Raw genomic sequence first — 57,671 nt, 5'->3', positions numbered from 1 at the left:
ATTTGACCGGCCGTGATTGTCTCGCCGTCCGGCGTATAAATCACTTTCGCAATCCGCTCGATTTCGTCTATCACGCGTCGTGATTCGTCTTCAAACTCGACTTGTTGACCGTAATAGCCGAGATGGACCGTTTCCCCGTGCACGATGGTACCGTTTGTCGGTTCCAAACGCTTGGCGAGCAGGTTCATAAGTGTTGATTTCCCGCTCCCGTTCGGTCCGACAATGCCGTAGCGTTCACGGCGTCCGAAAATCCAATTGAACTGCTGAATGAGGAGCGAATCGTCGTATCCAAAAGACAAGTCCTCGACTTCGATGACCTTTTTACCGAGTCGGCGCGATCCGACGGAAACGTCGAGTGACTCTTCTTCGGCCAAGCTTTCTTGATGTTTCAAGTCTTCGACACGTTGAATGCGTGCTTTTTGTTTCGTTGTTCGTGCTTTTGCGCCTCGACGTAACCAAGCGAGTTCACGACGTAAAATATTTTGCCGTTTCTGTTCCATCGATTGTGCCCGTGCTTTTCGTTCGGCCCGCTTCTCAAGGAACAGCTCATAGTTCCCGTTATAGAAATAACTCGTCCCGTCTGCAATCTCTAAGATATGGTTTGTGACACGATTTAAGAAATAACGATCGTGGGTGATGAGAAGGATGGCTCCCCGATAATCCGCAAGCATCGTCTCGAGCCATGCGATCGTGTCGGCATCAAGTTCGTTCGTCGGCTCATCTAAGAGCAGTAAGTCTGCTTCGTCGAGTAACGCTGCGGCGAGAGCGACACGCTTTTGTTGTCCACCTGACAAGGCGTTCACATCGACGGACACGTCAGGAAGACCAAGACGGTTCAAGATCGACTTCAGTTTTGCTTCCGTTTCCCAAGCGTCTGCGGCATCGACAGCCTGCTGAGCTTTCATGAAACGTTCGAGTAATTGCTCACTCGTTGGATCCGCTTCGAGCGCTTGGCGGGAACGTTCGAATTGTTTCAGTGCTTGAACGGACGGTGTATCGCTTGTGAACAAGGCGTCAAGAATCGTTTGACCTTCATCGAACTGGACCGTCTGAGTCAGATAGCGGATGCGATAATCGTTCGGATGTTGCATCGTTCCCTTATCTGCCGTCTCGGCACCAGCGATGATTTTCATGAATGTCGACTTTCCAGAACCGTTCACTCCGATGATTCCGATACGGTCTCCTGGATGAATCGTCATTGTCACATCGTCAAATAAGACTTTGTCGGCAAACTCTTTATGAATGCCCTCAATCATTAATAAACTCATGCGTTCTCTCCTTCAATCTGTTGACGAATGGCTGCTTCGACCGTTGCAGCGATTTCTTTATTCGGTAAGTCAGCCGGATCGATCGCGGGTAAGAACGTGACGTCGACCGTTGCCGGAGTGATTCGATTTTTAGCTTCTAACAGTTTGTAGCTCCCTTGAATGGCAACCGGAACAATCTTCGCACCGCTTGACGTAGCGAGTGTCAAACTCCCAGCTTTAAATTCTTTCATAGGACCGCCTTTTGAGCGTGTTCCTTCTGGGAAGACGATCATTGACTGACCGGATTGGATTGTCTCGACGCCTGAGCGAATGGCTTTAATTGATTGACGACGATCGCTTCGATCGATAAAAATACAGCCCATCAATTCCATCCAACGCGGGATAATCGGGAATTTCTGTACTTCAATTTTCGAAATGAATGCCTTTGGTCGTTTCGTGGCCGTCAACATGATGGGAACGTCAAAGTTTCCTTGGTGGTTCGATACGTAGACGACCGGTTCATCCGGAATGTGATCCTGTCCATGGACCCGAATGTCGGCACCGGCAATTTTCAACAAGAATTGTGCCCATTTATAAGCGATGTCTTGTACATAGCGATAACGCTTTGGTGGATCGATTTTTTTCGCCTTCTGTAAAAATGGGACGGTGATCGGTAACACCGCAAAAAATGAGAAAAACCATACAGCTGTTCGAATCATTTTATTTTCTCCTCTCATAATGACAACAAGAAAGAGTCTTCTTCTCTTGACGAGAATCCGACCCTTCGGCATGAATCCTTATTCCCAAAAGCGAGAATCGCTCTCTTCTTCCTCTTCCTCAAGCTCGAACGTAATGCGTTTATTCACAGGATCGACGACGAAATAAGCGCCGTCTTGTTCAATACTTTTAATTTGCATGGCTTGGTCGTTCCCGATTTCAAGGGTGAGGCGGATGCGATTGTCGTCATCGACAAGTAAGATTCCATCTTCCTTTAACCAAAGCTCCATGACAGGTGAATAACGAAGTAGCCATTCATTCGATAACGGAATTTCATTCATACGATTGTGTGCCTCCTGCGATTATAAATCCAATGTACGTTGTCTGTTCCTTCATAGAATACCAAATGTGGAGAGGGAAGACGAGCGTTATGTAGAGCGTTTCCGTGTCGTCGAATGCATTCTGGCCACGACGCGTTTGATTCGTTTCTGGTTCCGCCGTTCCACAAAGAACTCGCTCGCTTGCATAAAGAGTTGTTTGAAGGAAGACAGTCCCATCGCAATTAAAACAGCAAATAGAAAAGTCCCAATCGGATCTTTATACAGTTCGGACTGGAACAAGAAAGCGAGGCCTGCAGTCGATAAGATGGTCGTAAGAAAATAGAAAATCATAGCGGAGTCTCCTTTTCTTATGTGGTAGTAAAGAAAAAGGCAAGGTCTTTTAATCGTATTCGACCTTTTGTAGGAAATTCCTGTTTGCGTTTGGCAAAGAAAAAACGCCTCCAGTAGCACGGAAGACGTTTACTCTTGAGTCATATAAGTCGATGATGACGATACGTTTGTATCCACACCGTTTGAAAAAATGAAGCTGAGTGATGCGAGTAATGCGAAAAAGGCGACGAGTAGCCCTTTTGTAAAACGTTTTGCAAACGAACGAGACTGTATATCAAACATTTATTATCCCCCGATCAATCCTAAATGAAACCTTATCTATACTGGACACTTCCTATATAATAACGTTTTCAAAAATAGGATACTAGAAGAAAAAAAGACGTTCACAAAATTGTCACAAAATTTTAATAAATCATCTACCTTCCATTTGTTGTGACGTTTTTCCCTTTCTTCTTTGCATTCACAATTTCGTCACATTTATTCAAAATGTTGAAAGAGAACATGATATGATTAGGAACGTGTGTAGATAGGTATACTGACAGTAATAGATTAGAAAAGGATGTGGGTGTAATGGCATTGCGCGCAGGAGAAGTAGTAGACTTGGTCGCGGAACGTTCTGCTGATTTTGGAGTATTCATTAGTAACGGTCGCGAAGAGGTACTCCTTCATCGAAAAGAACAGACGGAAGAAGTGACGGTCGGTCAAACGGTTCGTGTTTTTTTATATCATGACTCAGAAGGGCGTCTCGCATCAACGATGACGATTCCGACGGTCTCTTTCGATGAGTATGAATGGTGTGAAGTGACTGGCGTTCGATATAACACAGGTGTCTTCGTCAATATCGGGATTCAAAAAGATGTTCTCGTCTCGATGGACGACTTACCAGAGAACCGGTCATATTGGCCGCAAACGGGAGACCAATTGTGCATTCGTTTGAAGTATGACCAAAAAGGACGTTTGCTTGGGGATCCGGCACCTTACGCATACTTGAACTTGTTGGCACGTCCATCGAAAGAAGAATGGAACAACCAAGATGTTCAAGCGACTGTCGTCAATAAACGTGAAGTTGGCGTCAACGTATGGGTCGAAGGAGAATCACTCGGTTTCTTACACGAAGCAGAAATGACACGTTGGCCACGTCTCGGTGAACAATTGACGGTTCGAGTGACCCAAGTGAAACAAGATGGAACGGTTCTTGTTTCCATGAAACCACGTGCCTATGAGGCGATTGATGGCGATGCGGCGAGCGTCCTCTCATACATCGAGGAACGTGGTGGCCAAATGCCGTACGGTGACAAGACGGCTCCTGACGTCATCGACCGTGAGTTCGGGATGAGCAAAGCCGCGTTTAAACGGGCGCTCGGAAAACTACTAAAAGAAAAGCAAGTTGAAAAGCTCGACAACGGCTACAAATTGAAATAAGATAACTCATGTTCGGATGACATGAAAAAGTTTGAAAATGTATTTCTTTCATTTTAGGAATAAATACGTTATAGTTAATAAAGTTGACTATGAGGAAACATTGAGAAAACGTCTGTAGATCTGTCAAACTGAACTCAGACGTTTTTTGTATGAACAAAGGAGAATATAATTTGACAAAATTCCAAGATTTACAATTAAGTGAAGCGTTAGTAAAAGGTGTACACAAAATGGGCTTCGAGGAAGCTACACCGATCCAAGCTGAGACAATTCCTGTCGCACTCACAGGAGTGGACGTATTAGGACAAGCACAAACAGGTACAGGGAAAACAGCAGCTTTCGGTATTCCGACAATTGAGCGAATCGATTCAAAGGCACGTCAAGTCCAAGCACTCGTTCTTGCACCGACACGTGAACTTGCGATTCAAGTTGCAGAAGAATTAAACAAAATTGGAGAAACAAAGCGCGTATACGCACTTCCCGTTTACGGTGGTCAGCAAATCGACCGTCAAATCCGTGGTTTGAAAAAGAACCCGCAAATCGTCGTTGCGACACCAGGACGTCTCATGGACCACATGAAACGTAAAACAATCAAACTTGATGACATTCAAACAGTCATCTTGGATGAAGCAGACGAAATGCTTAACATGGGCTTCGTTGAAGATATCGAAACGATTTTGGCAGGTCTTCCTGAAGAGCGCCAAACGCTTCTTTTCTCAGCGACGATGCCACCACAAATCAAAAAGATTGCAGAGCGTTTCATGAAGTCGCCGACAATCATCAAAGTCAAAGCGAAAGAAATGACAGTTGAGAACATCAACCAACAGTTCATCGAATTGCGCGAAGGTCAAAAATTCGATACGCTTTGCCGTTTGATCGACATCGACTCACCAGAACTCAGCATCATCTTCGCTCGTACGAAGAAACGTGTTGATGAAGTGACAGAAGCACTTATCAAGCGCGGATATACAGCAGATGGTCTTCACGGAGACTTGACGCAATCAAAACGTGACCAAGTGATTCGTCGTTTCAAAAACGGAACGATCGATATCTTAGTAGCGACTGACGTTGCTGCACGTGGACTTGATATTTCAGGTGTCACGCACGTTTACAACTTCGATGTACCACAAGACCCAGAGAGCTACGTACACCGTATCGGTCGTACAGGTCGCGCTGGTAAAACAGGTACTGCCCTCACATTCATCACACCACGTGAGTTTGGACAAGTAAAAGCAATCGAACGTGTAACGAACAAACGCATGAACCGTCGTCACGTACCGACAATCGCGGAAGTACTTGAAGGAAACCAAAAGCAAGCAGCTGAAGAGTTGATCGAACGCGTTCAAGCGGGCGACTTCAAAGCGTACACGCAACTTGCGACTGAACTTCTTGAAGAGTATGAAGCAGTTGAAATTCTCGCTGCAGCCCTTCGTGGATTGACGAAAGAGCCAGATTCAACACCTGTTGAAATCTCGTACGCTGAACCAGTTCGTGTCAAACGTCAAGGTGGCCGTGGTGGCGATCGCGGTGGATACCGTGGTCGTAACGACCGTCGTGGCGGTGGCCGTGGTGGCGATCGTCGTGGTGGACGCGGTGGCGAACGTCGTGATGGACGCAGTGGAGACCGTAAAGGATCATACCGTGGTGACGATCGTCGTCGCTCGGATGACCGTGGCCCACGCCGGCCGCGTGACTAATCATCGTGAAATGCCGCATTTCCTTAAGTGGATTTGCGGCTTTTTTTATTGTGTCGTGCTACACTAGTTGAGTAGAGATAGAAGGATGAGGTGTCAACGGATGGTGGAATTAAGTTTCGGTCTCCTTGTGCTATTTGGTTGTGTGCTCGCACTCAAACCAATCGTGTCAAAGACAGACCGTCCTAACTTTCGTTATATCCCCGTGGCGACATTGTTGTTTGGAGCGATGATTTTTTTAGTGTTAGCCATTGGAGTAGGCGGAAAGATGGGCATTGCATATGGCGTAATGAGTATCGCCTATTTTATTGCTTGTTTCGGTGCCTATATGTATGTACACACGCGAACGAGCTGATTGTAGCTCGTTTTCGCATTTAACGAAGAGGTGATGAGTTATGGATGCGGTAGAAGTGATGGTCCATCCTGAAGAAGTGATGGTGACGTATGAACCAATCCTTGGAGCGGCAACGTTTCAAGTGGAAGGCTATATGGTACATGGGCGATTCCGAGGCGAATCGTTGACACCATTTTTTTATGATGATGACGTTCCGCTCGAGTATCAGTTAGACATCGCCCAACGGATGGAGCAATTGGCAGCAGCACAACTTCGAGACGCCAAGCCATTCGTCACATTCAGATGTCGATCGGAATGGATTCTTGAAGAAGGGGGAGAAGCTTTTTTAGCTCCTCTGCGCGAATTGAATTTCCCGTTACATCGTATTTATGTGACGCTTCAAGGGACGGATCTGGTTGATGTTCCTCGCCTATCGCGTGTCATTCAGTACTATCGGTCGTACGGGCTGAAAATCGCACTAGACTTCGCAGAGTCGACGAGTATCGAGGACATTATGACACTTGCTCCAGAATTGTTGCTTGTCGACCTCGGTACGATGATTGAGAAAAAGACGTTGTCGGTCACGTATCCGAACATGCTTCAAACGATGGAATATATCGCATCGAAGCTCGGGGCACCGCTTCTGTACAAATCAATCAACCATATCGGACAGCTTCGTTATGCTTGGCAACACGGCGGTCGCTATTACATGGGTGGTTTGCTTGGGTTAGAAGACGAGATTCCACAACGAGAAATCAAAGGAATGGGTGTCTTGGCACAAGAAGTGCCTTCTTTCTTTTTACATGACCAGAAGCGATTGAATCGTTTATACGAACTTGAGTTTGAGTTACATCGTCGAATCGGAGAACTCGTTCAATCCGGTAAATGGTCGAGAGATAAGAAAGACGAGTGGATTCAATACATCGCACCGAAGCTCGAGGAAGTGTTTGTCCGTTACTATTTGACGGATAAGACAGGGTTTCAGACGAGTGCAAACGTCTACTGTGTGAACGGAGAATGGCGTGTCGATAATACGTATCGGGGTTACAACTGGAGTTTCCGTCCATATTTCATTCAAACGATGGCGGCCATGGACGTTCGAGGACGTGGTTATTTATCAGGAGACTATCGTGATTTCAGTTCAAACGAAGTGACGCGTACGTTCAGCTATCCGTTACCCGACGGCATGTTCTTGTTCGCCGACATATCCGAAGAATATTTGTACCAGAATCGATTATTAGACTGAAAGGAAGAGTTATGATGTTAGATTATGATTACGATGCGTTACGCGAAATCGGTCGAATCGTCGCACTTGCACGAGATGAGATGGCGAAAGCCGTCAAACCGGGCATGACGACAAAAGAATTGGATGCGATTGGGCAACGTATTTTAGAAGAAGAGGGTGCGGCTTCTGCACCGATTACGATGTATGAATTCCCAGGGTACACGTGTATCTCACTCAATGACGTCGCTGCCCACGGGATTCCTGGAGAGGAAGTCATTCAAGAAGGCGATATCGTCAACGTTGACGTCTCGGCTGTGAAGGATGGCTATTATGCCGATACAGGTCGTACGGTCATTGCTGGGGAAGCAAAATCACCTCAACATGAACGATTGGTCGAAGTGTCGTTGACGTCGCTCGAAGCCGGTCTCAGCAAAGTCAAAGCGGGCGTGAAAGTCAACCAAATCGGGAAAGCCATTTATTCGGACGCGAGAAAGAATGGATTCACGGTCATCCGTAACTTGGCCGGACACGGACTCGGTCGGACGTTACACGGAGAGCCGGAGACGATTTCAAACTACTACAGCCGCGAAGAGAATCAGCTCTTAAAAGCTGGGCAAGTGATTGCGGTCGAAACATTCATCTCGACGAAAGACGAAATCGTCTATCAGTCAGAAGAAGACGGATGGACACTCTTCACACCGAATAAGAGCCTCGTCTCACAGTTCGAACATACAGTCATCGTCACAGAAGATGGATATGAAGTGTTAACGGGATCGTTCCGTTAATGTAAAGAAGGTGTGGTTCTCGTGAACCGCACCTTTTCTGTATTCATTGTTCGAGAGCTTTGCGCACGGCTGCTGTCGCGTGAAGATACGTTGTATCAAAGAGTGGGATGGACACATGTTGTTGCTGAATCAACAGGGGGATTTCCGTACATCCGAGAATGACACCTTCTGCTCCATCGGCTTGCAGCGATTCAATGATGCGCGTATAAGCGAGACGACTTGCTTCTGTTATGATTCCGAAAATCAGCTCATCATAAATGATGTCGTGTATGCATTGGCGATCTTCTTCATTTGGAATCATTAGTTCGATTTCATACCACTCTTTCAGCAAGTCGCGGTAGAATGAACTTTCCATTGTGAATCGTGTACCGAGAAGCGCCACTTTTTTTAGATTTTCCTGTTTGATGGCATGTCCCGTGACATCTGCGATATGCAAGACGGGCAGGGAAGTGGCGGCTTCAATGGAAGGCGCTACAAGATGCATCGTGTTCGTACAAATCACAATGAGATTGGCTCCTGCCTTTTTAAGGTTCATAGCCTCTTCTACCATGATACGCGTCAATTCATCCCATTTTCCTTCGTGCTGTAATCGTTCAATCTGTTGGAAATCAAACGAGTACAACAGACAGTTGGCAGAATGTGTCCCACCTAATATCGTTTTCACTTCTTCGTTCATCATTCGGTAATACTCGAGTGAGGACTCCCAACTCATTCCGCCTAACATTCCGATTTTCTTCATAATGACTCCTTTAAAAAACGCCTAAGCTAGCGAGATATTTGTTTCTCTCAGCTGTTCAATCACATCCCAGTCTGGTTGTACTGAGTCCGGAAGCGTCAATTTCCCATTCTCGACCTCAAGCGGTGTATCGAGCAAATCTTGCTCGAAGTAAGCGCTCGTCCCAGACATGTCCGCCGGAAAGCTCGCGCCGCTGAGCGAAGCGAATAATAGGGTATGATACCTTCCGATCCCTGATTCATACATTCCACCGACCCAGTACGGCGTTCCGTGTTTCCGAATGTGTAACGCCTCACTGAAACCACCGACACGTGCCGGCTTAATATTGACGATTTTACCCGCGCCGAGTTGCGTCATCGTCTCTACATCGTCGTAAGACGTAATCGACTCATCGAGGCAGATCGGTGTCTTGAGTTTTTGTTGAAGAGTCGCCGATTTGGCGAACTGGCGGCTCGGATACGGTTGTTCAATCATCAATAACCGATGGGCGTCGATTTGTTCGAACCATTCTATCGGTTGATCGGACGCGCTTCCGTTTAAGTCGATCATGAGCGGCGCATCTGGAAAGACGGCTCGGATTTCGCGTAGTGCCGGGAGTAATTCATTAGGGGAGGCTTTCAATTTGATTCGCTCGAAACCATCGGCTAGCGCCGCTTCAATCGAGTTCATCGTCTGATGGAGTAGCCCAATCCCGATCGTTCTACCGCAGGAGACGGTATCCCCGGCCTTCATATACGACTTAAGTGACATGTTCGCGCGTGCTGCTTCAATCTCCCATAATGCACTTTCCCACATCGCTTTCGCCATTCGTTGACCGATTATCGATGAGACGAGGGTCGGAAACACGTCCGTCGTGACCGTCATGCCCTTTAATAGATGAAGAATCAATTTTGATGTATCAATCATGGACTGGGTCGTTTCTTCCGTGTACCAAGGTGTCTCAAAGGCGACACCCTCGCCATATCCAACGACACCATCTACGGTTTCAAGTCGAAGGATGAGTGTTCGTCTCACCGACAAGACGGCGTGCGCCGTTACGATGGGGTGTTTAAATGTTAAAGGGACAATCGAAAGGTCAGCACGTTTGATCATGGCAGTAGCTCCTTTAAGCGATGACGCATTAATTTTCCGTTCGCGTTTCGAGGTAGGTCCTCTACGTGATGAATCGCAAGCGGATGTTTATACTTGGCTAACTGGGAATCGAGGATTGCCTGCATCTCCGTCGGGTCATATGATCCGACGACGAAGGCGAGCGGGACTTCTCCCCAGGTCGGGTGTGCTTGTTTCGTAACCCCAACATCTCGGACACCGGCACATCGTAACATCGCAGCCTCGATTTCAGCAGGGTATACGTTTTCACCACCAGAAATAATGAGGTCGTTTCGGCGATCGTGTACATATAAATACCCGTCTTTCATCGTTCCGAGATCACCCGTTTTCCAGTAACCGTCTGGTGTCCGGGCGTCTGATTCGGGTTGTTCGAAGTACCCACTCGTCACAGTTGGTCCTTTTACCTCAATCTCCCCGTCCTGACTGATTCGGATCACGGTCGGTGCGATGGATCTCCCGCTCGAACCGATATGTGAGAGCGCTTCGCTTGGAAGTAGCGTGGCGACTTGAGAACACGTTTCGGTCATCCCATATGTTTGAGCGACCGGTAACTGTCGTCGCTCTGCTTCTTCTAGTAACGGACGAGGGACAGGCCCACCTCCGACGAGCAAGGTGCGAAGACTGTGTTTTTCTAGACCGGCATCCAGCAGTCGCTGAAGCATGATAGAGACGAGTGACAACTGAGTAATGCCTTCAGTTTCAATTAAATAAAGGGTGCGGTCGACATCAAAACGTGGCTCAACATAAAGCGTCGAACCGATGATTGCACTCCGATACACTTGAGAAAGTCCACTCATATGGAAGAGTGGCGTCACCGTAAGCATTCGGTCAGATGGACGATAGTCTAGATGCGCTTCGGCAGCACGTGCGCTTGCGAGATGATTTCCATACGTCTGTTGTACAGCCTTGGCCCGCCCCGTCGTACCAGACGTAAACATGAGAGACATCGTGTCATTTTCTTTCCACTCATGTGTCACCGTGAAACATGATCGCGCCCGACGTGTCACGAAACGTTGTGTGACCGGCAAATCGATCTCGTCATCGACGAGAAGCAAATCAACTCTTACTTTGTTTAACTGAGTGCGTACTTCCTCTTCGGTCAAGCGTGTGTTGATTGGAACGAGTACTTTGCCGAGCAGATGCACCGCATGGACGGCGATGATATAGTCTTTGCTGTTTTTAGCGAATATGCCAATCTTTTCGGCAGTGGGTGCCTGTTCATGAATGTATTGGGCAAGTTGCAGGCTCTCGGTACGTAACGCTTCCCACGTCAGTCTTTCCTCGCGTGTCACGAGTGCGATCTGTGATGCCGGATGTTGTTCAATCCATTCATACATGTCTGTAACCTCCAAAAAAAGAGTAGCGGAATCGCTACTCTCTCAACAAAATTAAGGGAAACGTGGGAATTGACCGAAGTCAGGGTCACGTTTTTCTTTGAACGCATCGCGTCCTTCTTTCGCTTCATCGGTTGTGTAGTAGAGAAGCGTTGCGTCTCCAGCGAGTTGCTGAAGTCCAGCAAGACCGTCTGTGTCCGCGTTCATTGCTGCTTTCAAGAAGCGAAGTGCAGTCGGTGAGTGCTGTAAGATTTCTTGGCACCACTTGACTGTTTCTGCTTCAAGTTGATCGAGAGGGACGACTGTGTTGACGAGTCCCATTTCGAGTGCTTCTTGTGCATCGTACTGGCGGCAAAGGTACCAGATTTCACGAGCTTTCTTATGACCGATAATGCGTGCTAAGTAACCAGAACCATATCCTGCATCGAACGAACCAACTTTAGGACCTGTTTGTCCGAAGCGAGCGTTGTCCGCTGCGATTGTTAAGTCACATACGACGTGAAGGACATGTCCTCCGCCGATTGCAAAACCTGCGACCATGGCAATGACCGGTTTTGGAATGACGCGAATGAGGCGTTGAAGGTCGAGGACGTTCAAGCGCGGGATTTCATCTTCCCCGACGTATCCGCCATGCCCACGAACTTTTTGGTCTCCACCTGAACAGAATGCCTTTTCGCCTTCACCCGTCAAGATGATGACGCCGACTTCTTTATCGTCGCGTGCGCGTGCGAATGCATCAATCAATTCATTGACCGTCAACGGACGGAACGCGTTGCGTACCTCTGGACGGTTGATGGTGATTTTAGCAATCCCATTCCATGTTTCATATTTAATGTCTTCATACGTACGGACCGATGTCCAGTTCGCTACTGATTCCATTTTAAATACCCCCTAAAATCAATTTCTTTATTATTGTACCAAACTCTGGTGCATTCTCGATATGAGGAGCATGCCCCGCATCTGAAATTTCATAGATTTTAATATCAGAACGCTCTTTCTGCATGTCTCGTGCAATCGCTTTGAACTTAGAATCTTCTGCCCCGACAATCAAAGCGACGTGGGGAAGGCGGTGCAATGCACCCCAGAGCGAAGGCATATGACCTGTACCGATGGCGCGCAAACTGTTCGCAAGAGCAGTCGGATGTTGTGCGAGTCGGTCCTTCCTAAGTGATTGTTTCATCTCTTCAGTTTGTCGCCAAAGTGGAAGGTTCTCCCATCGCTTGACGAATGCGGAGAGTCCTTCGGTTTCGATGAATCGGGCAAGTTCTTCGTCTTGACGTCGACGAGCTGTCCGTTCTTTAGAAGATCGGAGACCGGGTGTCGTGCTGACCCCGATGACATGTTCGACGCGTTTGTCGCACGCGGCGAGTGTCAATCCGATTCGACCGCCGAGTGAATAACCGACGACTGTCCAAGGACGATCGTCTAAATCGAGTAGGCGTGAAAGATCCTTCACTTGTTGACTCATCGTCGAACGAGTGACGGGAGGGCGTTCCGTTGCGCCATGTTGCAATAATGAAGGTGACACGAGTCGAACCGGTAAGCTAGGGAATGAATCGACCCATTGAGCATTTCCCGTGAACCCGTGTAAAAATAATACTGGTTTTCCTTCTCCTCGAATGCATACTTCATAGTCGACACCTCGCAACTCGACGATCATGCCTCATTCTCCGTGACGAGACGAGCGCAGACAGACTGCGTCCATCCTCGGTGAGTCGTCACGTTTTGCTCCCGATCCGATGGGAACTCAATCAAATGAATGCCGTCTTCAATCGCTTCTTGAATCTCCTGTGGTTGCTCAATCAGACGATAGGACAACCCGTAAGTCTCGGCAAACCCACGAATGTTCAAATTAAGCGGTGTCCCAAACAAATCTTCGAAAAGTTGGGTATCGACGGAAGCTTGCGGTAAAAAGGAGAAAATCCCTCCACCATTATTATTCGAAATCACGACTGAAAACTTCCCAGGATGATGTTTTAACAGTTGTAGGGCATTGCTATCATGGTAGAATGCCAAATCACCAATCAGTAGAGCGGCATGCGACGTGTCAAAACAGCTCCCGAGTGCGCTCGAAAGAACACCGTCAATCCCGTTGGCCCCCCGGTTTGCAAGAACTTGCACGCTCTTTCCGGCGGATAATGTCGTATCGACATCACGAATCGGCATACTGTTACTGACGAAGAGACGTTCGATGGACGTATCGAGTAATCGTTTCGTCAATTCAGCTTCTCCCTGAAGTGAAGGCTTCGCCACTTCCGTGACATCCTCGAAGAAACGTAGTCGTTCAACGTAACGTGGATCATTTGTTGATTCAATCAGTGGTAAAAAGTCGAGTGCGTCTCCGTAACAGATGGTTGCACGGCTACTTGGGTCACGATAAGAGCCCGGCTCTTCAATCACAACTAGTTCCGTCGCAGTCATCCACTGATTGAGTCGTTTTGAAACGGGAGCGGCACCGAATCGAATGAACACATCCGGTAACCAGTCGGCTTTGTGTTCACTTGCGAGCCACGTGTCGTAGTTCGTCAAGACACCGTCGAAACGACGCATGCCGCTGAGTGGATCCGCAAAGATCGGGATATTATGCTCGGTCGCTGATTTGTAAATGGCTTTTTGCCATGATATCGGTGTGTAAGGGCCGACAACGAATGCGAGTTGCTTTTGACTCGTACGTTCCAAAAAGATTTCCCGATCGATGTTTGTCGGGCGAACACGCTGTCTTTCCGGTATAGCGGGTTCACCTCTCAGCATCAGCTTCAACTGTTCAAGGTCTGGGAGTAGCGGTTCTCGGAACGGGACATTCAAGTGAACGGGTCCCATGGGTGACTGCATGGCAAGATTCGTGAAGCGAGTGACTGTCTGCTGCATGAACGGCAGCGTTGCTTCTTCAGGTACAGGTAAGTCGAGACTCGTCTTTACTTGTTCACCGTATAATCGGACTTGATTGATCGCTTGTGGTGCCCCGACGTTCCGAAGTTCATGTGGTCGATCGGTCGTCAAGACGATGAGCGGCAATTGCGAAATGAATGCCTCCGTCACCGCCGAGTAGTAATTTGTCGCAGCCGTACCGCTCGTGCAAATGAGTGCGACAGGACGGATAATGTCCGTCGATCGAGTCAATCCGAGAGCATAAAATGCAGCGGAGCGCTCATCGACGATGATGTGATGGCGGATTTGCGGGTGTAAATAAGCCGCTATCGCGAGTGGGGTCGAACGAGAACCCGGACTGATGACCACGTCGGTCACGCCAGATTCAACAAGTCGATTCACCATGGATGCTACCCAGTCGGTCAACATCTTATTCATGTAGGGTGCCTCCTTAATCGTGCGAATCAAACTGCAAAGCTTGTTTGATTGGACTCATTTTCATTTCGGTTTCTTCAAGCTCTTGCTCGAGAACCGAGTCTTTGACAATCCCGCCTCCTGCGTAAAGTGCGACGAACTGATGCTGGACGAGTGCCGAGCGGATGGCGACGACAAACTCGCCATCCCCATCGTTATCGACCCAGCCAAATGGAGAACCGTACCATCCACGGTCGAACCGCTCGATTTCACGAAGTAATCGGACCGATGTCCGCTTCGGTGAGCCACCAAGGGCTGGGGTTGGATGGAGTGCTTCCGCTAACGACAACAAGGAAGCGTTTGTTTCGAGTGTCGCCTGGATTGGAGTGTGCAGGTGAAACACCGACCGATTCGCAAGAATTTGCGGTGTCTCGCTCGTGTGAATCGGCGCGGTATAAGGTGTCAAAGCTTGCTTAATATCTTTTACGACGATTTGATGTTCTTCACGATTTTTCGCATCATGTAACAGTTGTTCCTTCGCAAGGTCGCTTTCGATTTCAGTCTGAGGGCGCTTGATGGTTCCGGCGATGGCAGCTGTATTCAGTCGCATCCCTTCTTTTTGAATCAATCGTTCAGGTGTCGCTCCGAAGAAGCCGATGTCACGTTTAGGTTGGTATAAGTAGATGTAACTCGACTCTTGATGGTCCGCCAAATGCTTCAAACTCTTAGCGAAAGGGAAAGCGTCATCGGAACGTTGATAAATTTCTTCTCGCGCGATGACGATTTTTTCGACTCGCTCTTCCTCGATCAACTGCTTGGCTTGCTGAAAACTTGATTTGTAATGTTCCACACCGTCTTTTACTTTCGAATAGGACGGTGTTGATTCTTCGGCCGGGCGTAGTGAGCTGAATTGCGCCAATTGATCGGCTAATTGAATTAAATACTGTTCGACCGATTGTTTCGAAGAGACAAGGGTCGCGACTGTCAATGTGTGTCGGTCTTTATAACGGCGGTATAAAAATTTTGGAACGACGAGCGATGCCTCCCCGAAGGCATCCCACATACTCTTTTGTGGACGCATGAACGTATCGAACGAAAAGCCAGCAAACGCATGAACGGTCGCATCGACATCTCGCCGATGAAGACTCCAATCGTACTGGAGTCGCTGAAATCGTTCGGGTCCAGAGGCACTCAAGACGAGCGCATCTCCGCAACCGAGCATTTCAAGTGTACGGTCCGGTGTCATGAAGTAATAGTGGGACGTATCCGTGTTCTGGATGATTTGAAACGCATCGAACGCCGAAATTTCCCATGTGTAGGATGCGAGCACAGGTCGTTGCCAAGCTCGTGCCCGTTTGTGGGCTTGCTCGATTCGTTGTTTTATATGTGTTTGAGTATCTGGCATGAAAGAAAAGCCTCCTCAATCCGATAGAATTCTCACTCTTTAGTGTATCATGAGTTCGCAATCCACTTGCCTATGAAATGCTTGAGAAATTGTAAGGAACGTGAGAGAGATGGCTAGCGTTGACAGATTTTTTCATCGAGACGTAAACTAACGAAGGGAGGGAACGAAATGAAACAGAAATCAAAAGGGGCATATTGGCGAATGATTCGCCCACATACCCTGACAGCAAGCTTTATTCCGGTCTTGCTCGGGACGTTCATCGTCCTCGATCAAACCGAACTGAAGTGGGGACTCTTTCTTGCGATGTTAGTCGCGTCAGTCCTCATTCAAATCGCAACGAACTTATTTAACGAGTACTATGACTATAAGCGAGGATTAGATCATGAAGGATCGATCGGGATTGGTGGGTCCATCGTGCGCGACGGGTTTACGCCAAATCAAATCCTGTCAATCGCCCTTGGCATGTATGCTGTCTCGGCGATACTCGGACTTTATATCGCAGCGTCAACGAGTTGGCACCTGCTTTGGGTCGGTGCGTTATCCATGCTCGTTGGATACTTGTACACGGGAGGTCCGTTACCGATTGCGTATACGCCGTTTGGTGAGATTGTTGCAGGTCTCTTCATGGGATATGTCATCATTGGAATCGCTGGCTATATTCAAATCAATACGGTGACGACGGAATTGTTGCTCGTGTCGTTCCCGATGGCCTTGTTGATTGGGGCAATCTTACTTGCGAACAATATTCGAGACTTAGATAACGATAAAGAGAACGGGCGAAAAACAATCGCGTGTCTAGTCGGTCATCGACGTGCCGTATATGTACTCGCGGCATTCTTTATCGCCGCATTAGTCGGCATCATCGTCGCCGTCGTGTATTATGGAGTCACACCATGGGTCTTGCTATCACTATTCACCGTGCCGGTCATGGTTCGAGCGATTCAACGGTTTTGGCAAAAGGCCGAACCGGCCGAATTGATGCCTGCGATGGCGATGACGGCGAAGGTGAATACGTTGTTCGGGGCATGGATGGTCGTCGGACTCATTGTTTCAAGATTTGTGATGTGAGAAAAGGGGAGGCGTTAACGTGTCAGTCGTAAAAGAAATGCTTGAATTTAACAAACGTTTCGTAGAGGAAAAACAGTACGAGCCGTTCGTATCTGATAAATTTCCGGATAAGAAAATCGTGATTTTGACGTGTATGGATACACGTTTGACGGAACTGTTACCTCAAGCGCTAGGACTTAAGAACGGAGACGCTAAAATCATCAAAAATGCGGGAGCTGTCTTGTCGCATCCATTTGGTTCAGCCATGCGTTCGATTTTAGTCGCGCTTTATGCGCTAGGCGCGGAGGAAGTTGTCGTGGTCGGTCATTACGATTGTGGGATGGCGGCAATCGAGCCGTCTGTTGTGATTGAAGAGATGGAACGACGAGGAATCGATCCTCAGACGTTGAAGACGTTGAAATCGTCAGGGATGGATTTGGAGCAATGGCTACATGGATTTGATTCGGTCGAAGAGAACGTCGTTCATTCAATCAACTTAATCAACAATCATCCATTATTACCACCAGGCACGAATGTCCACGGGTTCGTGATTGACCCGGCGACAGGACGTCTTGACCCAGTAGAGGCATAAGGAAGGAGCGCGTTCAACTCGAACGTGCTCCTTTTTGTATTAGCCGTACGTATTTGTTGGGATGTCTTCGTAGTCATCCTCTTCTTGTTTTTGTTTCGCTTTCTTTTTGTTCTTCTTGAAGTCACGTTCATATTCTTGTTCACTTGGCGTTTTAAAGAAACGCATCCACGTCGCGTTAATTTCAGACCCGATGAGGATGATCATTCCCGTCAATTGTAACCAAAGCAACGTGACGATGATTCCACCAAGCGAGCCATAGGTCGAGTCGTAACTTCCGAAGTTTGAGACGTATAAGCTGAACCCAAAAGATACGAGCTGCCAACCGATGACACCGAAGATGGCTCCTGGTATCGTGCTCTTCCAGAATACGTGTTGCTGCGGTGAGACTTTATAAAAAATCGAAAGCGTCAAAATCAAGACGACTGTCGTCAAGACGTAGCGGAACACATTGATCATCATCTCTTCTGCCCCGGTAATGTTGACGGGTAAATATTCGGTGACGAACGAGATGATTTGCGCCCCAAACACGTTAGAGAGAATGAGAAGCAGCATCCCGATCCCGAGTAGAATCGTCAAACCAAGCGCTAATCCTTTTTTGACAAAGAAATTTCGTTCATTGTCCTCGCCATACGCGTGTAGGGAAGTCGTGATGAGTCGATCGACCCCTTTTGCGGCAGACCAAATGGCTAAAATCGCACCGAGCGATAAGAGACCGCCTCGGGGTTCCCCGATTGCGTCAAAGATACCCGTCAAAAACCCGGAAGCAGCGGAACCCGGCGCCAAATCGTTCAATTGGTTTTGAAACGAATCTTGTGAGATATCAAAAAATGATAAGAGTGCCAAAATGAAGATGATTCCGGGGAAAATCGATAAAAACCAAAAGAATGCGAGCGTGGCCCCGTAATCTTGTACATCATGCTCTTTAAAACGACGGAATAACTCTTTTCCAAACCCGAACCAATTCTTTTTTTCCTTTACTTCTGTCATTGCCATCATGAAACCCTCCTGACTCGGTCATTAAAAAAATGTTTCCCGAATTCGGTCGAGGATACACATGATTAATCCTCAGATAACGTCAAATCGTAAAAACGTGACTCATGCGAGGCGAGTTTTTCAGCGAGCGATGGAGGACGGACCGGAAGATGGGGTAACGCCGATCGCTTGATCCACATCGGGGTGTACGATCCGTTTGTCTGTTCTTCTTGGAATTCTTCACCCGTTCCGGTCCCGAATTCGCCACCCGTCATCTTCGCCCAATAGTAAGGGTTTAACTCGTTGTTAAAGGCAACATAGGCAGCAACCCCTTCTAACTCGACATGAACGCCGAGTTCTTCAAACGCTTCACGAACGGCTGTTTCTTCAGTCGTATGCCCATATTCTACTCCCCCTCCAGGGAATACATAATACAAGACATCTTCTTTTTCGCGGCGAATCAAAGCCACTTCATCTTGATCATTCATGAGAATGATTGCACTTCTTAATTTCGTTCGAACCACTGAGATCGTTCCTTTCATTCCTATAATTTTGCACAAAACGCATCGACGATTCGCCGATGCGTTCAACTCATTTTTGCGTAGGTTGTTCTAATGAATCATACATGTCTTGCGTCAATCCGTTCTCGTGTGACGCGATGACTTTTCCTGCGACACGCATCCCGAGACGAAGCGCATCTTCGATTGGATGCTGTTTCATCAGTTCTGAGATGACAGCGGAGAAGAATGAGTCACCGGCCCCAGTAGAGTCGGCCACTTTTACTTTCGTTGTTGGGACGTGACCTTGTTCATTCGTACGAAGGTCGACATAAACAGCCCCGAGCTCGCTCATCGTAACGATTGTGAGGGGTGCACCTTTCATGGCGAGTACTTCGGCGACGCGTAGTGCGTCATCCACCGTGACGATTGACATATCGGACAAGATTTCCGCTTCTTCGCGGCTACAGATGAATCCAGTGAAGCCTTGAAGTAAATGGCGGTTCCGTTCAATGACAGAAAGGTGGCCACACACACCGTATAGTGGCAAGTCCATCTCACGGCAAAGTTCAATCGTTTCGTTTAAGACGTTAACAGACAAGTCTAAGTCGATTGCGACCGCATCGCTCTCTTTAAAGACTGTGTCGATTCGGCGTAAAATCGCTTCTTCCATCCGTGCTTCGTCGGGTTGTTTCGAAATCGATGTTTGGAGGTCGCCATTGTTATCCATGACGGCGAGCCACATTCCCATTCCGTTATCGTCGAGCATATCGACACCATCGACATTGACCTGTAAACCACGCAACTCCTCGAGGACGCCGACCCCGATTTGGTCGTTCGTGACAGTTGAGACGAAGCGAACGTCGTTACCGAGTACACCTAAGTTTTGAGCAACGTTCCGACCTGTTCCGCCATTAGAGAAAGTGATGTCGCCAACATTTTTCGCATCTTTATGAAGCGGTGCGAAAGATGTTCCTTTAATATCGACAAACACTTTGCCGATGACTGCAATCGTATTCATATCATGTACCACCTTTAGCCAATCTTTCGATCTGTTTCAGTCCATTTAGACACATTGTTTCAATTATAACGAAATCGACATATCGTTTCAATCATCGATTCGATTTTGTCGAATCGGTTATTCCCATGAAGAGGTGAGAAGACGAAGTCCATTCAAGATGACTAGAATGGTAGAACCCTCGTGTCCGACGACCGCAAACGGCATGATGAGCAGTTCGAAAATGTTTGTGGCAATAAGGACGAGAATGACACCGAGCGCAAAGACGACGTTTTGTAGGACGATTCGGTTCAGCTTGCGTGATTGACGAATAGCGTCGCTCAAACGCATGAGGTCGTTTTTCATCAAGACGACGTCGGCTGTTTCAAGAGCGGCATCGGTTCCTTCACCCATCGCGATTCCGACATCAGCGGTCGCGAGGGCAGGTGCGTCATTGATGCCGTCGCCTATCATTCCAATTGAACCGTACTCTTCACGTAACGCTTTGATTTGTGAAACTTTTTCTTCTGGTAAACATTCGGCAATATAACGTGTCAATCCAGCTTCGTTTGCGATGGCACGAGCAGTCGCTTCATTATCTCCCGTAATCATGATTGTCGCGATTCCGAGGTCATTCAGACGCTTGATTGCTACTTTAGCCTCGGCCCGCAACGTGTCTCGGAGAGCATAGGCGCCGATTGTACGAGAATCATCACTAATAAAGACGAGTGTGTGACCGGCTTCTTTCAACCGCTCTACATCTTCTTTGAAGAAGTCACCACTTCGGTCAGCGAACTTCTGTTTACCGACGCGATATGTCGTCCCGTCAATTGTCGCCTCGATTCCGGAACCTGTGATGTCTTTAAAGTGCGTCATCTCTCCGGTATGTTTTCCGGTATAAGAGACAAGGGCCTCGGCGAGCGGATGCATCGAATGTTCTTCAATCAAACTGACGATTCGGTTGACTTCGACTTCCTGTAAATCAGGTGAGATGAGCGCTTCTTGGACGATTGGTTTCCCGATCGTGAGCGTTCCGGTTTTATCAAATGCGATTGCTTTCAACCGTCCCATGTTCTCGATATGAGCACCACCTTTGAACAGGATCCCGTGTTTCGCGGATGAGGCGATGGCTGCTAGGGCAGCAGGCGTGATGGCGGCAACAAGGGCACAAGGAGAAGCGACGACAAGTAAAATCATTCCGCGATAGATGCTCGTTTCGAGAGACCATGACGTGAAGAAGGGACCGAGCAGGATGATGGCTGCGACGGATAGAAGAACAACTTGTACATATCGCCCTTCGTAGCGGTCGATGAACTGCGCAGAAGGTGACTTTTCTTCCTGCGCTTGCTGGACCATTTGAATGATTTTTTGGAACAACGTCTCGGTTGCGAGTTTTGTCACTTCAATCGTCAAGACACCGTTTAAATTGACGCTTGATCCAAACACGTCATCTCCGATTTGTCGGTCAACCGGGACAGACTCTCCTGTAATAGCGGCTTCTTCGACAGATGCGCTTCCTTTCATGATTCGCCCGTCAACAGGGATGCGTTCGCCTGGGCGGACGTAAATCCGATCACCGACTTTCAGGTCGTCAATGTGCACAACTTCAAGTTTGTCAGAATCGGTTAAACGAGTTGCTTGTTCAGGTTGTAATTCCATCAATGATTCGAGTGCGCGCTCATTTTTATTCATCGTATACGTTTCGAGGGCACCCGATAGAGCAAAAATAAAGATTAAAATCGCACCTTCCATCCAATAGCCGATGGATGCGGCACCGATAGCGGCGATAATCATGAGTAGCTCTACGTTCAAAGACTTTGTTTCAATCGTGTCTGTGATTCCTTCTTTCGCTTTTGCGTATCCTCCGATGAAAAAAGCAGATAAGTAAAGCGTGACATGAATCCAAGGTGCTCCTTCTTGTGTTTCGGCGATATAAGCGAGTACAATCAATACACCGCTAATGAGCGCCATGATCAATTCGATATGTTCGTACCAGCTAGCCCGTTTGAATACGTGGCTTTTTTCGTGTGTAACCGATTGGACGTTCATAGAATCCCTTCTTTCTAATTGAGAATAAATCTCGATTAAATGATAATGATTGATGATGATTATCATCTTCAATTGGCTTAATATAAGGTTTTAGTCTTTAATTGACTCAATCCCTTTATTTATAATAATTATTATCTAGGTTCATTCTAACACGCTCATCAGTGACTCACAAATAAAAAGATTAAGGAGTTTTTGTGTCATGCAAAATATATTTCAACGCCCATGGACAGTGGCGTTTTTGGCGATTTTTAATACGTTGTTATGGGGCAGTGCCTTTCCGTTCATCAAACTGAGTTATGAGAAGTTGGATATTCAGTCGAACGAATATGGTCAACAGTTGTTGTTCGCAGGTGAGCGCTTCTTGCTTGCTGGGATCCTTCTACTCATCATCAGTCAGACGGTATTGAAACGTTCGATTCGATTGACGCCTAAGAAGTTTAAAGCGTATGCGCATCTCGGTTCTTTTTTAACGTTCCTTCAATATTTGTTCTTTTATGTCGGACTCTCAATTTCGACTGGCGTTCAAGGGTCAATCATTGCCGGATCGACATCGTTCTTCCAAATGGCGCTTGCACATATCCGCTATGACGATGATAAATTGAATCGTTTGAAAGGACTTGCTTTGACATTTGGCTTTTCTGGAATCGTGATTGCGAACTGGCCGGCAACTGGTACGGAGGTCGGTTTTGGATTGGGTGAGATCTTACTGATTTTAGCGATGGTCTCGGGTGCGTTTGGAAATTTGATTGCGAAGGATTATTCGAAAGAATATGATGTTGCCCCGATGACAGCTTGGGCGATGGTGATCGGTTCGATTGGATTGCTCATTATCGGCTATTTGTTAGACCCAAGTGGGATCTCGATGCCATACACCGGACAGACGATTGCCTTCCTCTTCTATTTAGCAATGTTGTCAGCGATTGGCTTCACACTCTGGAATACGTTGATGAAACATAATCCAGTCAGTCGGATTTCACTCTATATCTTCCTAGTTCCCTTATTTGGTGTCATGTTGTCAGGTATTTTACTTGGGGAGACCATACCGTGGAACGCGATTGTCGGACTCATTTTCGTTATCGTAGGGATTTATTTGTCTACTTATTTTCAAGGGAAGCGCGTGAAAAAACGAAGCGTGAGTCATTGAAAAAAGAGACGGAGTTGACGGAATTAAAATCCCGTGACAAAATAAATTAAAAATTCTGAATTTTAAGCTCGGAAATCGGTCTTCGTTTGTAAAGACTTACGTACGCAATCATTCAAAGGAAGGAGGAAAAACAATGACTAGAAATCGAATCGTCCGTAATATCCTCATCTCGCGTCAACCGAAAGATGAGTACGTCAAGTACGTGATGAAGTGCGTGAGTCAGAGTTTAAAAGAACGTCACGGTCCTGTGGCGACCCGCGCGACGAGACAAGGGGATGACATTCAGACGAGATGGCAGTTCGAAGATCGTGTCGTAGAGGTGACGTTGAAATCGGAAGTCCTCGCCTCGCTGGACACGGAGCCATTCGCACTAGATGAAGTGTTCATCCAGGCGTTGCAGTTAAACGATGAAGAGATGGATCGAGTTGTAGAGTAAAAGAGGCAGATGGTTCATAGGAACCATCTGCCTCTTTATATTATATATTGATCGGTTTTGACTTAGAGGTGAAGAGTCGCAAGGCGAGAATGCCTAAAATCAACGTATACATGAAGAAATAAACCTCTTTCGGAAGCGATAACCAATAGGCGCCAATCATTGGTCCTGAAATCGAGCCGATACTGAATGAGATGCTATACAGCATGTTACCAGTCGGGAGGAGGGAGCGAGGGAGCACCTCTGTCATGTGTGCTAGACCGAGTGAATACGTCGACCCTAACCCTGCGCCGGCAAGAGCGAACAGCACGAGTAGACCGACATAGTGATCGACGACAACATTCGCTAAAGCGAAGACAAGTGTACCGAACGCCAGAACGATTTGTAAAATTCGTTTCTTCCCATACAAGTCAGCGAGTCGACCGAGAGGGAGTTGAACGACGATCGACATGACGATGAACGTCGTAATCAGTGTACTCGTCTCCGCCAGGCTCATCCCGTTACGTGACGTAAAGATTGGGAAGTTGGCATTCAAGCTCGCTTCAAGAAATCCGTATGTAAACGCAGGGAGAAGCGTGTATCCCGCACTGACCAAAATCAACCGAATGCGTCCCTTCGAATCCGTCTTCACTTTCTCGATTTCAGGGAACTCATTCTCGACTTTAAAGACGAGCATCAATGAGGCAAGACAGAAAAAGACGATGATCAAAAACGGTAACCAAAACCATAAATCGACAAGTGGTGCAAGTAAAGGTCCGACGGCGAAACCTAGACTGAACGACATCCCATAATACGCCATCGCGCGACCGAGACTACGCTTATCCGTAGAAGATGTCACCCACACTTGTGAACCGTAGTGGAGGGCAGAGTCACCAAACCCGATAAAGAACCGCATCATCGCCCACACGAGTAAAGACGGCCAGATGGGCAAAGCGAAAGTCGCGAATGCGGTTAACACAATGCCGAGGACGATGGTCGGACGGAACCCGTATTTTCGGACGAAGCGCTCAAGGAGCGGCGCAGAAACGATTACCCCGACATAGAGCATCGTTGCATTCAATCCGTTCACCCAAGCAGGTGCTCCGTCACGTTCAATCAACGTGGACAGGAGGGGAATGAGCGCACCTTGAATCAAGCCGGATATAAAGACAATCAATAGTAAAATCATAAAACGAAAGCGGAGCATGGATTCACCTCATGAAGTCAAAGTAAAAAGCCGAGAAGGTTCTCAGCTTTTCGTGTCGTCAATCGGTTGTGGAGAGTGATTCAAGTGAAGCAATTCATCATCCCAACTGCCTTGACTAAACATTTCATCATGCTCTACTTTGTCTGAAACGAATGCGGCTGTCAATAAGATGCTAAGCACACCACCAAAAATAATAATGGCCATGATTGTAATCATGAATACATAAATCGCTGTCATCTATACACACCTCGATTCAGTTAATATACAGAACATTTCCCGAATCGAAATAATTAAAACGAGGTAGCTTTACGGGATTGGAAATCGACTGTCGGATAATAGGCTTGTTTGACGAGTGCGTTCGGCCCGAGACATTTCACGGCAGGACAGTGACAAGAGAGTGTAGCATTCAATTGACTGTTCGTCCATGTATCGTAAGCTTCCTGGAAAGACGTGTCATATACCGTACCGAGTGTACCGAGCTCATCACCAAAATCGGTCACGATAATCTGACCATCGAAGATATTCGTGTTAAGGCGTGAACGGCCGTCCGGATCGTTTCGGACCGTCACGTTTTTTGTTTCATGAAGTCGTTTCAATAAAGCGCGATCTTCCGGCAAATCAGAACATGCATAGAATGGTAACGTGCCGAACAACATCCAGACGTTCTCGTCTCGGACATCGAGCAAGTCGTGAATTGCTTGTCGCGTATCCGCGAGTGACGCAGATTCGAGTGCGCTAGCGAAATCTGCGGGGTACATTGGGTGCACCTCATGACGTTGGCAACCGAGTGAGACGATTTCTTCATGAATTTCTTTTAAATGCGGAATCGTTCGTTTGTTAATCATTGTTTCTGCTGACACGATGATCCCTTCAGCGGTAAGGGCGCGGGCGTTATCTTTCATCGTTTGGAGCATTTTTAACCGGGCCTCTTCACTCGGTTTCCGGTCCATCATTGCAAATCCACCTTCAAGGAAATCGGCATCGGTGCCCCAGTTATGCGAAATGTGCAAAACGTCCAAGTAAGGGGTAATAAGATGATAGCGAGATAACGGTAACGTCAAGTTCGAGTTGATTTGCGTACGTGCCCCGCGTTCTTTCGCATAACGTAACAGCGGGACGACATAGTTTCGAACCGATTTCATCGATAACATCGGCTCGCCACCTGTGATGGAGAAAGCGCGTAAATGTTCGATTTCATCTAACCGTTGAATCAACAGTTCGAGCGGCACTTCCGGTTCTTCCGTTTGGTCGAGCATATAACCGACCGCACAGTGCTCGCAGCGCATGTTACACAATTTTGTTGTGGTTACTTCGACGTTGGATAAGACGAGTCGACCATGTTCCACTTGGTCGAGATAGGCTTCCCAAGGGTCGAAGGTTGGGGAGATGTTTTGCATGTGGATTCCACCTTTTCATCAAGTTACACGAAATAGTATGCTATAATAGCAACTCTTTGTCACGAACCAAAGGAGCGATTACAAGATGGGTAAATCACGTACAGATACCGCCGGAAAGATGAACGTCCTAAAATCGAGAACGGAATTGCTATGTCTATCGGTCAATACGCTAGATGAGCATACGACACCTGAAGATTTACATCGCCTGTTAGCCGACATTGATTCGTTGCGCGCCAAAGTTGTGCGTTACGCCAAAGACCTAGAACAATCGTCTCGAAAGGATGAATCAGATTGAAATTAATCACAGGAGATTTTAAAGATGTCACAGTCGAACGACTTGGCATTAATGGAGAAGGCATTGCGACAATTAATCGCATGGTTATCTTCATTCCGAACTTATTGCCGGGAGAACGAGCAAAAGTCGAAATCACACGTGTCGAAAAAAACTATGCGGAGGCACGTGTCGTCAAACGCGATAACGACTCAAAAGATCGCGTCAAAGCACCTTGTCCGATTTACGACGAGTGCGGTGGATGTCAAATCCAACATATGAGTTCACGTCTGCAGATGGAGTATAAGGAAGAAATCGTCCGAAACGCTTTCCGTCAAAAGACAAAACTCAACGTGGACAAATCGGATATCCGTCCGACAATCGGCATGGATGATCCATGGTATTACCGCAATAAATCACAGTTCCCGCTCGGTACACGCCGTGGGGAAATCGTGTCCGGTCTTTACAAGCCGAATTCGAACCATCTCGTACCAATCGAGCACTGTATGGTTCAACAACGTGACACGACAAACATCAACAATGCGATTGTCCGTATTTTAAACGAACTCGACATTCCCGTCTACGATGCACGTCGTGACACAGGTTATGCTCGGACGGTCGTCGTTCGCTCAGGTTACAAGACGAATGACGTTCAAGTCGTTTTGGTCGTCGGACATGAAGATGTTCCGGACTTGGATGAATTAAGTGACCGAATCATGGAATTGCCAAACGTCGTCTCATTCCATATCAACATCAACGCGAATCGTTCAGGTGTGATTTTTGGTTATCGGACAGTCCATATCGCAGGACAAGAGAAGATGGATGAACAACTTGATGATGTGCATTATCATCTGTCACCACGTGCATTCTTCCAATTGAACCCGGCGCAAACTGAAAAAATGTATCGCGAAGTCGTTGAAGCGGCAGGACTCACGGGTGAGGAACGTGTCATCGATGCTTATGCAGGTGTCGGTTCAATCGGTCTTTGGTTGGCACCGTATGCGAAAGAAATTCGCGGGATGGAAGTCGTCCCCGAAGCGGTCGAAGATGCGAATGACCATATGCGTGAAAACGGCTATAACCATGTCACGTATGTCGAAGGACGTGCCGAGCACTGGATCCCTCGTTGGGTGAAAGATGGCTGGATTCCAGATGTCGTGGTCGTCGATCCGCCACGAACAGGGATGGATCATCAATTGATCAACTCGATTATTTCATCGAAGACGAAACGAATCGTTTACGTATCATGTAACCCGCAAACGCTCGCGCGAGATGCCGATCAGTTGATGAAAGCGGGATACAAGGTCAATTACGTTCAGCCGTATGATATGTTCCCGCAGACGTCTCACGTTGAATCGGTCGTCGTGTTCGAGAAAAAGAAAAAGAAAAAATATTGACGAGTCGGTAAAAAGACTTGTCACGTAAGCGTTTTCACGTTATAGTTCAGATGTCAGACTTCTTCTCAAATTTAGAAGTGGAGGAACATCCAATGATTTCACAAGAACGCGTACAAGAACTCGTGCATAAAGCCATTGAAGCGCGCAAACGCGCCTATACACCGTATTCAAAATTTAACGTCGGAGCCGTCGTCATCGATGCATCTGGTAAAGAGATTACGGGATGTAACGTAGAGAACGCCTCGTACGGACTTTCGATGTGTGCCGAACGGACAGCCATCTTTAAAGCTGTCTCGGAAGGTAGTGACTCGATTGAGACGGTCGTTGTTGTCGGCGATACAGAAGGTCCGATTTCACCGTGTGGAGCGTGCCGTCAAGTCATCGCCGAATTCGCAGGAGAGGATTTTACCTTAATTCTTGCGAACTTGAACGGTGAAACAAAAGTGATGACAAAAGAAGAAATGTTGCCTTACGGATTTTCACCGAAGGACTTAACGTAACAAGCTGCGGACGATTGTCCGCAGCTTGTTTATTCGTCTTTATATTTCTTTTCACTCGCCGATTCATCTTTGGAGTGACGTTTGTTCTTCTCATCCTTCACCCGTTCATTCAATTCCTCGACGGGAATCGGGTCGACGGTTTGCATGCCGTCCTCGTCAAAAATACTCTCTTTGTCCGTATCGACAGCGTCTGGGTTATCAAACGGACGTTTCGACGTAGGTCGTTTCTTTTCCATCCAATCGCCTCCTTCTCACTACAAATTCCACTCCTTGAAAAGTTGTAAACGTTTTCGGTTTGGGTTTTAAGATGATCAAATGGTGGAATGAAGATTTCATAGTGAAGGAGGGGACAGGATGGATCGTAAAGTATTGATGGGGATTGTACTCGGTGTTGCAGGCGCAGCACTCGTTGCACCGAAAGTGGCGGCATTGCTTTCGCAACGTGAGGAAGAAGATACGTGGCAGAAGATGGACGAGCGGGAGAGCGTCGATGCGGATCAGGATGAAGCGGAGCAAGGTCTCACGCAACTCGATTCGAGTCATCGTGCCGAATGGCAAGCGAACGGATACCCGCAGACACATGCAGAACGAGAGCGACTCGAGCAAGAGTCGGTCGATCAATATAAAGGGAAAGACATTTAAAAGGCAGCCGCGAGGCTGCCTTTTTACATATCGAACGCTTCTTCTGGTAAGAGAGGTAAGCCGACCGTAACCGTCGTCCCTTGCCCAACTTCTGAGCTGAAGTGAAGCGATCCTTCATGTCGTTCGATAATATGTTTCGCGATGGCGAGCCCGAGACCGGTGCCGCCATCTTTTCTTGTCCGTGATTTATTGACGCGATAGAAACGCTCCGTCAATTTATCCAGATCTTCTTTCGGAATGCCTCGACCTTCATCGCGTATTTCTGTGATCGCATAGTTTGTCTCGGCGAATGTCTTCACATAAATCGTTTTGCCCGCCTCGGTGTAGCGGAGTGCATTATCGAGAAGGTTACCGATGACTTGTTCGAGTCGGTCATGATCGCCAAGAATGATCAAGTCGAAGTCTAAATCGGATTCGATTGTCACTCCTTTTGCCCGGGCAATCGGTTCGAGTCGATAAAGGACATCTTCAAGCACTTGCGAATACACGACGGGTTCTTTTGTCATCGGATACGAATCGCGCTCTAGCTGTGCGAGGTCGAGTAAGTCCGTGACGAGACGTTGAAGACGGTTCGTCTCGTTTTCGATGATGTCGTAATATTGCGCCCGTGTTTTTTCATCCAACGTGTCATCTTGAAGCATCTCCGTGTACCCACGAATGTAGGATAGTGGGGTACGGAGTTCGTGACTGACGTTCGCGAGAAACTCTTTTCGCTGTTCTTCGACGAGTCCGAGTGACTCCGCCATCGAGTTGAGGGTATCCGCCAACTCGCCGATCTCATCATCATACACAATCGGGATGCGGTGTGAGAAATCACCTTGCGCATACACTTGTGAGGCGCGTTTCATCTGGATGAGCGGCTGGATGATCGTATCGATAATCTGTTTACCGAAAAGGAGCAAGTTCACGATCATGAGGATGAGTAAGAACGTGATCATGAGCCGAATCGGTTGGAACGGTTCGCTGATTTTACTGAGTTCCATATAGAGGATGAGCGCATTGTCGAGCTCCCCGTCGCGTATGAGCGGGAAGGCGGTCATTAAAATATCGACGTCCTCGGTCGGATGCTTCCGTGTGACAGAAATTGCATATCCACCTTGGAGACGCTCGAGATCTTGTTGTCGTAGGAACGTCTTACCGGAGCCGAGTGTATCTTCTCGAACGGAGGAAAGGAATACTTTCGTTTCGGTCAGTTCGTTCGTATACGTCATACTGTCAGCAAAAGCGTCAGAGAAACCGTCGGCCTTATAGATTGTGACGAGTTTCTCTCCGCGATTGATGAGCAGTTCTTCTTGCGTTTGAATATAGAACTTGTCGTACAGATAAAACGTCATGATGAGAAACACGAACGCTGAGAAGAGGCTGGCTGTCCAGATGGTAATCCAAATCCGCTTCCTGATCGTGTATCGTTTCATCCGTTTGCCTCGAATTTGTAGCCAATCCCCCAAACGGTCTGGATATAACCGCCCGCCTCTCCGAGTTTCAGGCGCAGCGTCTTAATGTGAGTATCGACCGTGCGAAGGTTCCCGTGGTACTCGGTCCCCCAAATTTGATCGAGCAATTGCTCACGAGAGAATACTTTCTCGTCGTTCGTGATGAACAGATAGAGTAAATCAAACTCTTTTCGTGTCAAGTTGACGGTCTTCCCTTTCACACTGACGGCACGTCCTTCGATATCAATCGAGAGGATTCCGACATCAAACGTCGCCTCTTGTTCTTTCGAGAAGCTGTGCGTACGACGGAGCGTCGCTTCGATTCGTGCGAGTAACTCGCGTGGGCTAAACGGTTTCGTGATGTAATCGTCTGCCCCGATTTTCAGGCCGTGAATGCGGTCGAGCTCTTCTGAGCGTGCCGTCAACAAGATGATGGGTACGTTTGAGAACTCACGGATGCGCATGCAGGCCGTCAATCCGTCGAGTTCTGGCATCATCACGTCAAGTAAGACGAGATGGAACGTCTCTTCTTTCAAGCGTTCAATCGCTTCAAGGCCGTTTGAGGCGGTGACCGTCTCATACCCTTCTTTTTCTAAATTTGATACAAGCAAATCGCGCATTTGTTCTTCGTCGTCGGTCACGAGGATACGAAACATTGATTCTGACATATGCCATTCTCCTTTGCAAAACGGTTAACGGGAGTTGTGATAAATCCCTCATACTTCTATCATACCTATCTCTTCGAATTAGAACAGATTTATTCGGCTCCGACAAGTTCCCTCCATCAAATCCACACAAAAACGCCACAAAAAAGCCAATTCTTTGACAGAATTGGCTCATGCTTCGAGTTGTGCCTCGTATGGCACTTCGTATTCCGGGACGTGCAGGGCATGCAAGTACAATTGGAAGCTCGACTTGGATACCTCGTATAAAACATACTCCACGTCACCTTGGTTGATCTCCGCGAGCAGTTCGGAGCGGATCTCGTTCGCGCAAAACGCGTACGGGAGCTTCTCTGCTGCCGCAATCGATCGTTCATTCGATTTACGGATTTTTAAAAATACGCTCTCAATATCAAGCTCGAAGAACAGTTCTGAGAAGAACGCCTCTTTCGCCACTTGATTATAACCTTTGCCGTGATACGGCTTGCCAAGCCACGTGCCGAGGAATCCATAGCCGGATTCGACATCGAACAAGCTGATCGTCCCAATCGGGGTGCCATACTCGTTCGTGATGGTACGTGAGATGATATTTCCTTGCTCTTCTAGCTCGATGATTTGCTTCGTGCTAAATAAAAATTCGTCAAAATGGACCGTCTTTTGACGGACATACGGAAAGACATCTGGGTGTTGCATCAGTTCGAACAACTCCGCGCAGTCGGTGAGCTCACGAAATTTGAGCACCTTTACATTCCTCCTCCTATTTCAGACCGCTGAAGAATAGTCGTAACGAAAGCATACTTCTGGCTTCGCTGTTCGAACCGCCTTGGCTGCTTTATGAAGTTACAAGATAATTTTATATAGTATTTTTAAAAAAGCAAGTAAATTATGCGTAAAAACCCTTATGAAAAATAATGAAAATTATTCGACCTCATGATGGGTTTCAGCACGGTCCGTTTTGTACACGACTTCACCGTTCACAATGGTCATAATCGGCTTCGATAAGTAGTCGAGCGGGAAGTGACTCCAAAGCACCAAATCGGCATCTTTTCCGACTTCGAGAGAGCCGATTCGGTCGGCGACACCTAGTGATTCAGCCGGATTGATGGTGATCCCGCGTAACGCGATGTCGACAGGCAGTCCTTCACGTGCTGCAAGTCCGGCGCACAAGTTCAAATATTGGACCGGCGTGTACGGATGGTCGGTCGTGATGGAGACGATCATGCCGTGCTCATGGAGAATGCGATACGTCTCCCACGTCTTGTTCTGAAGCTCGATTTTAGATTTTCGAGTAAATGTCGGTCCGACGGTGACATGTTTCACACCGAGTTCTTGTAATTTTTCAACGACGAGATGACCTTCTGTACAATGCTCGATGCGATAGTCGAGATCGAACTCTTGGGCAAAACGAACGACAGATAAAATGTCGTCGGCGCGGTGGGCATGCACGCGAATCGGCATCTCTCGGTCGAGGGCAAGTTGAATCATCTGGCTGCCGAACGTTCCGATCGTTTTGGTCGATCCGACGGTACGGAACGCTTCACGAAGCAACCCCATAATCCCCATCCGCGTCAAATCACCGGTTTTCCCCATACTATGAATCCGTTTCGGGTTTTCGCCGAGCGCCATCTTCAATCCGGCATAACGACGGACGATCATGTCGTCAATATAGCGACCGTGTGTTTTGATGACACTGGTTACACCACCGATGACGTTCATACTTCCTGGCATGACCTGAACGGCGGTCACGCCTGCCATCAGCGCTTCTTGAAATCCTTCGTCAAGCGGGTATACCCCGTCGATCGCACGAGCATGAGGCGTCATCGCTTCGACCGTCTCATTGGCGTCGTTTCCGACAGAGCCGGTTCCTTCATCATATAATCCGAGGTGGGTGTGAGCATCGATGAAGCCCGGGAATAAAAAATTTCCTTCGGCTTCAATGACATGCTCCCCGTCAGTCGGTTCAAGTAAATCGGACATTTCGACGATCTTCCCGTCTCGAACACGGAGGTCTCCGTAAAAATGAGGGGCAGTGATTGGGTAGATATGGGCATTTCGGATTAGTAAGTGACTCACAATTCATTCTCCTTAAGCATCTTGTAGTAGTTGTGATAGAGCCGGTTCCAATGTTTCATAGCGGAAGTCGAAACCATGTTGAAGTGCCTTCGTCGGAACGACTTTCGCTCCTTCTAGGACGATGACGCTCTTTTCGCCGAGGGCGAGTTGCATCATTGGAGCAGGTGCCGGAATCCAGTGAGGACGATGCATCACGTTCGCAATCGTTTTCCCGAACTCATTCATCGTCACCGGTGTAGGTGCAGTGCCGTTGACGGGTCCTTCAATGGAATCAGTCTCGATGACGTGCACGAACAAGCGGACGAGGTCGTCTAAATGAATCCAAGGAACCCATTGCTCTCCTGAACCAATTTTACCACCGACCCCGAACTGATAGGGGAGTTTCATTAACGGGAAGGCACCACCATCATTCGATAAGACGACGCCGGTGCGCATCGTCACAAGACGAACGCCTAAATCACGAATGGGTTCTGCTTCCTGTTCCCAGAGGACGCAGACATTCCCGAGGAAATTAGTCCGTGTCGGTAATGGGGTTTCTTCGGAATACGTGATGGAACGATCTTCACCGTATATGCCGATGGCCGAGCCGCTGATGACAACCTGTGGCTTTTGTTTCAACTGTTGAATGATCCGGACGACTTCCTTCGTCCCTTCGATTCGACTTTGAAGGATGGCTTGTTTCTGTTTGTAGGTCCATCGCCCGTCGTTGATTGAGGCGCCGGCCAAATGGATGAACGCATCTGTTCCCTCGAGTTCCTCTTCTGGTTTACTATTCGGTGTCAACCATTCGATAAACGACACACCGCGATGGCGGGGACGTGGATGACGTGTCAACACGACGACTTGATGTCCGGCGTCGGCGAGTGCACGAACGAGTGGTTGACCGATGAGCCCGGTTCCACCGGTGATTGCGATTTTCATGAAATTCCCTCCGATATCATGTGTTGTTTCTAAAATTGGGTATAAGTCAGTATATCCAAATGAATACCCTTTCTTCTAACTTATCAAAAATCCTCTACGTTTCTTGAACGTGATATGTTAGAAACATGGAATGGAGGGGAGTCGTTGTGAAAATTGCAAAGTTCACGACCCAAAAGAAGAACCAAGATCGACTGAACGTCTTCATCGAACGGGAGGGGAAAGAGGAGTTTGCGTTCGCCATCGATGTTGACGTATTCATCAAGTACGGGCTCACAAAAGGGATGGAGCTCGAAGACGATTTTGTGCAAGACGTCCTTGAGGCGGAAGAAGCTCAGAAAGCCTATAAGTTGGCCATCAATTATTTATCGTATCGAATGCGCGCCATTTCAGAGGTAAGGGACTATCTCGTGAAGAAAGAGTTAAGTGAATCTGCTATCAAACATGCCATCACGCGACTAATCGAGCAGCGTTATTTGAATGATGAGGAGTTCGCAAAAGCGTATGTCCAAACGAAATTCAACACGAGTCCAAGTGGGCCGATCAAAATTAAACGTGAGCTCGAACAGCTCCGAATCCCAACGGACGTTGTTGAATCCGTATTAGAATCAATCTCACACGAAGATCTCGTCGAGAAGGCTGGAAAGTTCGTGAAAAGGAAACAACTGGAAACGAATCGTCGTTCTGCCACAGAAGTGCAACAAAGAATTCAACAAACCCTGATGCAAAGGGGGTTTACCTTTGATATTATTTCAGAGGCGATTCATACTTTTTGGGAAGAAGAGGACGAAGATGTCGAGGTTGCGGCATGTCTGAAACAGGCTGAGAAGTTGAGTCGGAAGTTCAGCGGATACGACGCGTTCGAACGCAAACAGCGCATGAAGATGCAGCTTCGGCGCAAAGGATTTCCGTATGATGTGATTGAACGTACGTTAGATCGAATCGCTGAAGAAGAATCGTGATGGGACATCTGTTTACGGTAGGGGAAAACACGAAAAGGTGGGTCTACATTGACGATTTTAGAATGGATTACAGCACTGACACCGATTGTGGCCGTGCTCATCTTATTGGTCATTATGCGTTTACCTGCATCGGTAGCCATGCCCTTGTCACTTGTGACGACGGCGATTTTAGCGTTCTTCGTCTGGCAATTGGATGCGACACGAATTATGGCGGCGACATTACAAGGACTCGTCATCGCCGTCACGACAGTATGGATTGTCTACGGAGCAATCGGAATGATGAATACGATGAAAGAAGGGGGCGGGATGAACGCAATTCGTTCCGGATTCGTCAACATTACACCCGACCCTCGAATTCAAGTTTTGATTGTCGGATGGTTATTCGTTTCATTTATTGAAGGGGCTTCAGGATTTGGTACACCGGCGACGGTTGCGGCACCGCTCTTGATGGCGCTCGGTTTTCCGCCGATTGCCGCTGTCGTGATCGCACTGTCTGCGGACGTATCAGCCGTCACGTTCGGTGCGGTCGGGACACCGGCACTCATCGGGATTGGAAATGGTCTTTCGCTCGACGTGAACCAGCCCGAGTCGATTGAATTAATTACAGATGTCGTCTTGCAGACTGTATTGATCGATATGGTGGTCGGTCTATTCATTCCATTTATTTTAATTTTGATGTTAACCCGTTTCTTCAGTAAGGAGAAGTCGATCAAACCGGCCCTCGAAGTATTTCCAATCGCAATCGTGGCCGCGTTATTGTACAGTATACCGGCCTATGTTTGGACACGTGTCCTCGGGTTTGAATTCGGTGGGATGCTTGGTGGACTAACGGGTCTCGTCATCCTCGTCGCAATGGCTCGTAAAGGAATTCTTATGCCGAAGCGCGTATGGACGTTCGATGGGTATGCGGATGAAGTAGAACCTTCAGCTGAAAAAACGACCTCGAAATCCAACCTTCGTGAACTACCTCAATGGAAAGCTTGGGCGCCTTACCTTATTCTAACTGTTTTCTTGATATTAACGCGTATTGTTCCGTTTTTAAATGAGTTAACACGTAGTGTCCGCATCGACCTTCAGAACATACTAGGGGTCGAAGGAATTTCAACTTCTTGGGAACCGTTCTATTCACCAGGATTCATGTTTATCTTGACCATCATCGTCACATTCTTCCTACACAATATGAGTTGGTCACAAGTGACGTCGGTCTTCAAGGCGACGACGCTTGGAGTCGTCGGTACGGCAATCACGTTAGCGGCTTCTGTTCCAATGGTCCGTATCTTCATCCACTCCGAAAATGGTGGTGCGGGACTTGAGTCTATGCCGTTCGAACTTGCAACGGCAGCTGCTGACACGTTAGGCGGGGTGTGGCCACTCGTCGCACCGTGGATTGGGGCGCTCGGCGCCTTTGTTTCGGGCTCGGCGACCTTCTCAAACATGATGTTTTCAAGTTTAACAACAAACGTAGCCGAGTCTGTCGGAATCAACGAGACGCTCGCCTTGTCGATGCAGATGGCAGGGGCGAACGCGGGGAACATGATCTGTGTGTTGAACGTCGTAGCGGTTGCTTCCGTTGCGGGACTGCTCGGTAAAGAAGGGACCATCATTCGATACACGCTCATGCCGATGATTTATTACGTCACGGCAACAGGGATCATCGGTCTCATTTTGGGCATGTTTTTCTTAAACTGAATCAAGTTACAATTTTTTTACAAAATAATATTGACAATTTTCAGAACAGTCTGCTAAGGTTTGAGTAGATTTTAAAACTATGAAACGAGAGGAGCCAGAATGATGAACAACATTGCACTTACAAACACACTCAAAACATCATATGGCTACTCGTATTTAACTGCGTGACTTTGGCAGCTGGATAGGGGTAGTGTCCTTTCCCTGACCATGCAAAAGATTGAAGACTACTTCAAGCGCGCTTCATTTGATTGGTTGCACAATCAGGTGGAGTGCGCTTTTTTGCGTGCTTAGATGGGGTAGGACGGAAGGGGGAAATCAGTCATGAAGCTGATTAAACAATTAGATTGGTTTATTAAAAGACAGAAACGGACGTACGTGATAGCCATCATCTTACTCATCATCACGGGAGTTGTAGATATGCTGCCACCGTGGATTATTGGACAGGCGATCGATGCGATTCGTGAAGGAAGTTTGACGACAGAACGATTGATCCTCATTGTGTCATCACTTTTAGGCATCATGGTGTTGTCTTATGTAATGTCGTACTTGTGGATCGCCCGACTATTCGGGACAGCCTTTTTACTTGAAAAGAAATTGAGAGGACGTTTTTTCGGTCACCTCCTCAAACAAACGCCCCGCTTTTATCAACAACATCGTACGGGTGACTTGATGGCACTCGCGACGAATGATTTGAAAGCAGTTGAGCGGACAGCAGGATTCGGGGTTATGACATTGGTCGACTCGTTCAACATGACGCTCATCGCGTTGACGATTATGGGTGTATTCATCGATTGGAAGTTGACACTCGCGGCACTTTTACCGATGCCGATTCTCGCCTGGTCGATGAATAAACTCGGAAGCCAAATCCATACACGCTTCACGGCAGCTCAAGACTCGTTCGGGGTAATGAACGACCAAGTTGTCGAGTCAATCTCAGGTCTCCGGGTCGTCCGTTCATTCGTTCAAGAAGAGGCGGACACGAAAAAATTTGATGACATTACAGACGATGTCATGGCGAAAAACATGCATGTCGCTAAAATCGACGTGTTGTTTGAACCGGTCATCAAACTTCTTGTCGGACTCAGTTATTTGATTGGGCTCTCATTCGGGACGTATCTCGTCTTTACGAACGACATCACGCTCGGTCAGCTCGTTTCCTTCAACATTTATTTAGGGATGTTGATTTGGCCGATGTATGCCTTCGGGGAACTCATCAACGTCGTCCAACGAGGTACGGCGAGCTTGGAACGGATTGAGACGACGATGAATGAGGTACCGGACGTTTCGTCAACCGGAACGGTTCACATCGATGTACCGGAGAAAATCACCTTTAAATCGCTCTCATTCCGTTATCCAAACGCGAATCGGGAGTCGTTAGAGGACATCGTCCTGCACGTCTCGCGTGGTGAGACGATTGGAATTGTCGGACCGACTGGAGCTGGGAAGACGACGTTGTTACGTCAATTGCTCCGGGAGTATCCGATTGATGATTCACTTCTCGTGAACGGGGTGCCGATCTCGGACATTAAACTTGAAACGGTCCGTGGTTGGAGCGGCTATGTGTCACAAGAGCATCTCTTATTCTCAAAAACGGTGCGTGATAACATTCGTTTCGGAGTGGATGATGTCTCGGATGAAGCACTCGACAGAGCCATTCATCTCGCAGCGTTCGATACAGACATCGAACACTTGGAGAACGGTCTCGATACCGTCGTTGGGGAGCAAGGGGTCATGCTGTCAGGTGGACAAAAACAACGATTATCGATTGCACGCGCCTTACTGAAAAATCCTGAGATTCTACTTCTTGACGATTCGCTCTCAGCAGTCGATGCGAAAACGGAATCTCGCATTATCGATTCGGTCCGTACGAGCCGTGAGGCGAAGACGACCTTCATCGTGGCGCACCGTCTTTCCGCGGTGGCACATGCCGACCAAATTCTCGTCCTTCAAGACGGACGAGTCACCGAGCGCGGCACCCATGACCAACTGATGGAACGACACGGTTGGTACTATGAACAATTTATTCGACAAGGAGAGTCGGAGTAATCCGGGAAAGGGGGAATCTCTCATGATCGATCAATATGAATTAGATCCGGTCCGCCGGAAGAAGACGATCCGCTCACTCGTTGGCTATGCCAAACAAGTGAAACGCTCCATCTTCCTCGGACTGACATTACTCTTTTTAGCGGTCGGCGCAGAACTTGCCGGACCGTATATCGCCAAAATCATTATCGATGAGCATATCGTCGCCATCGAGCGTGACTGGGTTCAAGTCGAATCCGGCGGTAGTGTTTCCTTTAATGGAGAATCGTATGAGAAAGAAACGAGACTAGACGGTCAAGAGGTGATTCAGCCTGTCTCTATCGTGCAAATGACGGACGGATACTATCTCGTCCCTGATGCTGTGATGAGCGGGGGGATTCGAGATGTCGAAGGAGACGTGCTGACAATTACACGAGGTGATGAGACGGCGACATATGACAATATCGTTTCACTCTCATCGACTGACGTGTTCCAGTTTTATCAGACAGATTTACGAGCAGTGCTCATGCTATCTGGTCTCTATGTCGTCCTATTGCTACTCGCAGCCGGATTGAACTGGGGACAACAGATGCTCTTGCAACGTTCGGCGCACAGTATCGTGAAGACGATGCGTCTCGACGTGATGAAGCATTTGCAAACAATCCCGGTCCGCTATTTTGACCAGACGCCAATCGGGAAGATTGTCAGCCGTGTCACAAACGACACGGAAACGATTCGGGACTTGTATTTAGGAGTACTTGCCCGTGTCTTCCAAAGTGTGGTCATGATGATTGGAGTACTCATTGCGATGTTCTTCTTAGACGTACGTCTTGGATTCGTCTCACTCATCATCATCCCGGTCGTCATCGTCTGGATCAAGCTGTTCCAACGCTTCTCGACAAAAAATAACTTCCGTGTCCGCGCACTCGTCGCGGATATGAATGCACAGTTGAATGAAAGCATTCAGACGATGCCAATCATTCAATCGTACGTCCGCGAAGATCTCGTCTATGACGAATTCAACGAGAAGAACAGTGACAACTTCCAAACGAGACGGAAACTGTTGAAGTTGGATGCGTTGATGAGTCACAACTTGGTCAACTTCTTCCGAAACATGGCGCTCGCCTTACTCATCTGGTTTGTTGGGGCCCAAACACTCGGTGGGGGAAGCATCCTGACACTCGGGATCTTGTATGCCTATATCGATTATGTCTCACGGATTTTTGAGCCGGTGACACAAATCATGAACCAGTTATCACCGCTTCAACAAGCGCTCGTATCGGCCGACCGGATGTTCCAGTTGCTCGATGAAAAAGGAGAGCCGGTCTCATCGGAACGCATTCCACGATTTAAAGGGGAAGTTGTCTTTGATGACGTGACATTCAGTTATGAAGCTGGGAAACCAGTGTTACAACAGATTGAACTACACGCGGCTCCGGGTGAGACGATTGCCCTTGTCGGACATACAGGCAGTGGGAAGAGTTCGATTATGAATTTGCTCATGCGTTTTTATGACCCGTCGAAAGGTGTTCTTCGCATCGATGGGATGGATGTGACGAAGCTCCCGACTCAGGCGGTACGAGACCATCTCGGAATTGTCTTGCAAGACCCGTTTCTCTTCACTGGGACGATTCGTACGAACGTCACGCTAGGAGACGAGACAATCACGGACGAACAGGTGTGGAACGCACTCACGGCCGTCGGGGCGGATCGTTTTGTGAAACAGTTGCCAAAAGGAATCGATGAACCGGTGATTGAACGTGGTGCTTCCCTTTCGAGTGGGGAACGACAGTTGATCAGCTTCGCTCGCGCCCTCGTCTTTGACCCGGCGATCCTCGTTCTCGATGAGGCGACAGCGAGTGTCGACTCGGAGACCGAGGCGCTGATTCAAGAGGCACTCAAAACACTCACGTACGGTCGAACGACGTTTGTCATCGCGCACCGACTCTCTACGATTCGGGAAGCGGACCAAATCCTCGTTCTCGACCATGGTCGAATCATCGAGCGTGGGAATCATCAGTCGCTCATCGAATTCGGTGGTGTCTATGCTCGAATGCACGAATTACAAAGTAAGCAACAAGCAATCAGTTAAGGAGGTCACATGGAAATCACGGGGAAATATAACCGCGCCAAAGTATTCAATGAACGAATCGATGACATGACGAGGAATCAGATTCAAACCCTTCTTGACCAACCGTTCACAGAAGGAGCATCGATTCGCATCATGCCGGATATGCACGCCGGGAAAGGGTCAGTCGTTGGCACGACGATGACGATTCACGATAAAGTCGTACCGAACTTGGTCGGTGTCGATTTAGGGTGTGGGATGCTTTGTACGGAAATCAAAGCAAAACGAATCGACTTTCAGCGACTCGATGACGTGATCCGCGAACTCGTACCGAGCGGGATGAACATTCGCGAGACGGTTCATCCGTACGCGTCTGAACTTCCACTTGAAGCGGTTCGAGCGCCGTATAAACTCGACCGTGCCTTGCGCTCGGTCGGGTCACTCGGCTCGGGGAACCATTTCATTGAAGTGAACCAGGATGACCAGGGACGTACGTTTCTCGTCATTCATTCGGGTTCGCGCCATCTCGGGGTACAGATTGCCGATCATTATCAAGAGCGCGCGATTCAACACATGATGGAAACGAGAGATGTAAAAGAAGCAATCGAACGATTGAAGGATGCTGGACGGCAGGGAGAGATCTCGACGTATCTGGAAGCGGAACGTGAAGCGCGGAAACCATTCCGTGACCTGGCTTATGTCGAAGGGGAGGACATGGACGATTACATGCACGACGTGCGAATCGCCCAACAATACGCAGCAGCGAACCGTCGAGCGATGACAGATGTGATTGTGGAAGCGATGAAGTGGAACGTCGTCGATCAATTCGACACCGTTCACAACTATATCGACCATGACGCGATGATTCTTCGTAAAGGAGCCATCTCCGCGCAAGAAGGAGAGCGTGTCATCATTCCGATGAATATGCGAGACGGTTCGCTCATCTGTACGGGGAAAGGGAACCCAGACTGGAACTTCTCTGGTCCTCACGGAGCAGGTCGGATCATGTCCCGTTCAGCCGCGCGCAAACGCGTCGACTTCAAAGAATTTAAACGTACGATGGAAGGCGTTTGGTCGACTTCGGTTCGACCGTCTACGGTGGATGAGTCACCATTCGTCTACAAATCGATGAACGAGATCGTCCGTTATATCGAACCAGCGGTCAGCATCGACCAAGTCATCAAACCGTTGTACAACTTCAAGGCGAACTGAGTGGATTTCACTCAGTCTCGTCTTTTTCTTTTTTTCGCAAAATCTGATACGCTTACATCGAGGTGAACGAAATGGAAAAGCGGTTAAGTGATTTATCGAAATATGAGTTAGAGCAGGAGATTCAAGCCTTGCATGAGAGAAAACGGAAGGCTGAACAAATGGGCATGGTCAGCGAAATCGAAGTTGTCCTTCGACGGATTGCGATTGCCGAAAGCTATTTGGTCGACCCGACTTCGTTTCGTCCCGGTGAAACATATGTCGTCAACTACAACGACCAGCCGTTCCGCTTAAAATTCGTCAACGGTGTCATGGGTTGGGGTACGTTTGAAGGGGACATGACAGAACGGGCCATCCCGCTCTCTGAATTGTCGGAGGTGAAACGATGAACCGAAACGAACAATACGAGCGACTCGCGGCCATTCTAAAAGAGAAGAACGACGTCTTGAACGATTCAGAAGCGGTGACGTGGGTCGAAGTGTTATGGGAAGATTTTGAGACCTCACTTGCCAAGGCGGGCGAACCGTATCCGGGAGAGGCAAAGGCTTTCCAATACGTCATTCAACAGATCGATGCATATGGGGCACAGCTCCATCTGTTCCAAACGAAAAACGAAAAGTTCAAGCATTTGATGTCTAAACGGAACTTACACTGAGTCACGTCCTTGGGGCGTGATTTTTTTATTGCAATTCTTCAACAATTCGTTATAATGAAGGTCGCTAATAGTTTGTTTTAAAGTATAGTATAGATAAACTTTCTTTAGTTGAACTCATGTTTCACTAAACAAAAAGGAGGCGTTCAGTCGTTGGAAGTAGGTCAAAACATTAAGCGGCTCCGGATCAAAAAAGGATTGACCCAAGAGGAGCTGGCGGAACGTACCGATTTGAGTAAAGGATACATTTCTCAAATTGAGCGGGATTTAAGCTCTCCCTCACTAGAAACGTTATTCGATTTATTGAATGTCCTCGGGAGTTCCCCGAAAGAGTTTTTCGATGAAGACTTGAATCAAAAAGTCGTATACACCGTCGATGATCGCACCACGTATACGGATGAGGAACGAAAATATCGAACGGAGTGGCTTATTCCGGAATCGAATGAGAAAGAAATGGAGCCAATTCTCGTCACGTTTTGCAAGAATGGAGAATTCAAACAATATGAACCGTCCCGCTCAGAGACATTGGTATATGTCTTGTCCGGAAAAGTGGCTTTGAAGTTAGGTCATCACACCTACTTTGCCAAGGCGGGAGAAACGATGTATTATGTCGCCTCGGACTCACACCAACTCGTCAACGATCACGATGGCGAAAGTGAATGTCTCATCGTAGCGACTCATTCATATTTATAAGTCAATAGAGGAGGAAACAGCATGAATGCAGAGACAATTATTCGTTTTGACCACGTGTCAAAGCGTTACGACGACACCGTCGTCCTAGAAGATATCAGTTTTGAGATTGAGCGTGGGAAGTTTTATACGCTTCTCGGTCCATCGGGATGTGGGAAGACGACAATCCTACGTCTCATCGCTGGATTTACCGACGCGACTGAAGGTGATCTTCACTTCAGTGGGAAGCGAATCAACGATGTACCCGCCAACAAACGACAAGTGAACACCGTGTTTCAAGATTATGCGCTGTTTCCTCATTTGAACGTATTTGAAAATGTCGCGTTTGGTCTCCGCATTAAAAAGTTGAAAGAAGCAGACATCAAAGCAAAAGTGGAGCAGGCTCTCAAGTTTGTTAACTTAGAAGGATACGGCTCGCGCGAAATCGATGAGATGTCAGGTGGACAGCGCCAACGTGTTGCCATCGCCCGCGCAATCGTGAACGAGCCAGAGGTCATCCTCCTCGATGAACCGTTGTCTGCCTTAGATTTGAAACTTCGTACAGAAATGCAATATGAATTACGTGAGTTGCAACAACGTCTCGGCATCACCTTCATCTTCGTCACACACGACCAAGAAGAGGCGCTCGCGATGTCCGATGAGATTTTCGTCATGAACAACGGGAAAATTGTTCAGAGTGGGACGCCGACTGATATTTACGACGAACCGATTAACCGCTTCGTCGCGGACTTCATCGGAGAATCGAATATCGTACCGGGTGTCATGCCAGAAGACAATGTCGTCACGTTCGCTGGCAAAACGTTCGATTGCGTCGACCAAGGGTTTGACCGTAACGAAAAAGTCGAGGTTATCATTCGTCCGGAAGACTTGGAGATGACATCCATCGATTCTGCGAAACTGATTGTCGATGTTGATTCACAACTGTTCCGCGGCGTTCACTATGAGATTTGCTGTTACGACCAAGAAGGGAACGAGTGGCTCGTTCACTCGACGAAGAAGTCGACCGTCGGATCAAAAATCGGATTGACGTTTGACGAGGAAGCGATTCACGTCATGCGATTAGGAGAGACAGAAGAAGAGTTCGACCGTCGTCTCGAATCCTATGAGGAGGTCCCTCATGAATCAAACTAACCAGACCGCAAAGACGGTATATTTGACGACATATTGGATTTGGATTGCCTTATTCGTCGTCGCGCCACTCGTCCTCGTCGTCTATTACTCGTTTTTTGATATCGACGGGAACTTGAGTTTAGAGAACTATCAGACGTTCTTCTCTTCGACGTACTTGTCGATGACGTTATCATCATTTTGGTACGCGTTCCTGATTACGTTCTTCTCGCTACTCGTCGGGTACCCGACGGCGTATTTGTTGACGAAGACGAAGCATAAACAGCTTTGGCTCTTGCTCATCTTGCTTCCGTCATGGATTAACTTGTTATTAAAAGCGTACGCGTTCCTCGGGATTTTTGGAACGTACGGCATCACGAATCAGTTTTTAGAGGCGATTGGGATTGGAACGAAGCAGATTCTCTTTACGGACTTCAGTTTCGTCTTCGTCTCGGTATACATTTTCATTCCGTTCATGATTTTGCCGATTTACAACGCGATTGAAAAATTACCACCATCTCTCGTCTATGCATCGCGCGACCTAGGTGCATCGAACTGGACGACGTTCCGACGTGTCATCTTCCCGTTGACGCTTGACGGCGTCAAGTCAGGGATTCAAATTGTCTTTATTCCAGCGTTGTCACTCTTCATGATCACACGCCTGATCGCAGGAAACCGTGTCATCACGCTCGGTACGGCGATTGAACAACAATTCCTCGTTACGCAAAACTGGGGGATGGGATCTACGATTGCCGTCTTCTTGATTTTGGCGATGGTTCTCGTCATGGTCATCACGCGTGACTGGGGTGCGAAAGGAGCGGTCCGTCGATGAAACGTAAACGATTCAAACTATCAAACCTATATTTGGCGGCCGTGTTCTTCATTTTATACGCGCCAATCTTATATCTCGTCTTCTACTCGTTCAACAGCGGCGGGACGATGAGTAACTTCGAAGGATTCACCCTTGAGTGGTATAAGTCACTCTTCACGGACACGCGACTTCTTGTCATCGTCTTGAACACGATCGTCATCGCCCTATTATCGGCGACAATTTCGACCGTGCTCGGTGTCATCGGGGCGCTCGCCATCTATACGGCGAAACAAAAGTATACGAAGACATCCCTGTTGTCTTTGAACAACGTCTTGATTGTCAGTCCGGACGTTATCATCGGGGCATCGTTCTTGATTCTCTTCACGATGCTCGGGATTCAGTTAGGCTTCTATTCGGTTCTCTTGTCGCACATTGCGTTCTCGGTTCCGATTGTCGTCATCTTAGTATTACCGAAACTTCAAGAGATGAGTCCGACGTTGATCGATGCGTCACGTGATTTAGGGGCAAGTACATGGGATGTGTTGACGAAAGTCATTCTCCCTTATATCACACCAGGTGTGTTCGCCGGATTCTTCACAGCACTCACGTATTCGTTAGATGACTTTGCAGTCACGTTCTTCGTGACAGGGAACGGGTTCACGACACTTGCAGTAGAAGTCTACTCGCGGGCTCGTCAAGGAATCTCGCTTGAAATCAACGCGTTATCTGCGATTTTGTTCGTCTTCACCCTCATCCTTGTCATAGGATATTATGTGTTGGCGCAACGAGGAGCAAAGGAGGTTAGACGATGAAAAAATTAATCATCATGCTGGCTGTTCCGTTGATTGTCAGCTTCGGTCTCCTTCTTTGGATTCAGCAACTGAACGCTGCGCAAGGATTTGGTGGCGACAATACGCTTGTCGTCTATAACTGGGGAGACTATATCGATGAGGACTTGATCGGTGAGTTCGAAGAACAGAGTGGACTAAAAGTTGTCTATCAGACGTTCGATTCGAACGAGGCGATGCTCACGAAAATTGAGCAAGGGGGTACGGCGTTCGATGTAGCCGTCCCGTCAGACTATGCGATTAGTAAGATGATTGAAGAGGATTTGTTGCTTCCAATCGACTACGAGAAGCTTGAGAATTTCGATAACATCGATCCACGCTTTCTCGATAAATCGTTTGACCCAGGTAACAAGTACTCGGTCCCTTACTTCTGGGGAACGGTCGGGATTGTCTATAATCCCGAAATGGTCGATGGTGAAATCACATCGTGGAACGACTTGTGGGAGATGCCGCTTGAAAATGACATCCTTCTTGCAGACGGAACACGAGAAGTAATGGGCTTCGGCTTGAACTCGCTCGGCTATTCGCTCAATACGACGAACAAAGATGAGTTGATTGAAGCGGAACAAAAGTTAGAAACGCTTTGGCCAAACATCAAAGCAATCGTCGGGGATGAAATTAAAATGTTGATGGCAAACCGTGAAGCAGCAGCGGCTGTCGTGTGGTCTGGAGATGCGTCGGAAATCATGTACGAAAATGAAGAACTAACGTATGTCATTCCAGAAGAGGGGACGAATCTTTGGTTCGATAACCTCGTGATTCCGAGTACGGCACAAAATGTAGATGGTGCGCATCAATTCATCGACTTCATGCTAGATGCCGAGATTGCAGCCCGTAATACGGACTATGTCGGCTATTCGACTCCGAACGAAGCGGCACTCGAGTTTTTAGATGAAGAAGTCACATCAGATGAGCGGTTCTACCCATCTCGCGACGTGACGCAAGAACTTGAAGTGTATGAAAACTTAGGGAAGCGGATGAACGCTTACTATAACGAATTGTATTTGCGCTTTAAAATGCAGAGTAAATGACAAGACATCCCTCACTCATTACGAGTGGGGAATGTTTTTTTACCGCTTATAAGCTGATTCGATGTCCTCGACATGTTTCATCATGACAGCTGCGTCGACTTGTGTGAAAGATAATAAGGTCTCATATAATTGTATTTGTTCATCTTGGTCGAAGACGAAATCTTGGTAGGTGGTCAACTGTTTAGCCCATTGTTGACGATTCAAAACGGGAACGTCTGATGACTCAATTTGTTTCAGTGTAGATCGATTGCTGAATACAATCCATGAATGGAGATGTGTTCGGTCGAGTCCGAGAACTTGCTCAATGGCTTTCAGGTGTAATTCATTTTGTTTGATTGGGTTGAAGAAGCGATGTTTTCTACGACGGGGAAGTGTCTGCGTCCAGTATTTGTCACGTGCACGCCCAAAAATCCATCCACTATAATTTTTGGATTCAATGACATGGATTCCAGCCTGATTGATGAAGACGACATCAATCTCTGTTGTTCGATCTTTCTTTGAGGGATGAGGCAAATAAAGATTCGTCAATATGAGCGGTTGAGAGAATGTTGACTCGATGTCTGCCACACACAAATATTCACCATAAAGGCCTGTATCTTGAACGACTTTGACATATGAATGCCGTGTCTGTTCATAGTATTGACTTCGTTTGTAGCGTCTAATCTTGTAGACGATGATGGATGCGAGTATGAGAAAAATCGGTGTGAAGATCACAAGCAAGGTCACAAATATATTCTCTAATAATTCGGTAAGTAATGTAGTCATCGAAGGCCTCCCTTTTTCTCCACTATACATAAGAAATCAATTATATATGTATATTTTTTACAATTAAGGATAATCGTTTTTTGAAAATGAGAAAGGACCCATCGGAATGGGTCCTTTCTGTCATGCTTCATGTTTTAACGCGTCACGCTCTTCTTCTGTAAAGACTCGAGAACGTCCTAAAAATCGTTTCCCTTCGACACCCTCGAGGGAAAACATACCGCCTCGACCATCGACCACATCGATAATGAGTTGTGTATGCTTCCAATAATCATATTGTTTCTCGTGGATATAGAACGGTGTCTCTCCGATCTCCCCAAGGAGTACATCGTGGTCACCAATCATAAACTCGTCACGAGGGAAGCACATGGGTGCACTTCCATCGCAGCAGCCTCCTGATTGGTGAAAGAGAAGGGGACCGTGTTTCGATTTTAGACGTTCGATCAGTTCGAGCGCGGCGGGGGTGGCCTCGACTCGTTTTACCATCTTAGAAGAACCCGAGCTTTTGTTCGCTGTAGCTGACGAGCATGTTTTTCGTCCGTTGATAATGACCAAGCATCATCTTATGGTTCTCGCGACCGATCCCAGACATTTTATACCCACCGAAAGCAGCATGTGCCGGGTATGAATGGTAGCAGTTGATCCAGACGCGACCTGCTTGGATTTCACGACCGAACCGGTAGGCACGGTTCATGTCACGTGTCCACACGCCTGCCCCAAGTCCGTAGAGCGTATCGTTCGCGATGGCGAGTGCTTCCGCATCATCTTTGAACGTCGTTACCGATAAGACCGGTCCGAAAATCTCTTCTTGGAAGATGCGCATTTTGTTATGACCTTTAAAGATGGTCGGTTGAATGTAATACCCATCCGCAAGGTCTCCATCCATCATGTTACGTTCTCCACCGATGAGACACTCCGCGCCTTCTTCTTTCCCGATTTCAAGGTAAGAGAGGATTTTCTCCATTTGTTCGTTCGATGCTTGTGCACCCATCATGACGTCCGAATCGAGCGGATTGCCGAGTTTAATCGCTTTGACGCGCTCGAGCACACGCTCCATGAATTTGTCATAGATGGATTCTTGGATCAATGCACGAGACGGACACGTACAAACTTCACCTTGGTTTAAGGCAAACATCACGAGGCCTTCAATCGCTTTATCGAAGAAATCATCATCGGCTTCCATGATATCTGCGAAGAAGATGTTCGGAGATTTCCCACCAAGCTCGAGTGTGACCGGGATGATGTTTTGTGAAGCGTACTGCATGATCAAGCGACCAGTTGTTGTCTCGCCTGTGAAGGCGACTTTATCGACACGGTCACTCGATGCGAGCGGTTTACCTGCCTCGAGACCGAAGCCGTTGACGATGTTCACGACACCTGGTGGCAATAAGTCTTCAATCAGTTCCATGAGGACCATGATGGAAGAAGGTGTTTGTTCGGCTGGTTTTAAGACGACACAGTTTCCAGCCGCGAGTGCCGGAGCAAGTTTCCATACCGCCATCAAGATTGGGAAGTTCCATGGAATGATTTGAGCGACGACGCCGAGCGGCTCATGGAAGTGATAGGCGACTGTATCGTTGTCGAGTTCACTGATTCCGCCTTCCTGTGAACGAATCACACCGGCGAAGTAACGGAAGTGATCGATTGCGAGCGGAAGGTCGGCATTGAGCGTTTCTCGAACAGCTTTACCGTTCTCCCACGTTTCTGCATAAGCGAGCATCTCGAGATTTTCTTCCATGCGATCAGCAATTTTATTTAAGATGACAGAACGTTCCGCGACGGACGTTTTGCCCCAATCATCTTTTGCTGCATGTGCAGCGTCCAATGCGAGTTCAATATCCTCTTTCGTTGAGCGGGCGACTTCACATAATACTTTCCCATTTACAGGAGATGTGTTTTCAAAGTATTCTCCACCAGCCGGTGCGGTCCACTTTCCGTTAATAAAGTTCTCGTAACGGTCCTTAAACTGTACTTTCGTTCCTGCTGAGTTCGGTACTTCATAAATCATGTTCGTTCCTCCCTTTTCATACGAGATAGAGGAGTTATGTATGCGCTTACATTTTTAGGTAAGCGAACGACTCCCTTTTTTCATCGTAATGGTTTGTTGTGATAAAAGTCAAAATTTTTTGACAATAATTTGTCAATCTTTTATAAAAACGTTTTGAAGTCAAGATTTGTGGTAATCAGTACATTGTGTACATCATTCAATTACCTATAAGGAGTGAACTAACATGGCGAAGACATATCAAGTTGACCCGGCGCACAGTTCCATAACCTTTACCGTTAAACATATGATGATTTCAAAGGTGAAAGGCGAATTTAAAGAGTTTGATATCGAAGCGAACGGAGACCCGAACGACTTGGCAAATGCGAGCGTAAAAGTGACGATTCAGGCAGCATCCGTGGATACAAACAATTCGGATCGAGACAATCACCTCCGTTCAGGAGATTTCTTCAATGCAGAAGAATATCCACATATCGTGTTTCAATCGACATCATTCCGCTCGAAAGGCGGCGGTGAGTTTGAATTGACAGGGGATTTGACGATTCGAGGAACGACACGGGAAGAAACGTTCGAAGTCGAGTATGAGGGAAGTGCAAAAGATCCTTGGGGGAACATGAAACACGCGTTCTCAGGGGAAGGTTCTCTCAACCGAGAAGATTATGGATTAACATGGAACCAAGCGCTCGAAGCGGGAGGTGTTCTCGTCGATAAGAAAGTCAAGTTTGAGTTCGAGTTGCAATTCACTGAAGCCGAGGCATAAGAAAAGTCGCTCAACCGAGCGACTTTTTATTGTTCGTATACTAGTTTTTTCTGAAGGCTATCTTCGCTGAATACCCAACCAGTAAAGGAAGATAATACTTCGTTTGACTGTTCGTCTACGATGACTACAGCGACGAACGGATACATATTTTTTGAGAAATAACGTAAGTTCGTGAAACGATATTCAATCATTCCGTTATGGCGTGTCACGGTATACGTGTGAATTTTTGAAAACTCGAGGAACGCCTGTAAATCTGCATTTTTTCGAGCTTCGACGAAATGAAGATCTTCTTCCCCAGGCATCGGTTTGTCGCGGAAGCGACCACACTCGATGACTTTCCCTTTCTTCACTTTCACGGCTCCGAGACCATCGCGGAAACGGACGGCAACGTGCCAATCATCCCAACCGATTCCTGGTGAGATAAATAGTTCATGTGCACCGGCAAAGTGTCGTGCCACAGTAGCGAGCGCACGGTTACGCAATTTAAACTGAATTGCATAGTAACTAATGACAAGCGCAATGAGCAATGCAAAAATAGGGACAGTCGCACCGGTAATCATCCATAATGCATATGCACCGTAATAAGCAGAGAACAAGTACGGATCAAACGTTCCGATGACACCCCAGCCAATCCATTTTTTCGAAAATGGCTGTAGCGCTTGCGTCCCGTAAGCGTTGAACAAGTCGACCGTGACGTGTAACAACACAGCGATTTGTGCCATGACCCATAGGGAGGCGGGATTGACGCCAAGCACCGTACCGATGACGGCACTGACGATAATCGGCCAAGCAAGCAGTGCGGTGATTCCGTGTGAACGACCGCGATGCTGGCGTAAATACGTACTATTTCCTTTTAACTTAAAGACGGTGTCGAAGTCTGGTGCATGCGAGCCGACGAGAGCCGTGGCTGTCATGGCCAGAAACATCTGTGCATCACCTGACACCTCCGGGCTGAGCGTCGCGATGGCACTTAAACCAAGTCCCATACCAATGTGTGTCGCAGTATCCAATGTGCTTCAGCACCTCCATCAATAAACACAATATAACGTCATCTATTCCTATTTATCATACAATATTTTTAAAACGAGGGGAAACACAATGCTTAATCTTGATAAATTGTTCACAAATTATAATATTCATCAATTCAATGAGGAATTGGTCACATGGTTCAATCGTGAAAAGCGTGATTTACCTTGGCGTCATGCGAAAAATCCATATCGTGTTTGGGTGAGTGAGGTCATGTTACAACAGACGAGAGTCGATACAGTCATTCCGTATTACAACCGTTTTATGGAACGCTTCCCGACACTTGAGGCGCTCGCTTCTGCTGAAACAGACGAAGTCGTCAAATATTGGGAAGGTCTCGGTTATTACTCACGCATCCGAAACTTACACGAGGCAGTCAAAGAAGTCGCTTCTGTTTATGATGGCATCGTCCCCGAAGAGAAGGAACGTTTCGAAAAAATGAAGGGAGTCGGCCCTTATACGACGGGAGCGGTGTTGTCGATTGCTTACAACCAACCGGAACCAGCAGTCGATGGGAACGTCATGCGTGTCATGTCCCGACAATTCGGGATCTATGACGATATCGCCGTACCGAAGACGCGTAAACTGTTTGAACAAGTCGTTCGTCGTTTGATGGATCCGACTCATGCGTCCGATTTTAATGAAGGCGTCATGGAATTAGGGGCGACGGTCTGTACACCGAAAAATCCGATGTGCTCGCTCTGTCCGGTCCAAGACACCTGTTATGCGTATGCCCACCACGTTCAAGATGAGCTGCCGGTGAAAACGAAAAAAGGAGCGGCACGTGTCGAAATGTATGACGCGCTATGTATCGAAAAAGATGGGAAAGTCGCCTATGAACAACGACCAGAAAAAGGACTGCTCGCTGGGATGTGGCAATATCCGCTTACCGAACGAGGAACGGGGGAACAGGTAAACGGAACTTATCTCGGGCAAGTGAAACACGTCTTCTCCCATATCGTTTGGTATATCGATTTATATCGAGTCGATACGCTCCCGACCGATGATGTCGTCTGGTTAGATGCCTCGGAGCGCGAGGTGAAGACGGTTTCTGTGGCTCAACAAAAACTAGAACGATTGGCAGGTGGTGAAAGTGAGACGATTTGATGTAGAGTCGACATACGATACGACGGTTGATACGCTATGGGATCTATTACAGGATGCTTCGCTTTTGACGAAGCTGACAAAGTTTCCTAAAGTACGTCTAATGGGGGATGGTGCCTCGGTCGAAGGCAATGAAGTGAAGTTGTTAATAGGGGTCGGTCCAATAGAATTGCCCTGGAATAGTGCCATCACGATTTCAGGGAACCGTGCGTTCTGTGATCAAGGGAAGACACTGCCGTTTCCGTTCAAACGGTTCACGCACGTGCACCGTGTCGAGTCGCGTGACGGAAAGGCGGTCATGATTGACGAAGTGACGTTCGATAGCTATGTCCCGAACATACTCGTCGAATATTTGGTGCTTCGTCCGATGTTTCAGGAACGGGCACGGGCCTTCCAAAAAACACTAAATTCCTGAAAATAAGAGATTTCCTTTTTCATTGGTTCTGAAAGTCGCTATAATTAAATATGAGAATTGTATAGCATCACAGCGGAAAGGAGGAGCTTATGAGCTTATTTCCCAAAGCAGGTAGCAAAATCGAGATACAGAGCTACAAGCACAACGGAACTTTGCATCGCGTTTGGGAAGAAACGCTCGTCCTTCAGTCGTCAAAAACGGATATGATCGGATTCAACGACCGCATCATGGTCAGTGAATCAGACGGTCGGCAATGGAGAACGCGTGAGCCGGCAATTTGCTACTTTTCATCTGAGTATTGGTTCAATGTCATCTGTATGATTCGCGAAGACGGGATTTACTACTACTGTAATCTAGGTTCGCCGACTACATTTGATGGGGATGAACGTGCCATCAAATATATCGATTACGATTTGGACATCAAGGTGTTCCCGGATATGTCGTATACGATTTTAGATGAAGATGAATATGAGCGGCATCGTCGCGAGATGAATTATCCGAAAGCGATTGATCGAATCTTGAAGCAGAACGTGCAAGAACTGATCAACTGGATTCGAGGACGGAAAGGGCCGTTCAACCCAACATTCGTCGATGAATGGTATCGCGAATACGAAGCACGTTACCGGAGATGATTCCTCATCTCCGCTTTTTTTCTTAATGAAGGAGGAACTATGGGTAGTATTAAACGTTATCTGCAATTTGTTAAACCTTATAAAAAACAAATTGCCCTAACGATTTTCGTCGGGATTTTAAAGTTTTCGATCCCGCTCGGATTACCGTTATTGTATAAATATGTCATTGATAATTATTTAGGTGACGATGCGCCGAGACAGGACTATACGACGCTTGTCTGGTTGTTCAGTATCGTCTTCTTCGTCTTCCTGGTTCTCAAGCCACCAATTGAATACTTGCGTCAATATTTGGCACAGTGGGCCGCGACCCGTGTCTTGTTCGATGTGCGGAACAGACTGTTCGATCACGTCCAGAAGTTGTCGCTTCGCTTTTATTCAAACAATAAGACGGGGCAAATCATTTCGCGGATCATCAACGACGTCGAACAGACGAAAGACTTCGTCATCACCGGCTTGATGAATATTTGGCTCGATATGATTACAATTTTCATCGCTATTGGAATCATGTATACGATTGATCCACAACTCACACTGATTGCCATCTTACCACTTCCGTTCTATGCATTTGCGGTCCGTTATTTCTATGGACGGTTGCGTCGCTTGACGCGTGAACGCTCGGCAGCGCTCGCTGATCTTCAGGGACATTTGACAGAACGTGTGAACGGGATGGCGGTCATTCGAAGTTTTGCGCTAGAGCCATATGAAAACAAGGCGTTCGAACAACAGAACGGCGGGTTCTTGAATGCGGCGCTTAAACATACGAGTTGGAACGCCAAAACGTATGTCGTCGTGTCAACCATCACAGATATCGCGCCGATCCTCATCTTCACAACGGCGACGTGGCTCGTTATTCAAGAACAGGTAACGCTCGGTACGCTCGTTGCGTTCATTGCTTATATTGACCGTCTCTATGCGCCGCTCGGACGTCTCGTCAACTCGGCGACGACACTCACGCAGTCGGTCGCTTCGATGGACCGTGTCTTTGAATTCTTGGATGAGACATATGATATCAAGGAGAAACCGAACGGATTCGTCCCACTGTCAACAGCAGGTAAAATCGATCTTGAGCATGTGAGCTTTTCGTATGAGCAGGACGGGACACGGGCATTGGACGATGTGAACCTTCAAATTCGCTCCGGGGAACGCGTGGCATTCGTCGGGATGTCCGGTGGCGGAAAGTCCACACTGGTCAGTCTGATTCCACGCTTCTATGACGTGACGGATGGAAGTATCAAAATCGACGGGGTCGATGTACGTGATTTCAAATTGCGTGCGCTCCGTGACCAGATTGGAATGGTTATGCAGGACTCCGTCCTCTTCAGTGAATCGGTCGCGATGAACATCCGCATGGGGAATCCGGATGCGACGGATGAAGAAGTCATCGCAGCGGCGAAGGCGGCTAACGCCCATGAGTTTATCTCGAAACTGCAAGACGGATATGCGACACCGGTCGGGGAGAAAGGTGTCAAGCTCTCCGGGGGACAAAAGCAACGACTTGCAATCGCGCGTGTGTTCTTGAAGAACCCTCCGATTTTGATTCTAGATGAGGCGACGAGTGCGCTCGACTTAGAGAGTGAAGCGATGATTCAAGACTCGCTTGCTCGTCTGACGAAAGGGCGGACGACGTTAATCGTTGCCCATCGCTTGTCGACGATCACCGACGCCGATCAAATCGTCGTTGTCGAGAACGGACAAATCATGGAGACAGGAACGCACGAAGAACTGATGCGTCGTCGTGGTGCCTATTATGATTTGTATATGATTCAAGATTTAGCCGTAGTTGAATAACGAAAAAGTCGAGTCCGTATAGGGCTCGACTTTTTTAGTGGTCTAAAAATCGTTTACGCACATCGGGGGAAGGGAGCGTGCACACTTCCTTCTTCCCGAATAGACGTGTTCGATGTTTGGCGAAGAGATCATATCCGCGATCACGAATCCATTTGGGTACGAATCGGATGAATCGGAGCAGGCGCCAACGGCCATCAAGGTGCTCGGCAATCCGAATCGCTGCGTCTGATTTCAAGTAAGGAACACCTTCTTCAATGTAGACGATACTGTCGACTGCTTCTGGGATTCGGTGTCGTGCTCGATACGAATGACCGACTTCGCTTTGGAGCGATGCAAAGTGAATCGAGGCATGTCGGTCGTGACGAATAATGAACTGGACACTGGCATCGCAAAAGTTGCAGTCTCCATCGAATAACACAATCGCAGGCAAGTGCTTCGCCTCCTTCATCGTACTGTTTTACCGTTTTGTCTTCATGTTAAACGTCAAGCCGCGAGTTGGCGAGCGGGTTGCATCTTATATAGCGATACATAATACAAGTAAGCACCGAGGGCACCAAAGATAAAGATATACCCGCTCATGAAGATAGGACCGATGAACGCACCGACGACGATACCGGCTGCCGCGACGAGTTTGGCACCATGGAACGTCAGGCCGCCGAATGCAAGATAAGAAGCGCGTCGCTCAGGGTCGAGCAAATCGACTTGTTTCACTTGTCGAATCGGAGAGTAGAGAAGTTCACCAATCGTAAAGATGATTGCAAGTGCAGCGAGAACGATGAAGGAATTCATCGATGTGATGGCAGCATAGGCCGTCACGTACAACGATAATCCGACGAAGAAGACGGCTTTCTCTTTAAACCGCTTGACGAATGCGGTGACGGCGAACGTGATGGCGACGACGAGCAACGTGTTTTCAAGTTGCATAAAAGCCATCATGCGTACCCCGTCAAACGGTATTCCGAGAATTTGTCGACTTTCAAATGACTCGGCTAAATGGACACCGATGTAATTCGCCATATGAAACTCGGTCGAAAAGACGAGCATGCTTCCAAGGACGAAGGTGATCCAACGACGATCGCGCAACGCGATTTCATAGTTTTCGATGACCCCGTGAATCGGATTTGATGGAGTCGAACGGTTTCCTTTATACGTATCGACCAAATAACGTTGAAGCACAATCGTCGTGATTGTAAGAACGATTGTCATGCCGATGAAGAGGCCGAAGCGATGGTCTCGATAAAAGGCACCTCCAAGCATGACGCCTCCTGCGATGGCCAAATTGACGAGCCAATAGTCATATACATAGATGGCTTTTCGATTCGACTCTTCCATCGAATCGATGACGATCGCCTCGAGTGCCGGATAGTTCAATCCGTTCGACACGGCATGCCCGAAGTAAAGGATGGCGACGACGAGTGCCCAGTTGTTCGATGGGTGAATGGCGACGGTCATACCAAGAAAACAGATGATTTGAATCACCTGACCAATTTGTAAGATAACTTTCCGATTGAACCGATCGGAGAAGTACCCACCGAATAGGCCGGTCAAGTAGCCGACGATCACGAATGACGTCATGATGATTCCGGCGGGCACTTTACCAAGTTCTTCTGAAAAGTAGAGCGCCATGAATGGGAAAATGGCAGAGCCGACGATTCGAATGCAAAATCCACAAACGAGTCGCAAGCGGACGTTTAATGGAAAATCCTTAAATTTCATATTATGAGCACCTCCTTGGTTCTACTGTAATGGGGGACGGTGCTCAATAAAAAGAGACAATTTTGGTGAAGATGTCCCCTTTTATACAAAGAAAAAAGAGATGCTTACGCATCTCTTCAGCTTGTTGACAAATAACATGTTCGAACTCGTCCTTCCGGCGCCCACGCTTTCCGCAGGCAATCCCGGAGCCGCATCGCGACTTAAG

At 47.6% G+C, this 57,671-nt stretch carries 61 protein-coding genes (1 of these 61 running past the window's edge); 30 read left to right on the top strand and 31 right to left on the bottom strand.

Features of this window, described 5'->3' with window-relative positions:
• From KNO86_RS11620 to KNO86_RS11600, 5 genes are all read right to left on the bottom strand, one after another.
• Positions 1–1,268, bottom strand: the 5' portion of a protein-coding gene (locus tag KNO86_RS11620) for an ABC-F family ATP-binding cassette domain-containing protein (RefSeq protein WP_214696389.1). It extends 631 nt beyond the left edge of the window; 1,268 of the gene's 1,899 nt are visible here — the first part of the coding sequence; it begins with the start codon at positions 1,266–1,268; its stop codon lies off the left edge, out of view.
• Entirely contained in the window at positions 1,265–1,966 is a 702-nt protein-coding gene (locus KNO86_RS11615) for a lysophospholipid acyltransferase family protein (protein WP_214696387.1), read from the bottom strand. Before KNO86_RS11615 ends, KNO86_RS11620 begins: the two co-directional genes overlap by 4 nt.
• A gap of 78 nt (positions 1,967–2,044) precedes the next feature.
• Positions 2,045–2,305 carry a hypothetical protein gene (locus KNO86_RS11610; RefSeq protein WP_026826759.1) on the bottom strand — a complete coding sequence of 87 codons (261 nt, stop codon included), beginning with the start codon at positions 2,303–2,305 and terminating at the stop codon, positions 2,045–2,047.
• Positions 2,306–2,392: 87 nt separating this feature from the next.
• The gene (locus KNO86_RS11605) at positions 2,393–2,635 is read right to left on the bottom strand and encodes a hypothetical protein (RefSeq protein ID WP_074033069.1); all 243 of its coding nucleotides are present in this window, start codon (positions 2,633–2,635) and stop codon (positions 2,393–2,395) included.
• 129 nt (positions 2,636–2,764) lie between these two features.
• Positions 2,765–2,917, bottom strand: coding sequence for a hypothetical protein (locus KNO86_RS11600; protein ID WP_015880844.1), 153 nt, complete (start codon positions 2,915–2,917; stop codon positions 2,765–2,767).
• A gap of 288 nt (positions 2,918–3,205) precedes the next feature.
• Here KNO86_RS11600 and KNO86_RS11595 point away from each other — a divergent pair, with 288 nt between their 5' ends.
• From KNO86_RS11595 to map, 5 genes are all read left to right on the top strand, one after another.
• Positions 3,206–4,057 (top strand): CvfB family protein, encoded by an 852-nt coding sequence (locus tag KNO86_RS11595; protein ID WP_214696385.1) that lies wholly within the window; start codon positions 3,206–3,208, stop codon positions 4,055–4,057.
• A 170-nt stretch (positions 4,058–4,227) separates the two neighbouring features.
• Complete coding sequence (gene cshA, locus KNO86_RS11590) at positions 4,228–5,751, top strand: degradosome RNA helicase CshA (RefSeq protein ID WP_214696383.1); 1,524 nt, start codon at positions 4,228–4,230, stop codon at positions 5,749–5,751.
• A 100-nt stretch (positions 5,752–5,851) separates the two neighbouring features.
• Positions 5,852–6,103, top strand: a complete 252-nt coding sequence (locus tag KNO86_RS11585) for a hypothetical protein (protein ID WP_214696381.1) — start codon at positions 5,852–5,854, stop codon at positions 6,101–6,103.
• Positions 6,104–6,143: 40 nt separating this feature from the next.
• Entirely contained in the window at positions 6,144–7,328 is a 1,185-nt protein-coding gene (locus KNO86_RS11580) for an EAL-associated domain-containing protein (RefSeq protein WP_214696379.1), read from the top strand.
• Positions 7,329–7,342: 14 nt separating this feature from the next.
• Positions 7,343–8,092 (top strand): type I methionyl aminopeptidase, encoded by a 750-nt coding sequence (gene map, locus KNO86_RS11575; protein WP_214696377.1) that lies wholly within the window; start codon positions 7,343–7,345, stop codon positions 8,090–8,092.
• Between the two features lie 43 nt (positions 8,093–8,135).
• On the opposite strand, the gene KNO86_RS11570 is transcribed toward map, so the two are convergent.
• From KNO86_RS11570 to KNO86_RS11540, 7 genes are read right to left on the bottom strand one after another with little or no spacing between them, the layout of a single operon-like run.
• A complete protein-coding gene (locus KNO86_RS11570; RefSeq protein WP_214696375.1) occupies positions 8,136–8,831 on the bottom strand; it encodes an aspartate/glutamate racemase family protein in 696 nt (231 codons plus the stop codon).
• Between the two features lie 21 nt (positions 8,832–8,852).
• Positions 8,853–9,920 (bottom strand): o-succinylbenzoate synthase, encoded by a 1,068-nt coding sequence (gene menC / locus KNO86_RS11565; protein ID WP_214696373.1) that lies wholly within the window; start codon positions 9,918–9,920, stop codon positions 8,853–8,855.
• Positions 9,917–11,275: an o-succinylbenzoate--CoA ligase gene (gene menE, locus KNO86_RS11560; RefSeq protein WP_214696371.1), complete on the bottom strand. Its 1,359-nt coding sequence runs from the start codon at positions 11,273–11,275 to the stop codon at positions 9,917–9,919. Before menE ends, menC begins: the two co-directional genes overlap by 4 nt.
• Positions 11,276–11,326: 51 nt before the next feature.
• Positions 11,327–12,151: a 1,4-dihydroxy-2-naphthoyl-CoA synthase gene (menB, locus tag KNO86_RS11555; protein ID WP_214696369.1), complete on the bottom strand. Its 825-nt coding sequence runs from the start codon at positions 12,149–12,151 to the stop codon at positions 11,327–11,329.
• A 1-nt stretch (position 12,152) separates the two neighbouring features.
• On the bottom strand, positions 12,153–12,932 hold the full coding sequence (locus KNO86_RS11550) for an alpha/beta fold hydrolase (protein ID WP_214696367.1): 780 nt from the start codon (positions 12,930–12,932) through the stop codon (positions 12,153–12,155).
• Entirely contained in the window at positions 12,929–14,578 is a 1,650-nt protein-coding gene (gene menD / locus KNO86_RS11545; protein WP_214696366.1) for a 2-succinyl-5-enolpyruvyl-6-hydroxy-3-cyclohexene-1-carboxylic-acid synthase, read from the bottom strand. Before menD ends, KNO86_RS11550 begins: the two co-directional genes overlap by 4 nt.
• Positions 14,579–14,591: 13 nt before the next feature.
• The gene (locus KNO86_RS11540) at positions 14,592–15,959 is read right to left on the bottom strand and encodes an isochorismate synthase (protein WP_214696364.1); all 1,368 of its coding nucleotides are present in this window, start codon (positions 15,957–15,959) and stop codon (positions 14,592–14,594) included.
• 168 nt (positions 15,960–16,127) lie between these two features.
• Here KNO86_RS11540 and KNO86_RS11535 point away from each other — a divergent pair, with 168 nt between their 5' ends.
• Both KNO86_RS11535 and KNO86_RS11530 read left to right on the top strand, forming a co-directional pair.
• Positions 16,128–17,027 (top strand): 1,4-dihydroxy-2-naphthoate polyprenyltransferase, encoded by a 900-nt coding sequence (locus KNO86_RS11535; protein ID WP_214696362.1) that lies wholly within the window; start codon positions 16,128–16,130, stop codon positions 17,025–17,027.
• A gap of 37 nt (positions 17,028–17,064) precedes the next feature.
• Positions 17,065–17,598: a beta-class carbonic anhydrase gene (locus KNO86_RS11530; protein WP_074033130.1), complete on the top strand. Its 534-nt coding sequence runs from the start codon at positions 17,065–17,067 to the stop codon at positions 17,596–17,598.
• A gap of 39 nt (positions 17,599–17,637) precedes the next feature.
• Here the strand turns inward: KNO86_RS11530 and KNO86_RS11525 are convergent, their stop codons facing one another.
• The 4 genes from KNO86_RS11525 to KNO86_RS11510 form a co-directional block, all read right to left on the bottom strand.
• Complete coding sequence (locus KNO86_RS11525; protein WP_214696360.1) at positions 17,638–18,591, bottom strand: YihY/virulence factor BrkB family protein; 954 nt, start codon at positions 18,589–18,591, stop codon at positions 17,638–17,640.
• A 65-nt stretch (positions 18,592–18,656) separates the two neighbouring features.
• Entirely contained in the window at positions 18,657–19,094 is a 438-nt protein-coding gene (locus KNO86_RS11520; protein ID WP_214696358.1) for an NUDIX domain-containing protein, read from the bottom strand.
• Positions 19,095–19,161: 67 nt separating this feature from the next.
• A complete protein-coding gene (locus KNO86_RS11515) occupies positions 19,162–20,088 on the bottom strand; it encodes a carbohydrate kinase family protein (RefSeq protein ID WP_074033083.1) in 927 nt (308 codons plus the stop codon).
• A gap of 117 nt (positions 20,089–20,205) precedes the next feature.
• A complete protein-coding gene (locus tag KNO86_RS11510; RefSeq protein WP_214696356.1) occupies positions 20,206–22,113 on the bottom strand; it encodes a heavy metal translocating P-type ATPase in 1,908 nt (635 codons plus the stop codon).
• A gap of 199 nt (positions 22,114–22,312) precedes the next feature.
• On the opposite strand from KNO86_RS11510, the gene KNO86_RS11505 reads away from it, so the two are divergent.
• Both KNO86_RS11505 and KNO86_RS11500 read left to right on the top strand, forming a co-directional pair.
• Positions 22,313–23,257, top strand: coding sequence for a DMT family transporter (locus KNO86_RS11505; protein ID WP_214696353.1), 945 nt, complete (start codon positions 22,313–22,315; stop codon positions 23,255–23,257).
• A gap of 133 nt (positions 23,258–23,390) precedes the next feature.
• Positions 23,391–23,693, top strand: a complete 303-nt coding sequence (locus KNO86_RS11500) for a hypothetical protein (RefSeq protein ID WP_214696351.1) — start codon at positions 23,391–23,393, stop codon at positions 23,691–23,693.
• Positions 23,694–23,733: 40 nt separating this feature from the next.
• Here the strand turns inward: KNO86_RS11500 and KNO86_RS11495 are convergent, their stop codons facing one another.
• The 3 genes from KNO86_RS11495 to yfkAB are packed head-to-tail and all read right to left on the bottom strand — an operon-like array spanning position 23,734 to position 26,273.
• Positions 23,734–24,876 (bottom strand): MFS transporter, encoded by a 1,143-nt coding sequence (locus KNO86_RS11495; protein ID WP_214696349.1) that lies wholly within the window; start codon positions 24,874–24,876, stop codon positions 23,734–23,736.
• Positions 24,877–24,918: 42 nt separating this feature from the next.
• Positions 24,919–25,113 (bottom strand): hypothetical protein, encoded by a 195-nt coding sequence (locus KNO86_RS11490; protein WP_214696348.1) that lies wholly within the window; start codon positions 25,111–25,113, stop codon positions 24,919–24,921.
• A 53-nt stretch (positions 25,114–25,166) separates the two neighbouring features.
• A complete protein-coding gene (yfkAB, locus tag KNO86_RS11485; RefSeq protein WP_214696346.1) occupies positions 25,167–26,273 on the bottom strand; it encodes a radical SAM/CxCxxxxC motif protein YfkAB in 1,107 nt (368 codons plus the stop codon).
• Positions 26,274–26,358: 85 nt separating this feature from the next.
• Here yfkAB and KNO86_RS11480 point away from each other — a divergent pair, with 85 nt between their 5' ends.
• The 3 genes from KNO86_RS11480 to KNO86_RS11470 are packed head-to-tail and all read left to right on the top strand — an operon-like array spanning position 26,359 to position 28,441.
• A complete protein-coding gene (locus KNO86_RS11480) occupies positions 26,359–26,568 on the top strand; it encodes a hypothetical protein (protein ID WP_015880867.1) in 210 nt (69 codons plus the stop codon).
• Positions 26,565–27,941, top strand: a complete 1,377-nt coding sequence (gene rlmD / locus KNO86_RS11475) for a 23S rRNA (uracil(1939)-C(5))-methyltransferase RlmD (protein ID WP_074033090.1) — start codon at positions 26,565–26,567, stop codon at positions 27,939–27,941. The genes KNO86_RS11480 and rlmD overlap by 4 nt, the downstream gene beginning before the upstream one ends.
• Positions 27,942–27,991: 50 nt before the next feature.
• Positions 27,992–28,441, top strand: a complete 450-nt coding sequence (locus KNO86_RS11470) for a cytidine deaminase (protein WP_214696339.1) — start codon at positions 27,992–27,994, stop codon at positions 28,439–28,441.
• A gap of 29 nt (positions 28,442–28,470) precedes the next feature.
• Here KNO86_RS11470 and KNO86_RS11465 read toward each other — a convergent pair whose 3' ends face one another.
• A complete protein-coding gene (locus KNO86_RS11465; RefSeq protein ID WP_214696337.1) occupies positions 28,471–28,677 on the bottom strand; it encodes a hypothetical protein in 207 nt (68 codons plus the stop codon).
• A gap of 118 nt (positions 28,678–28,795) precedes the next feature.
• On the opposite strand from KNO86_RS11465, the gene KNO86_RS11460 reads away from it, so the two are divergent.
• Complete coding sequence (locus KNO86_RS11460) at positions 28,796–29,083, top strand: hypothetical protein (RefSeq protein WP_214696335.1); 288 nt, start codon at positions 28,796–28,798, stop codon at positions 29,081–29,083.
• Between the two features lie 23 nt (positions 29,084–29,106).
• Here KNO86_RS11460 and KNO86_RS11455 read toward each other — a convergent pair whose 3' ends face one another.
• From KNO86_RS11455 to KNO86_RS11435, 5 genes are all read right to left on the bottom strand, one after another.
• A complete protein-coding gene (locus tag KNO86_RS11455) occupies positions 29,107–30,498 on the bottom strand; it encodes a sensor histidine kinase (protein WP_214696332.1) in 1,392 nt (463 codons plus the stop codon).
• The gene (locus KNO86_RS11450; RefSeq protein WP_015880873.1) at positions 30,495–31,184 is read right to left on the bottom strand and encodes a response regulator transcription factor; all 690 of its coding nucleotides are present in this window, start codon (positions 31,182–31,184) and stop codon (positions 30,495–30,497) included. The genes KNO86_RS11455 and KNO86_RS11450 overlap by 4 nt, the downstream gene beginning before the upstream one ends.
• A gap of 168 nt (positions 31,185–31,352) precedes the next feature.
• Positions 31,353–31,919 carry a GNAT family N-acetyltransferase gene (locus KNO86_RS11445; RefSeq protein ID WP_015880874.1) on the bottom strand — a complete coding sequence of 189 codons (567 nt, stop codon included), beginning with the start codon at positions 31,917–31,919 and terminating at the stop codon, positions 31,353–31,355.
• Positions 31,920–32,096: 177 nt separating this feature from the next.
• On the bottom strand, positions 32,097–33,251 hold the full coding sequence (locus KNO86_RS11440; RefSeq protein WP_015880875.1) for an amidohydrolase: 1,155 nt from the start codon (positions 33,249–33,251) through the stop codon (positions 32,097–32,099).
• Between the two features lie 12 nt (positions 33,252–33,263).
• Positions 33,264–34,172, bottom strand: a complete 909-nt coding sequence (locus KNO86_RS11435) for a TIGR01777 family oxidoreductase (RefSeq protein WP_214696330.1) — start codon at positions 34,170–34,172, stop codon at positions 33,264–33,266.
• A gap of 146 nt (positions 34,173–34,318) precedes the next feature.
• Here KNO86_RS11435 and recX point away from each other — a divergent pair, with 146 nt between their 5' ends.
• The 12 genes from recX to KNO86_RS11375 all read left to right on the top strand — a co-directional run bounded on the left by recX (position 34,319) and on the right by KNO86_RS11375 (position 47,258).
• The gene (recX, locus tag KNO86_RS11430; RefSeq protein WP_214696328.1) at positions 34,319–35,131 is read left to right on the top strand and encodes a recombination regulator RecX; all 813 of its coding nucleotides are present in this window, start codon (positions 34,319–34,321) and stop codon (positions 35,129–35,131) included.
• A 48-nt stretch (positions 35,132–35,179) separates the two neighbouring features.
• On the top strand, positions 35,180–36,820 hold the full coding sequence (locus tag KNO86_RS11425; RefSeq protein WP_214696326.1) for an L-lactate permease: 1,641 nt from the start codon (positions 35,180–35,182) through the stop codon (positions 36,818–36,820).
• A 321-nt stretch (positions 36,821–37,141) separates the two neighbouring features.
• Positions 37,142–38,866 carry an ABC transporter ATP-binding protein gene (locus KNO86_RS11420; protein WP_031421113.1) on the top strand — a complete coding sequence of 575 codons (1,725 nt, stop codon included), beginning with the start codon at positions 37,142–37,144 and terminating at the stop codon, positions 38,864–38,866.
• A 22-nt stretch (positions 38,867–38,888) separates the two neighbouring features.
• Complete coding sequence (locus KNO86_RS11415) at positions 38,889–40,934, top strand: ABC transporter ATP-binding protein (RefSeq protein ID WP_214696324.1); 2,046 nt, start codon at positions 38,889–38,891, stop codon at positions 40,932–40,934.
• Positions 40,935–40,943: 9 nt separating this feature from the next.
• Positions 40,944–42,122 (top strand): RtcB family protein, encoded by a 1,179-nt coding sequence (locus KNO86_RS11410; RefSeq protein ID WP_214696322.1) that lies wholly within the window; start codon positions 40,944–40,946, stop codon positions 42,120–42,122.
• 71 nt (positions 42,123–42,193) lie between these two features.
• On the top strand, positions 42,194–42,508 hold the full coding sequence (locus KNO86_RS11405; protein ID WP_074033104.1) for a YfhH family protein: 315 nt from the start codon (positions 42,194–42,196) through the stop codon (positions 42,506–42,508).
• Positions 42,505–42,774, top strand: coding sequence for a YfhJ family protein (locus KNO86_RS11400; protein WP_214696321.1), 270 nt, complete (start codon positions 42,505–42,507; stop codon positions 42,772–42,774). The genes KNO86_RS11405 and KNO86_RS11400 overlap by 4 nt, the downstream gene beginning before the upstream one ends.
• 150 nt (positions 42,775–42,924) lie before the next feature.
• On the top strand, positions 42,925–43,464 hold the full coding sequence (locus tag KNO86_RS11395) for a helix-turn-helix domain-containing protein (RefSeq protein WP_214696319.1): 540 nt from the start codon (positions 42,925–42,927) through the stop codon (positions 43,462–43,464).
• A gap of 21 nt (positions 43,465–43,485) precedes the next feature.
• Positions 43,486–44,592, top strand: a complete 1,107-nt coding sequence (locus tag KNO86_RS11390) for an ABC transporter ATP-binding protein (protein ID WP_214696317.1) — start codon at positions 43,486–43,488, stop codon at positions 44,590–44,592.
• Entirely contained in the window at positions 44,579–45,400 is an 822-nt protein-coding gene (locus KNO86_RS11385) for an ABC transporter permease (protein ID WP_074033108.1), read from the top strand. The genes KNO86_RS11390 and KNO86_RS11385 overlap by 14 nt, the downstream gene beginning before the upstream one ends.
• The gene (locus KNO86_RS11380; RefSeq protein WP_074033109.1) at positions 45,397–46,191 is read left to right on the top strand and encodes an ABC transporter permease; all 795 of its coding nucleotides are present in this window, start codon (positions 45,397–45,399) and stop codon (positions 46,189–46,191) included. Before KNO86_RS11385 ends, KNO86_RS11380 begins: the two co-directional genes overlap by 4 nt.
• Entirely contained in the window at positions 46,188–47,258 is a 1,071-nt protein-coding gene (locus tag KNO86_RS11375) for an ABC transporter substrate-binding protein (RefSeq protein WP_214696315.1), read from the top strand. Before KNO86_RS11380 ends, KNO86_RS11375 begins: the two co-directional genes overlap by 4 nt.
• A 39-nt stretch (positions 47,259–47,297) precedes the next feature.
• Here the strand turns inward: KNO86_RS11375 and KNO86_RS11370 are convergent, their stop codons facing one another.
• The 3 genes from KNO86_RS11370 to adh form a co-directional block, all read right to left on the bottom strand.
• Positions 47,298–48,023: a nuclease-related domain-containing protein gene (locus KNO86_RS11370; RefSeq protein ID WP_214696313.1), complete on the bottom strand. Its 726-nt coding sequence runs from the start codon at positions 48,021–48,023 to the stop codon at positions 47,298–47,300.
• Positions 48,024–48,143: 120 nt separating this feature from the next.
• Positions 48,144–48,506 carry a DUF779 domain-containing protein gene (locus tag KNO86_RS11365; RefSeq protein ID WP_214696311.1) on the bottom strand — a complete coding sequence of 121 codons (363 nt, stop codon included), beginning with the start codon at positions 48,504–48,506 and terminating at the stop codon, positions 48,144–48,146.
• Position 48,507: 1 nt separating this feature from the next.
• A complete protein-coding gene (gene adh / locus KNO86_RS11360) occupies positions 48,508–50,028 on the bottom strand; it encodes an aldehyde dehydrogenase (protein ID WP_214696309.1) in 1,521 nt (506 codons plus the stop codon).
• Positions 50,029–50,251: 223 nt separating this feature from the next.
• Here adh and KNO86_RS11355 point away from each other — a divergent pair, with 223 nt between their 5' ends.
• Positions 50,252–50,785: a YceI family protein gene (locus KNO86_RS11355; protein WP_214696307.1), complete on the top strand. Its 534-nt coding sequence runs from the start codon at positions 50,252–50,254 to the stop codon at positions 50,783–50,785.
• A gap of 26 nt (positions 50,786–50,811) precedes the next feature.
• On the opposite strand, the gene KNO86_RS11350 is transcribed toward KNO86_RS11355, so the two are convergent.
• Positions 50,812–51,795, bottom strand: coding sequence for a metal-dependent hydrolase (locus tag KNO86_RS11350; protein ID WP_026826711.1), 984 nt, complete (start codon positions 51,793–51,795; stop codon positions 50,812–50,814).
• A gap of 88 nt (positions 51,796–51,883) precedes the next feature.
• On the opposite strand from KNO86_RS11350, the gene mutY reads away from it, so the two are divergent.
• The 4 genes from mutY (at position 51,884) to KNO86_RS11330 (ending at position 55,750) form a co-directional block, all read left to right on the top strand.
• Positions 51,884–52,918, top strand: coding sequence for an A/G-specific adenine glycosylase (gene mutY / locus KNO86_RS11345; RefSeq protein ID WP_214696305.1), 1,035 nt, complete (start codon positions 51,884–51,886; stop codon positions 52,916–52,918).
• Positions 52,905–53,330 carry a hypothetical protein gene (locus tag KNO86_RS11340; RefSeq protein ID WP_214696303.1) on the top strand — a complete coding sequence of 142 codons (426 nt, stop codon included), beginning with the start codon at positions 52,905–52,907 and terminating at the stop codon, positions 53,328–53,330. The genes mutY and KNO86_RS11340 overlap by 14 nt, the downstream gene beginning before the upstream one ends.
• 89 nt (positions 53,331–53,419) lie before the next feature.
• Positions 53,420–53,962, top strand: a complete 543-nt coding sequence (gene ntdP, locus KNO86_RS11335) for a nucleoside tri-diphosphate phosphatase (RefSeq protein ID WP_015880896.1) — start codon at positions 53,420–53,422, stop codon at positions 53,960–53,962.
• 39 nt (positions 53,963–54,001) lie between these two features.
• A complete protein-coding gene (locus tag KNO86_RS11330) occupies positions 54,002–55,750 on the top strand; it encodes an ABC transporter ATP-binding protein (RefSeq protein WP_214696301.1) in 1,749 nt (582 codons plus the stop codon).
• A 34-nt stretch (positions 55,751–55,784) separates the two neighbouring features.
• On the opposite strand, the gene KNO86_RS11325 is transcribed toward KNO86_RS11330, so the two are convergent.
• Together KNO86_RS11325 and KNO86_RS11320 are read right to left on the bottom strand one after the other, a co-directional pair.
• The gene (locus KNO86_RS11325) at positions 55,785–56,180 is read right to left on the bottom strand and encodes a thiol-disulfide oxidoreductase DCC family protein (protein WP_214696299.1); all 396 of its coding nucleotides are present in this window, start codon (positions 56,178–56,180) and stop codon (positions 55,785–55,787) included.
• A 53-nt stretch (positions 56,181–56,233) separates the two neighbouring features.
• Complete coding sequence (locus tag KNO86_RS11320) at positions 56,234–57,466, bottom strand: MFS transporter (protein ID WP_214696297.1); 1,233 nt, start codon at positions 57,464–57,466, stop codon at positions 56,234–56,236.
• Between the last annotated feature and the right edge of the window lie 205 nt (positions 57,467–57,671).

Source organism: Exiguobacterium sp. s160 (genome assembly GCF_018617575.1).
GTDB classification, from domain to species: domain Bacteria; phylum Bacillota; class Bacilli; order Exiguobacteriales; family Exiguobacteriaceae; genus Exiguobacterium; species Exiguobacterium aestuarii_A.
This window is presented reverse-complemented; position numbering and strand designations above follow the sequence as displayed.

Bases quoted from the DNA above. Each gene is read 5' to 3' on its own strand.
- KNO86_RS11615 (WP_214696387.1), bottom strand. From the start codon at position 1,966: ATGATTCGAACAGCTGTATGGTTTTTCTCATTTTTTGCGGTGTTACCG.
- KNO86_RS11610 (WP_026826759.1), bottom strand. From the start codon at position 2,305: ATGAATGAAATTCCGTTATCGAATGAATGGCTACTTCGTTATTCACCT.
- KNO86_RS11605 (WP_074033069.1), bottom strand. From the start codon at position 2,635: ATGATTTTCTATTTTCTTACGACCATCTTATCGACTGCAGGCCTCGCT.
- KNO86_RS11600 (WP_015880844.1), bottom strand. From the start codon at position 2,917: ATGTTTGATATACAGTCTCGTTCGTTTGCAAAACGTTTTACAAAAGGG.
- KNO86_RS11595 (WP_214696385.1), top strand. From the start codon at position 3,206: ATGGCATTGCGCGCAGGAGAAGTAGTAGACTTGGTCGCGGAACGTTCT.
- KNO86_RS11585 (WP_214696381.1), top strand. From the start codon at position 5,852: ATGGTGGAATTAAGTTTCGGTCTCCTTGTGCTATTTGGTTGTGTGCTC.
- KNO86_RS11580 (WP_214696379.1), top strand. From the start codon at position 6,144: ATGGATGCGGTAGAAGTGATGGTCCATCCTGAAGAAGTGATGGTGACG.
- map (WP_214696377.1), top strand. From the start codon at position 7,343: ATGTTAGATTATGATTACGATGCGTTACGCGAAATCGGTCGAATCGTC.
- KNO86_RS11570 (WP_214696375.1), bottom strand. From the start codon at position 8,831: ATGAAGAAAATCGGAATGTTAGGCGGAATGAGTTGGGAGTCCTCACTC.
- menC (WP_214696373.1), bottom strand. From the start codon at position 9,920: ATGATCAAACGTGCTGACCTTTCGATTGTCCCTTTAACATTTAAACAC.
- menE (WP_214696371.1), bottom strand. From the start codon at position 11,275: ATGTATGAATGGATTGAACAACATCCGGCATCACAGATCGCACTCGTG.
- menB (WP_214696369.1), bottom strand. From the start codon at position 12,151: ATGGAATCAGTAGCGAACTGGACATCGGTCCGTACGTATGAAGACATT.
- KNO86_RS11550 (WP_214696367.1), bottom strand. From the start codon at position 12,932: ATGATCGTCGAGTTGCGAGGTGTCGACTATGAAGTATGCATTCGAGGA.
- menD (WP_214696366.1), bottom strand. From the start codon at position 14,578: ATGAATAAGATGTTGACCGACTGGGTAGCATCCATGGTGAATCGACTT.
- KNO86_RS11540 (WP_214696364.1), bottom strand. From the start codon at position 15,959: ATGCCAGATACTCAAACACATATAAAACAACGAATCGAGCAAGCCCAC.
- KNO86_RS11535 (WP_214696362.1), top strand. From the start codon at position 16,128: ATGAAACAGAAATCAAAAGGGGCATATTGGCGAATGATTCGCCCACAT.
- KNO86_RS11530 (WP_074033130.1), top strand. From the start codon at position 17,065: ATGCTTGAATTTAACAAACGTTTCGTAGAGGAAAAACAGTACGAGCCG.
- KNO86_RS11525 (WP_214696360.1), bottom strand. From the start codon at position 18,591: ATGGCAATGACAGAAGTAAAGGAAAAAAAGAATTGGTTCGGGTTTGGA.
- KNO86_RS11515 (WP_074033083.1), bottom strand. From the start codon at position 20,088: ATGAATACGATTGCAGTCATCGGCAAAGTGTTTGTCGATATTAAAGGA.
- KNO86_RS11510 (WP_214696356.1), bottom strand. From the start codon at position 22,113: ATGAACGTCCAATCGGTTACACACGAAAAAAGCCACGTATTCAAACGG.
- KNO86_RS11505 (WP_214696353.1), top strand. From the start codon at position 22,313: ATGCAAAATATATTTCAACGCCCATGGACAGTGGCGTTTTTGGCGATT.
- KNO86_RS11500 (WP_214696351.1), top strand. From the start codon at position 23,391: ATGACTAGAAATCGAATCGTCCGTAATATCCTCATCTCGCGTCAACCG.
- KNO86_RS11495 (WP_214696349.1), bottom strand. From the start codon at position 24,876: ATGCTCCGCTTTCGTTTTATGATTTTACTATTGATTGTCTTTATATCC.
- KNO86_RS11490 (WP_214696348.1), bottom strand. From the start codon at position 25,113: ATGACAGCGATTTATGTATTCATGATTACAATCATGGCCATTATTATT.
- yfkAB (WP_214696346.1), bottom strand. From the start codon at position 26,273: ATGCAAAACATCTCCCCAACCTTCGACCCTTGGGAAGCCTATCTCGAC.
- KNO86_RS11480 (WP_015880867.1), top strand. From the start codon at position 26,359: ATGGGTAAATCACGTACAGATACCGCCGGAAAGATGAACGTCCTAAAA.
- KNO86_RS11470 (WP_214696339.1), top strand. From the start codon at position 27,992: ATGTCAGACTTCTTCTCAAATTTAGAAGTGGAGGAACATCCAATGATT.
- KNO86_RS11465 (WP_214696337.1), bottom strand. From the start codon at position 28,677: ATGGAAAAGAAACGACCTACGTCGAAACGTCCGTTTGATAACCCAGAC.
- KNO86_RS11460 (WP_214696335.1), top strand. From the start codon at position 28,796: ATGGATCGTAAAGTATTGATGGGGATTGTACTCGGTGTTGCAGGCGCA.
- KNO86_RS11455 (WP_214696332.1), bottom strand. From the start codon at position 30,498: ATGAAACGATACACGATCAGGAAGCGGATTTGGATTACCATCTGGACA.
- KNO86_RS11450 (WP_015880873.1), bottom strand. From the start codon at position 31,184: ATGTCAGAATCAATGTTTCGTATCCTCGTGACCGACGACGAAGAACAA.
- KNO86_RS11435 (WP_214696330.1), bottom strand. From the start codon at position 34,172: ATGAAAATCGCAATCACCGGTGGAACCGGGCTCATCGGTCAACCACTC.
- KNO86_RS11420 (WP_031421113.1), top strand. From the start codon at position 37,142: ATGAAGCTGATTAAACAATTAGATTGGTTTATTAAAAGACAGAAACGG.
- KNO86_RS11415 (WP_214696324.1), top strand. From the start codon at position 38,889: ATGATCGATCAATATGAATTAGATCCGGTCCGCCGGAAGAAGACGATC.
- KNO86_RS11410 (WP_214696322.1), top strand. From the start codon at position 40,944: ATGGAAATCACGGGGAAATATAACCGCGCCAAAGTATTCAATGAACGA.
- KNO86_RS11405 (WP_074033104.1), top strand. From the start codon at position 42,194: ATGGAAAAGCGGTTAAGTGATTTATCGAAATATGAGTTAGAGCAGGAG.
- KNO86_RS11400 (WP_214696321.1), top strand. From the start codon at position 42,505: ATGAACCGAAACGAACAATACGAGCGACTCGCGGCCATTCTAAAAGAG.
- KNO86_RS11390 (WP_214696317.1), top strand. From the start codon at position 43,486: ATGAATGCAGAGACAATTATTCGTTTTGACCACGTGTCAAAGCGTTAC.
- KNO86_RS11385 (WP_074033108.1), top strand. From the start codon at position 44,579: ATGAATCAAACTAACCAGACCGCAAAGACGGTATATTTGACGACATAT.
- KNO86_RS11380 (WP_074033109.1), top strand. From the start codon at position 45,397: ATGAAACGTAAACGATTCAAACTATCAAACCTATATTTGGCGGCCGTG.
- KNO86_RS11375 (WP_214696315.1), top strand. From the start codon at position 46,188: ATGAAAAAATTAATCATCATGCTGGCTGTTCCGTTGATTGTCAGCTTC.
- KNO86_RS11370 (WP_214696313.1), bottom strand. From the start codon at position 48,023: ATGACTACATTACTTACCGAATTATTAGAGAATATATTTGTGACCTTG.
- KNO86_RS11365 (WP_214696311.1), bottom strand. From the start codon at position 48,506: ATGGTAAAACGAGTCGAGGCCACCCCCGCCGCGCTCGAACTGATCGAA.
- adh (WP_214696309.1), bottom strand. From the start codon at position 50,028: ATGATTTATGAAGTACCGAACTCAGCAGGAACGAAAGTACAGTTTAAG.
- KNO86_RS11355 (WP_214696307.1), top strand. From the start codon at position 50,252: ATGGCGAAGACATATCAAGTTGACCCGGCGCACAGTTCCATAACCTTT.
- mutY (WP_214696305.1), top strand. From the start codon at position 51,884: ATGCTTAATCTTGATAAATTGTTCACAAATTATAATATTCATCAATTC.
- ntdP (WP_015880896.1), top strand. From the start codon at position 53,420: ATGAGCTTATTTCCCAAAGCAGGTAGCAAAATCGAGATACAGAGCTAC.
- KNO86_RS11330 (WP_214696301.1), top strand. From the start codon at position 54,002: ATGGGTAGTATTAAACGTTATCTGCAATTTGTTAAACCTTATAAAAAA.
- KNO86_RS11320 (WP_214696297.1), bottom strand. From the start codon at position 57,466: ATGAAATTTAAGGATTTTCCATTAAACGTCCGCTTGCGACTCGTTTGT.